Genomic DNA, 50,750 nt, shown 5'->3' with positions numbered 1-50,750 from the left:
AACTCGTAGAACAGGGCACCCTGCTCGACTTGCCGAGGTCCCATCATCTGCTTCGATCTCCGTCTCTCGACAGGAGTGAATCACCTCATCACAATCGCTGCAACACCCGAGTTTTTCAACAGAATCGACCCAAAGCAGACGGTCGCTCCAACCGTTTCATAACGCACATCAGCGGACGCTCAAAAGGGAACCCTTTTGAGCAGTGAAATGGTCTCCTCTTAACTCGCTGATGCAAAAGGCTCTTGAACGCTCAAAAGGGTGCGCTCATAATTGCGCCTATGCTTATCGGCTATGCGCGCGTGTCGCGCGAGGACCAGAACCCGCAATATCAGCTCGACGCGCTTCGCGCTGCCGGATGCGTCCAGGTGTTCGAAGACCGCATTTCCGGGGCGACCTTCACGCGGGCCGGACTCGACGCTGCACTGTCAGCTCTCGCACCTGGTGGCACCCTCGTGGTGTGGAAGCTCGACCGGCTCGGTCGCTCAATGCTCGACACGGTGCGCGTCGTCCTCGACCTCGACCGGAAGGGGATCGGTTTCCGCTCCCTGACGGAGAGCTTCGATACGAAGTCCGCCCTCGGGCGTGGTGTCCTAGCATTGCTGGCGGCCGTGGCGGAGGATGAACGTGACCGGCTGCGGGAGCGCACCACGGCGGGCATGAAGGCCGCTGAGCGACGCGGGCGGCATGTCGGCCGACCGGCAACGATGACGCCGGAAAAGCTCGATCTGGCCGTGAAGCTGATTGGTGAGGGCCGGGGCCGGGCGGAAACAGCCCGCATGGTCGGGGTCGGAGCGGCGACGCTGCGCCGGCATCTAAACGCGGAGAAGTGAGGGGTTCCGCATGACGACTGGTCGCCAATCACCGCGTCCCTTCTTCGAGGATATTCTAAGACCATCCTATGAGGCTTGGTTGGCCGACCCGCTTGCTGAGTGGAAGGCAAAGGCTGCTGTTGCAAATGCCGATATCATGGCTGAGCGTGTCTTTGTCTATTGGGATGGCCACGACCAAACTAAGGTTGCTGGCGCGGACTCAATCAGGAAGTATCGCTCTCATATTGTTACGCATATGTGCCCGGAGTTTGGTTTGGCCTGGGACATCCATGACGGTCACAAGCACGTTTCCCTGCGCGCTCCGCGTCGCGTCACGCGGTCTGATCAGACGGGCGTCTCCAGAATGGGGTTCGGCCAGGGCGGGTACGGTGAGGGTGGCTATGGCGGAGCGGAAGAGATCATCGTGACCCTGGATGATGGCTCAAAGCGGGCGCTGTCAGCCATCATGAAAAAAGTCGTCGCGATGTGGGGAGCAGAACTTGTGGCTATGGGGTTGTAATATATCCGAATGACAATATTTCTCCGCGACATTCAGCTCATCGAAAACCCGTCCGCCTACAAGGTGCATTTCGCGCGGTGGAACGGCAGCGATCAGCCGCTCGAAGTCTTCGTGAGAGATCAGGGGGAGTGGCAGGGCTGGCAGGAATACTACCCAGGCCGCAACGACTTCAACCGGCCCCATATCTACGCACTGACGCAGTTCTATCATGAACCAGACATCTGGCTCTTTGGCGGCATCTATGACGTGCTGGCGCGGCACGCTGACCGCTACGAGGTCGGCCTGAGTGGTGTCGGCGCCGGCCTCATCGGACGGCTGAAACTGCGGTCTTCCTACCGGGAGCGCACCACCCGGGCCAACTTCGAAAACTACTACCCGACGTTCGAGGTGCAGGAGATCCTGCGCGAACCGTACAGCGGTCGGCGCTTCCCAGGCTATGACGGCATCGACCTGTCGTTCGAAGAGCTGGAAGCCCTGGTGAAGAACGCGCGGCCCGATTGGATGGCCGCGCTCGAAAGCATGAAGGGCATCTATCTCATCAGCGATACGAAGACGGGCAAGCGCTACGTGGGGTCGGCCTACGGCGAGCACGCCATATGGTCCCGGTGGTGCGCCTATGTCGGCAGCGGCCACGGCGGTAACGTCGAGCTGCGGGCGCTCGTAACTGATCCGACCCTGGCCTACTGCCGCGCCAATTTCCGGTTCGCGCTGCTCGAACACCGGCCCATGCAGACCGACAACAACACCATCTTTCAGCGAGAGTCGTTCTGGAAGCGCATCTTGCTCACTCGTGGTGAGCAAGGTTTAAACCGCAACTAAAAGCCTTTCTAACAAGGCATTTCATAATGCAGGATATGATTTAGTCTCATAGATAAATTCTCTGCGTCCTGCGTAAATGCATCTAAGTCTGCGATAGCCCACTGGAACGTATCTATAAACTGATAACGCGATAGCATAGCGCTTCCGTCCGCCCCTGTAGCTGGCTGAGAATGGACAATGTCATTCCTACGTTTTACCAGTGCTGAGAACTCGTCAGCTAGAGCTAGTAGACGCTCCTCAAGAGGGCTGGCACCCAACCCTTTATGCTGGAAAGTTTTGCGAAATTTCTCGTATGCCTTCCAGCTCGTCATCGATTTGTAGAATTTTTTATCTGCAAAATCGCGATCGATGCGAAGTGCAATGCATACCAAATTCCATTCGAGGCAGCTAAAAACGAACATCGCTTGACCTAGTGCCGAATAATAGTCCTGCGTTGCCGGTCCTCTGGATATGTAGCGTGTCATAGATTTCGGACTGTCCTCAAATCGACGAGATAATGAAACGGACTATTGCAACAGCCAAGCCCCTGAACGGACTGCTGGCATCTGTTGTTGCGAAAGTCTTGATTTACGAACGGATGAGCCGTCCGCGCCCACCCCGAGCCGTAGTTGCCGGATGGTTGGCGAACGACCGCTTCGGAGAAGCGCTGGCGCCGTCTTGGACGGCGAGGTTGGGTCGTGAGCAGCCCTACAGCCCCCGGCCCCGCGCATCCAACCCTCACGCCGGGCGCCGCATCAGGCGCGGGCGCCAGATCCCCAGCACCACGTTGGCGGTGGCGATGGCGAGCAGCACCCAGAGGGTGCCGCGCTCGGGGCCGAGGGACTGGGCGAGGCCGGCGGGGTCGAACCGGCCCGCGAGGGCGTCGGCGCTGAGGCGGGCCTCCTGCTCCATCGGGCCCTGCACGCCCACGAACCCCCACTCGAACATCACGACGCCGGTGGCGAGCTTCAGCCAGGCCCAGCCGGCGCTGTGGAAGGCGCGGTTCGCGAGGGCGAGGAGGCCGGCGATCAGGGTCAGGGCGAGGGAGGGCAGGAAGATCCAAGTGCAGATCGCCGCCATGGCGCCGCGGATCTGGGCGTAGCCGGCGAGCGCAGCCGGCGGCGGCGGCGCGAGGTTCAGGAGCACCAGGAGCGCCGCCATCGCGCCCATCAACCCGATGGCGCCCATGGTGTGCAGGAACTTCATGAGGCGGCGCACGGGCTTCGGGCCCCCTACGGCACGGCCGTGCGCCGGCGCAGCACCATGTCGCCGCGGAACAGGAACTTCTGCGCCCGCTTGCCGGTGTCGACCTCGGTCGTGAAGACGTTGCCCTTCGAATCGATCGCGAGGTTGTGCACCCAGTGGAAGTCGCCGGCCTGCCGGCCGTTGCGGCCGAAGCGGCCGAGCACCGCGCCGGTCTCGCGGCTCAGGGTGCGGACCTCGTTGTTGGCCCCGTCCGCGTTGAGGAGGTAGGTCTCGCCCGCATCCGGCCAGAGGGCGAGCTCCCAGACCGAGCCGTTCGCCCGCGTGGTCCGCTCCACGAACATCTCCTTCACGAAGGTGCCGTCCTTGGTGAAGACCTGGATGCGGTCGTTGGTGCGGTCGCAGACGTAGACGAGCCCGTCCCGGGCGATCTGCACGCAGTGGACCGGGTTGCGGAACTGCTCCGCCGGGGCGGCGGCGGGATCGTAGGGGCCGAGCGCCGCGTCGGTCGGGGGCCGCCCGTAGGCGCCCCACATCCGCTTGAAGGCGCCGGTCTCGGCGTCGAACACGATCACCCGGTGGTTGTAGTAGCCGTCGGCCACGTAGAGCTCGTTGGTCTCGGGGTCGACCTGCATGGCGGCGGGCTTGCCGAGGCGCGTGGTGTCGCGGCTGTCGGTCTGGGGGCCGGGATGCCCGATCTGCAGGACGAAGCGGCCCTCCTGCGTGAACTTCAGGATCTGGCCGTCGGTGTCGCCGTTGCCGGCGAGCCAGACGAAGCCCTTGTGGTCGACGTGGATGCCGTGCTCGTTCTGGGGCCAGTCGTAGCCCTGGCCCGGGCCGCCCCAGGACTGCACCAGGGTGCCGGCCTGGTCGAACACCAGCACCGGCGGGGCCGGCTTGCAGCAGCGGGTCCGCGGCGGGTCGAGGCTCGCGGCGCGCTCGTCGTCCGTCAGGGTGCGGGGGCGCTGGATCACCCAGACCCGGTCCTCGGCATCGACCGACACCCCCGCCGCCTGCCCCATGATCCAGTCGTTCGGCAGCCGCTTCGGCCAGGCCGGATCGACCTCGAAGCGCAGAGGCTCCTCGGCGGGAGGGCGCTCCTCGGCGAGCGCAGGTATGATGTGACCCGAGACGGCGAGAGCGAGCGCGGCCACCGCCGCCAGGCGTCGCAGCATGTCGTTTCCTCCCTGACGCCGTCCAGGCGTCGCCGCCCGCCGGACACCTGCCGGACGCGTCTTCGCGCGCCCCGGACACGCATTGGACGCCGCCCGGACAGCGGAGTCCAGCCGAAACGCCCGCGTTCGTCAGGCGCGAAGGCCCGGCGCCTCCTGGCCGGTGCGGGCCACGTACTCGGTGTAGCCGCCGCCGTAGCGGTGCACGCCGTCGGGGGTGAGCTCGAGGAGCCGGTTCGAGAGGGCGGCCAGGAAGTGCCGGTCGTGGCTCACGAACAGCATGGTGCCCTCGTAGGCCGAGAGCGCCCGGATCAGCATCTCCTTCGTGCCCATGTCGAGGTGGTTGGTGGGCTCGTCGAGCACCAGGAAGTTCGGCGGGTCGTAGAGCATCTTGGCCATCACGAGCCGGGCCTTCTCGCCGCCCGACAGCACCCGGCAGCGCTTCTCCACGTCGTCGCCCGAGAAGCCGAAGCAGCCCGCGAGCGCCCGCAGGGAGCCCTGCCCCGCCTGGGGGAAGGTCGCCTCGAGGTCCTGGAAGATCGTGAGGTCGCCGTCGAGGAGGTCCATGGCGTGCTGGGCGAAGTAGCCGAGCTTCACGCTGCCCCCGAGGGCGACGGTGCCGTCGTCCGGCGCCACCGTGCCGGTCACGAGCTTCAGGAGGGTGGACTTGCCGGCGCCGTTGACGCCCATCACGCACCAGCGCTCGCGCCGGCGCACGGAAAAGTCGAGCCCCGCGTAGATGCTGCGGCTGCCGTAGCGCTTGTGCACGTTGCGCAGCATGGCGACGTCGTCGCCGGAGCGGGGGGCGGCCTGGAACTCGAAGGCCACCGACTGGCGACGGCGCGGCGGCTCCACCCGCTCGATCTTGTCGAGCTTCTTCACCCGGCTCTGCACCTGCGCGGCGTGGCTCGCGCGGGCCTTGAACCGCTCGATGAACTTGATCTCCTTGGCGAGCATCGCCTGCTGGCGCTCGAACTGGGCCTGGGCCTGCGTCTCGTTGATCGCGCGCTGGGCCTCGTAGAAGGCGTAGTCGCCCGAGAATGTCGTGAGCTGGCCGCCGTCGATCTCGATGATCTTCGTGACGATGCGGTTCATGAACTCGCGGTCGTGCGAGGTCATCATCAGCGCGCCGTCGTAGCCCTTCAGGAACGCCTCGAGCCAGATCAGGCTCTCGAGGTCGAGGTGGTTGCTCGGCTCGTCGAGGAGCATCACGTCGGGGCGCATCAGCAGGATGCGGGCCAGCGCCACCCGCATCTTCCAGCCGCCCGAGAGCCGGCCGACGTCGCCGTCCATCATCTCCTGGCTGAAGCCGAGGCCCGCCAGCACCTCGTAGGCGCGCCCCTCCAGGGCGTAGCCGTCGAGCTCCTCGAAGCGCGCCTGCACCTCGCCGTAGCGCTCCACCAGGGCGTCCATCTCGTCGGCGCGGTCGGGGTCGGCGAGCGCCGCCTCGATGACCTTCATCTCGGCCGCGATCCCGCTCACGGGCCCGGCGCCGTCCATCACCTCCGCCACGACGCTGCGGCCGGACATCTCGCCGACGTCCTGGCTGAAGTAGCCGACGGTGATGCCCCGGTCACTCGCCACCGCGCCCTCGTCGGGCTCCTCCTCGCCGGTCATCATCCGGAACAGGGTGGTCTTGCCGGCGCCGTTCGGGCCGACGAGCCCGACCTTCTCGCCCTTCTGCAGCGCGGCGGACGCCTCGATGAAGACGATCTGCCGGCCGTTCTGCTTGCCGATCTTTTCGAGGCGTATCATGCCGTCCGCGCTGCCCGGGATCCCTGGTGGGGCGGCTTTACGGGAAGCCTCGCCCGAACGGAAGGCGGCCGCCCCGCCCCCGCCGAGCGTTCGCGTTTCGAGAACGCCCGTTGACGCATGACGTTTGGACCCGAACTAGAAGACTAGTCTATCAAAATCCAAACAAACCCGGAGGAAACAGCCGTGCCCGGTCCGCTCAGCGGTATTCGCGTGCTTGAGCTCGGTCAGCTCATCGCCGCGCCCTTCGCCACCAAGATCCTCGCCGAGTTCGGCGCCGAGGTCATCAAGGTCGAGGCCCCGAACGAGGGCGACCCGCTCCGCCGCTGGCGGAAGATGCACGAGGGCACCTCGCTCTGGTGGTACCTGCAATCGCGCAACAAGAAATCGATCGCCGTCAACCTGAAGTCTCCGGACGGTCTCGACGTCGTCAAGCGCCTCGCCGCGAGCGCCGACGTCGTCGTCGAGAACTTCCGGCCCGGGGGCCTGGAGAAGCTCGGGCTCGGCTGGGACGTGATCTCGGCCCTCAACCCGAAGCTCACCATGGTGCGCATCTCCGGCTACGGCCAGACCGGTCCCTACCGCGACCGGCCGGGCTTCGGGGCCATCGGCGAGTCGATGGGCGGCATCCGCTTCACCACGGGCTCGCCCGACAGCCCGCCGGCCCGCGTCGGCGTCAGCATCGGCGACACCCTCGCCTCGCTCCACGGGGTGATCGGCGCGCTGATGTCGATCCTCAACGTCAAGACCAACGGCGGCGAGGGCCAGGTGGTGGACGTCTCGCTCGTCGAGAGCGTGTTCAACGTCATGGAGAGCCTCGTGCCCGAGTACGACCTCCTGGGCGAGATCCGCACCCGCACCGGCGGCGCGCTGCCGGGCATCACCCCCTCGAACACCTATCCGACCAAGGATGGCGGCTACGTCGTCATCGCGGGCAACAGCGATCCGATCTTCCGGCGGCTGATGAAGACGATCGGTCGCCCCGATCTCGGCGAGAACCCGGATTTCCGCAGCAACGACGGCCGCTCGGCCCAGGCCGCCCTCCTCGACGAGGCGATCGCCGCGTGGTCGGCGCAGCACACCATCGACGAGGCGCTGGCGGCCCTCGACGCGGCGGACGTGCCGGCGGGGCGGATCTACTCGGTGGCCGACATCGTGGCCGACCCGCACTACGCGGCCCGCGAGATGATCCTCGACGCGGAGCTTCCGGGCGGCACCCGGGTGAAGATGCCCGGCATCGTGCCGAAGCTCTCGGGCACGCCCGGCGCCGTGAACTGGCAGGGCCCGGCCCTCGGCGCCCACACCGACAGCGTGCTGGCCGACCTCGGCATCGAGCCCGACCGGATCGAGACCCTCCGCCGAGAAGGAGCCGTGCAATGAGCGCTGACCGCATGCTCGTCCAGGAGGTCGCGCCCCGCGACGGCCTGCAGATCGAGGCCGCCTTCGTGGAGACCGCCGACAAGATCGCCCTGATCGACGCGCTCTCGGCGGCGGGCTTCTCGCGCATCGAGGTGTCCTCCTTCGTCTCGCCGAAGGCGGTGCCGGCGCTGCGCGACGCGGCCGAGGTCTTCGCCGGCCTCACCCGGCGTTCCGGTACCGTCTACGTGGCGCTCGTGCCGAACCCGAAGGGCGCCGAGCGGGCGCTCGCGGCCGGCGTCGACGAGATCAACCTCGTGGCCTCGGTGAGCGAGACCCACAACCGCGCCAACATGGGCATGAGCCCGGCCGCCTCGATCGAGGGCTTCGCCCGGATCATGGAGACCGTGCGGGGTGCGCCCGTCTCCACCAACGCCACGGTGGCGACCGCCTTCGGCTGCCCCTTCGAGGGCGACCAGCCGGTCAACACGGTGATCGCGCAGGTGGAGCGCTACCTTGCGCTCGGCATCGCGGGCGTGACGCTCGCCGACACCACCGGCATGGCAAACCCCGCCCAGGTGGCGCGGCTCGTCGAACGGGCGCTGCGGATCGTGCCGGCGGAGCGGCTGACTCTGCACTTCCACAACACCCGCGGCGTCGGCCTCGCCAACGTGCTCGCGGCCTGGCAGGCGGGCGCCCGCCGCTTCGACGCGGCGCTCGGCGGCCTCGGCGGCTGCCCGTTCGCGCCGGGGGCCACCGGCAACATCTGCACCGAGGACCTCGTGAGCATGGCCCACGAGATGGGCATCGCGACGGGGCTCGACCTCGAGGCCCTGATCGCCCTCTCCCGCGACCTGCCGCGGCTCGTCGGCCACGACGTGCCCGGCCAGGTCGCCAAGGCCGGCCGCCCCTGCGACCTGCACCCGATGCCCCGGGCGGCCTGAGGCCGAAGCCCGGATTCCCGCGGGAGCCGCCCGCCCGAAGGCGGCCCCGCGCCTGACGACCACGCCGCACCCGAAGGCGTCCCGGCCGATCGCCCGCGATCCGCCGCGGCCGCGCATGGCGGCGCACACCGGAGGAAACCATGACCATCGCCGTGGCCGGCCCCGTCGCCGGCGCCGAGGACGTGAGCGAGGACGGCGTCGTCCGCAAGGTCGCGTGGCGGCTCATGCCGCTGATCATGATCTGCTACATGTTCGCGTTCTTCGACCGCATCAACATCAGCTTCGCCAAGTTCCAGCTCCAGAGCGACCTCGGCTTCAGCAACGTCGCCTACGGCCTCGGCGCGAGCATGTTCGTCGTCGGCTACGTGATCTTCGAGGTGCCCTCGAACCTGATGCTCTACCGGGTCGGGGCGCGCCGCTGGATCGCGCGGATCATGATCTCCTGGGGCATCGCCACCGCGCTGATGATCTTCATCCGCACGGAGTGGCACTTCTACGCGCTGCGCTTCCTCATCGGCGCCATGGAGGCGGGCTTCGCGCCGGGCATCCTCTACTACCTGACCCTGTGGTTCCCGGCCTCCTACCGGGGGCGGATCACCTCCTTCATGTTCGTGGCCTCTGCCTTCTCGGGGATCTTCGGGGCGCCGGTGGCCGGCCTCATCCTCGGCGGGCTCAACGGCGTCGCCGGCTTCGCGGGCTGGCAGTGGCTGTTCCTGGCCGGCGGCCTGCCCTGCCTCGTGCTGGGCATCCTGGTGCTCACCCGCCTCGACGACCGCATCCCGGATGCGCGATGGCTCACCGACCCCGAGAAGGCGCTCCTGTCCTCGCGCATCGCCCACCACAACCGCGAGATCGAGGACCACTCGCTGTGGGGGGCGATCCGGCAGCCGGGCTTCCTCCTCATCGCGCTCGTCTACTTCCTCCTGCAGGTCGGTTCCTACGGACTGAACTTCTGGGGGCCGGACCTGATCAAGACCGCGAGCGGGGGGACGGCCGCCTCCGTCGGCTTCCTGACGGCCGTCCCCTACATCTGCGGGGCGATCAGCATGGTGGTGGTCGGGCGCCTCTCCGACGCCTCCGGCGAGCGGCCGAAGTTCGTGGCGGCCCTCGCGATCGCGGCCGCGGTCGGCTTCTTCGCCGCCGGCCTGTTCGACCGGCAGATCGTGCCGCTGATGATCGCCCTCGCCCTCCTCGGCGCCGGCATCGTCGCCTCGATCCCGACCTTCTGGACGCTGCCCGCGAAGCTCGTCACCGGGGTCGGCGCGGCGGGCGGCATCGCGCTCATCAACACGCTCGGCCAGTTCGGCGGCATCGTCAGCCCCGTGATGGTCGGCTGGGTGAAGGACCTCACCGGCTCCACCACCCCGGCCCTCTACGGCATCGGCGCGTTGTGCCTCGTGGCGGCCGCTCTCCTGCTCTTCGCGATGCCCGAGAGCCTGCGCCGCAGCGACCGCGCGGCCTGACGCCCGCCCCAAGATTTGCGCCGCCGGGTGGGACGACCCGGCGGCGCCAGCCCGTTCACCGCATTGGGGGTAGACCATGACGGCCCTGAACCTGACGCAGAAGCTGATCCGCGCGCACCTCGCCGCGGGCGAGCCGACGCCGGGCGCCGAGATCGCGCTCACCATCGACCAGACCCTGCTGCAGGACGTGCTCGGCAGCCTCGTGATGCTGGAGCTCGAGGCGATGGGCGTCGAGCGGGTCAAGGTCGGGCTCGCGGCGCAGTACGTCGACCACAACCTCGTCCAGAACGATCACCTCAACGCCGACGAGCACCTGTTCCTGCGCTCCGCCTGCCGCCGCTTCGGCGTCTGGTACTCGCGGCCCGGCAACGGCATCAGCCACCCCGTCCACATGCAGAGCTTCGGCAAGCCGGGCCTGACCCTCGTCGGCTCCGACAGCCACACCCCGGCCGCGGGCTCCCTCGGGATGCTGGCCTTCGGCGCGGGCGGCGTCGAGGTGGCGCTCGCCATGGCGGGCGAGCCCCTGCACCTGCGCATGCCGCGGGTCTGGGGCGTGCGCCTCACCGGCACGCTGCCCGACTGGGTGAGCGCCAAGGACGTGATCCTGGAGATGCTGCGCCGCCACGGCGTCGAGGGCGGCTTCGGCCGGATCATCGAGTATTACGGCCCCGGCCTCGACGGGCTCTCGGCGATGGACCGGCACGTCATCGCCAACATGGGCGCCGAGATGGGCGCCACCACGAGCGTCTTCCCCTCGGATGGCGCCACCCAGCAGTTCCTGAAGGGCGTCGGCCGCGGCGCGGACTGGGTCGAGCTGCTGCCGGATCCCGGCTGCGCCTACGACGACCACGAGGAGATCGACCTCTCGACCCTGGTGCCGCTGATCGCCCGTCCGTCGAGCCCCGGCAACGTCGTGCCCGTCTCGGAGGCCGCTGGCGAGGAGATCTACCAGTCCTACATCGGCTCCTCGGCCAACCCCGGCTTCCGCGACTTCGCGGTGGCCGCCGAGATCGTGAAGGGCCGCCAGGTGCACGACCGGGTCTCCCTCGACATCAACCCCTCCACCCGGCAGGTGCTGGAGACCCTGATCGCCAAGGGCCACCTCTCCGACCTGATCCACGCCGGCGCGCGGGTGCATCAGGCGGGCTGCAACGGCTGCATCGGCATGGGCCAGGCCCCGGCCTCCGGCCGCAACTCCCTGCGCACCGTGCCGCGCAACTTCCCCGGTCGCTCCGGCACCCGGGAGGACAGCGTGTTCCTGTGCAGCCCCGAGACCGCGGCGGCCTCGGCCCTCTCCGGCGTGATCACCGATCCGCGCAGCCTCGACATGGCCTATCCGCGGATCGCCGCCCCCGCGATGGTGGCGACCAACACGACCATGCTGGTGCCGCCCTTGAGCGCGGCCGAGGCCCGCGCGGTGCGCCTGGAGAAGACCGACAACATCACCACCCTGCCGGAGCTCGGGCGGCTCGGCGACACGATCCGTGTGCCGGTGCTCCTGAAGACCGGCGACGACATCTCCACCGACGACATCATGCCGGCCGGCGCCCGGGTGATGCCCTACTGGTCGAACATCCCGAAGACCGCGGAATTCACCTTCGAGCCGATCGACGACACCTACCCGAAGCGCGCCCGCCAGGGCGGCCCGGGGCGAGCCGGGCACGCCATCGTCGGCGGCCTCAACTACGGCCAGGGTTCGAGCCGCGAGAACGCGGCGCTGGCGCCCCGCTACCTCGGCCTGGAGACGGTGCTGGCCAAGAGCTTCGCGCGCATCCACTGGCAGAACCTCATCAACTTCGGCGTCCTGCCTCTCACCTTCGCCGACCCGGCCGATTACGACCGGCTGGAGATCGGCGACGTGATCGAGATCGAGGGCGTCGCCGAGGCGCTTCGAGCCGGCCCCGAGATCGTCGCGCGCCTGCAGGGCGGGGGCACGATCGGGCTGCGCCACGGGCTCTCGAACCGCCAGGTCGAAGTGCTGCTCGCGGGCGGCGTCATCAACTGGCTGCGCGCGCGCCTCGGCGGCGAGGCAGCCCGTACCGTGGCCTGAGGCCGCGGCGAGAACCAAGGCCCGACACCACGCCCGCGGACGCCAGAATGCCGCGGGCTCCGACCAGGAGGAAGCCGACCCCATGATCCACTCGACGATCACACGACGCACCCTGCTCGGCACCGCCGCGGCCGGGGCGGGCCTTCTCGCCAGCCCCGCCGTCCTGCGGGCGCAAGCCCCGCGGGTGCTCAAGATCTCGCACCAGTTCCCCGGCGGCACCCCGGAGCAGGGCGACGCCCGCGACCGGATCTGCCGCCGCTTCGCCGCGGAGGTCGAGAAGCGCACCGGCGGCAGCCTCACCGCACAGGTCTATCCCGGCTCCTCGCTGATGAAGACGCTCGCCCAGTTCAGCGCGGTCCGGAAGGGCGCCCTGGACATGAGCCTGGTGCCGCTCTCCTACGCGGGCGGCGAGGTGGTGGAGGCCAATCTCGCGCTGATGCCGGCCCTGGTGTCCAGCTACGAGCAGGCTGCCAAGTGGCGGACCGCCCGGATCGGGGAGGAGCTGTCCAAGACCCTGAGCGACAAGGGCGTGATCATCGTCACCTGGGTCTGGCAGTCGGGCGCCGTCGCCTCGCGCGTCGGGCCGATCCTGGTGCCCACGGACGTCAAGGGGGTGAAGATCCGCGGCGGTGGACGCGAGATGGACATGATGTTCCAGGCAGCCGGCGGCATCGTGTCCACCATGCCGTCCAGCGAGATGTACATCGGGATGCAGACCGGCGCGCTGGAGGCCGCCGTCAGCGCCTCCACCAGCCTGATCTCGTTCCGCCTCGACGAGCTGACGAAGAACCTCACCGCCGGGCGCGGCCGGTCCTTCTGGTTCATCCTGGAGCCGCTGATCATCTCGAAGGCGACCTTCGACGCGCTGAGCCCCGAGCAGCAGAAGGCTGTGCGCGAGGTCGGACTGGAGCTGGAGGCGTTCTCCTTCGCGCTCGCCAAGCACGACGACGAGGACATCACCAAGATCTACGGCGCCCGCGGCGCCAAGGTGCACGACCTCACGCCCGAGCACATCGAGAAGTGGCGCGAGCTCGCCCGCGAGACCGCCTGGAAGGACTTTGCGGGCAAGAACGCCCGCTGCGCCGAGCTCCTCAAGCTCGGCGAGCAGGTGGGCTGAGGCCCGGACGCGCCGCACTCGGACCGTCATGGCCATGTTGCACCCGCGAAGGTAGCATCGGGCCATGCAGGTCAGCATCGCCTTCACGCTGGACGGCCGGCCCCTCTGCACCTGCCTGTGGTGGCACGTGCCGAGGCGGGACGACGCGGTGATGCTCGGCGGGCCGCCGCGGCCCTACCGCGTCCTGCGGGTGGTCTGGGGCGTGGCGCCGCAGGCCCCCGCGGCGGCCGGCGTGCAGGGCGTGCTGATCGAGCTTGAGCCCCTCGACTGATCGCGGCCGGGCGGCGCCCGCCGCATCAGTTCGCCGGGCCCTCGGGCTTGGCCACCATCGCCTCCATGGCGTCGATGGCCCGGCGCAGCTTCTCGAAGGCCTGGCCGCTTCCGCGCAGGTGCGCGACGACCTTCTTGCGCTGGATCAGGGTGCCGTCCGCGTCGACGTCCTGGATCAGCGTGCACAGCATCATCCGGAAGACGCCGCCCCCGAAGCCGAGGGCCGGGGAATCGTCGAAGAACAGGATCGGCGCGTCGATGGCGCCCTCGACGTGCAGGACGTCCGGGTCGGCGGCCGGGTGGAGAGCGGGCGCGGTCTTGTCGGCGGGCATCGGGTGTCTCCGTGGCGAACGGCTTCGCGGGGGCGTGCCTACCAAGCGCAACGGCGGCCGGCCGCGCACGTTCGCGCGATAGCGCATTCCCTCAGGCGTCCGCGCGGTCCCGGCCGTGCCGCGCGGTGAGCCAGGAGACCGCCAGCACCGCGAGGCTGACCGCGCCGATCAGCAGGGTCGAGGCGGCGTTGACCTCGGGGTTCACGCCGAGGCGGACCTGGCTGTAGAGCCGCATGGGCAGGGTGGTGGCGCCGGGCCCCGAGACGAAGCTCGCGATCACGAGGTCGTCGAGGGACAGGGTGAAGGCGAGCAGGAACCCGGCCGCGAGGGCGGGCGCCAGGAGCGGCAGGGTGATCGTTGCGAAGACCCGGGCCGGGCCGGCGCCGAGGTCGGCGGCGGCCTCCTCCAGAGCGCGGTCGAGGCCGCGCAGGCGGGCGGCCACCACCACGGCGACGAAGCCCGTGCCGAGCGTCGCGTGCGCGATGACGAGGGTGGGAAGGCCCCGGTCGAACCCCGTCCCGACGAAAAGGAGCAGCAGCGACAGGCCGGTGATCACCTCCGGCATCACCATCGGGGCGTAGACGAGCCCCGTGAGCGTCCCCCGCCCCCGGAAGCGGCCGTGCCGCTCGAACGCCAGCGCCGCGAGCGTCCCGAGGATCGTGGCGATCAGCGCTGCCAGGAGGGCGACGCGCAGGCTCACCCAGGCGGCGGCGATCAGCGGCGCGTCGGCGAACAGCACCGCGTACCAGCGGGTCGAGAACCCGCCCCACACCGTCACGAGCGACGAGGCGTTGAAAGAGTAGGCAACGAGCACGATGATCGGCGCGTAGAGGAAGGCGAGCCCGAGGACGAGGCTCGCGCGCGTCACGGCGCTCATGGAGGTATCATCGCGCGGCCTCGCCGCGCCGGGTCTCCGCCTCGCGGAACAGCACCACCGGCCCGATCACGAGGACGAGGAGCAGCACCGCCACAGCGGAGGCGAGGGGCCAGTCCCGGTTCGAGAAGAACTCGCTCCACAGCACCCGCCCGAGCATCAGCGTGTCGGAGCCGCCGAGGAGGTCCGGGATGATGAACTCGCCGACCATCGGGATGAAGCACAGGAGCGCGCCCGCCGCGAGGCCGGAAGCGGAGAGCGGCAGGGTCACCGTCCAGAACACCCGGGTCGGCGAGGCGCCGAGGTCGGCCGCAGCCTCGCGCAGCGCCGGATCGAGCCGGCTCATCACCGCGTAGACCGGGAGCACCATGAAGGGCAGGTAGGCGTAGGTCAGCCCGGTCAGCACCGCCGTCTGGGTCCCCAGGATCTCCAGGGGCGCCGCGATCAGCCCCAGGCGGATCAGCACGGCGTTAAGGAGCCCCTCGGGCTTCAGGATGGCGATCCAGGCGTAGACCCGGATCAGGAAGCTCGTCCAGAACGGCACCACCACGAGGGCGACGAGGAGCGGCTGCCAGCGCGCCGGCGCCCGGGCGAGGGCGTAGGCGAGGGGTACGCCGAGGCCGAGGAGAAGCCCGGTCGCGGAAAGCGCCAGCGCGAGGGAGCCGAGCGCCGCCTCGCGGTAGAGGCCGTCGAACCAGAGCGTCTCGTAGTTCTCGAAGCTCAGGGCCTCCAGGAAGCTCGCCCAGCCCTCGAAGCCGCCCTGCCAGTCGAGCACCGGCAGGTAGGGCGGCATTGCGGTGGCGGGTTCCGACAGGCTGATCTTCAGCACGATTGCGAAGGGCACGAGGAAGAACGCGAAGAGCCAGACCAGCATGGGCAGGCGAACGAGCGCGCGAAGCCGCCGGGGGTTCATGCGGGCAGCACCGTCGCGGCGTCCGGGTCGAAGCCGACCCGGACCATCGCGCCGGGCGCCGGGACCGGGCCGGAGCCGGCCGGAAGGCTCGCGCGGACGAGCGTGCCCTCACCCATCCGCACCACGCAGCGCACGCGCTCGCCCAGGAACGTCGCCTCCGTCACCGTGGCGGGCAGGCCGGCCTCCCCGAGCCGGACGCGCTCGGGCCGCAGCGCCAGCAGGACCGCGGCGCCCGGTTCGAGCGCGCCGGACGAGGCCCGGCCCCGCAGGGGCCCGAGGGCGGTCTCGACGGTGCGGAGGGGGCCCGCCTCCCCCGCTCCGAGGCGGCCGGGGATCAGGTTCACGTCGCCGAGGAGCCCGGCCACGAAGCGGCTGCCCGGCCGCTCGTAGAGGGCGGTCGGCGGCCCGGCTTCCACGAGGCGGCCCGCCTCCATCACCGCGATCCGGTCGGCGAGCGCCATCGCCTCCGCGGGATCGTGGGTGACGACGACGAAGCTCGTGCCGAGGCGCCGCTGCAGGGCGCGCAGCTCGCCTTGCGTCTCCTCCCGCAGGCCCCGGTCGAGGGCGCCGAGGGGCTCGTCGAGGAGGAGCACGCGCGGCTCCCGGGCGAGCGCGCGGGCCAGCGCCACCCGCTGGCGCTGGCCGCCCGAGAGCGTGTCGGGCCGGCGCCCGCCGAAGTCTTCGAGGCGTACGAGGCGGAGCAGCTCGGCGACCCGCGCCCGCGCGGCGGCGCGCCCGAGGCCCTTCAGCCCGTAGGCGAGGTTTCCCTCCACGCTCAGGTGCGGGAACAGGGCGTAGGACTGGAACATCATGTTCACCGGCCGCCGGTGGGGCGGCAGGGGCGCGATGTCGGCGCCGTCGAGGAGGATGCGGCCCCCGCTCGGCGCCTCGAAGCCGGCGACGAGGCGCAGGAGGGTGCTCTTGCCGCAGCCCGAGGGTCCGAGGAGGCACAGGACCTCGCCGGGTCCGAGATCGAGGGAGACGTCGTCGACCGCCGCGTGGGAGCCGAAGCGCTTCGAGACGCCTTCGAGCCGCAGCAGCGGCGTCCCGGGCCGCGCGGCATCCTCACCCGAGCCCGGTGCCAAGGCTCAGGAATCCTCGCGCAGGGCCTCGGCGACGCGGGCCTCGAGAAGGTCGGGCCGGCGCAGCACCAGGGCGCCGCGGGTGCGGTCCACGAGGCCCTCGTTGGCCATCACGGTGAACTCGCGGGTCACCTGCTCGCGGCGGCAGCCGATGCGGGCGGCCAGCACGTGGTGGTAGGGCGGAGGCGTCACCACGCGTTCGTCGCCGCCGCCGGCGCGCGGCACCGAGAGGCGCAGCAGCTCCGCGTAGAGGCGGTGGCGCAGGTCGAGGAGGGCGTGCTCCATCAGGCGGGTGTTCAACTCGCGCACCCGCTTCGTCAGCAGCCGGAACAGCCGATCGGCGATGGGCTCGGAGGCGAACACGATCTGCCGGAACACGGGGGCCGGCACCACGCAGACCTCGCCGCGGGTGAGTGCCGTGACGTTCGCCGAGCGGCCGATGCCGTCGAGCGCCGCGAGCTCGCCGAAGAAGGCGCCTCCGCGCATCTCGCCGAGGATCACCTCCTTGCCGGATTGCGAGCGGTTGAGGATGCGCACCTCGCCGGAGGCCAGGAAGTAGACGTCGGTCGAGACGTCGTCGTAATCGACCAGAACCTCGTTCTCGTCGAAGCGACGCCAGTGGCAGCGGGTCTCGAAGGGCGCGAGATCGATGCCCGGCTCCTTGAAGAACGGTATGCCCGCCAGCCGAGCCATGCCCCAGAACCTCCGCGATCCCCTGCGCGCCCGTCCCCGCCGGCCGGGCGCCGTGGACCCGTTGGCCCGATGGTCAAGCCTCCCGGGATCGTGACGGGCGGACCCGCACCGGTCAAGTCGAGGGCGGGGGTCGAGCCCGCAACGGGCGTGGATGACGCGCGCCCGCGCGAAAGCGTGACTTTGCCGGCTCGGAGCCATCGGCTAGAGCGCTCTGCGCCGCAAGGATCGCCGGGATCGGCTCCGGAAGACCGCGCGGCCCGGCGCGGCGGGAGATGTCCGAGAGCGCCCGATGTCCCCTGCCCTCCCCGCGCCGCGCGCCCAGGCGACCCTGGCGGGGTCCTTCGCCCTGACGGGCACAGGCCTGCATACCGGCCGCCGCGCCGAGGCCGTCGTCGGGCCGGCGCGGCCCGGGACCGGCATCGTCTTCCGTCGCACGCTGCCCGGAGGCGCATCCGTCGAGGTTCCGGCCCACTGGTTCCTGCGGGTCCCCCGTCCCCTGTGCACGGCCCTGCAGGGGCGGGACGGGACGCTGGTGCGCACCGTCGAGCACCTCCTCGCGGCGCTGAGTGCGCTGCGCATCGACAATGCGCGGGTCGATCTCGACGCGGAGGAGTTGCCCATCCTCGATGGCAGCGCGACGCCGTGGTGCGTCGGCATCCGCGGCGCGGGGCGGACCGAGCAGGCGGAGCCGGTGCGGACCATCCGGGTGCTGCGGCCGGTCGAGGTTTGCGACGGCGAGCGCCGCCTGCGCATCGAGCCCGCCGCGGCCCTCCACCTCACCGGCGAGCTCAGCTTGTCGCATTTCGGCCCGATGCGCTGGTCCGGCGCGGTGACGCCCGAGAGCTTCGAGCGGGAGCTCGCGCCCTCGCGCAGCTTCGGCCGGCTCAAGTGGGCCCTGCCCGCCAAGCTCTACGCCCTCGTCACCCGCGAGCCCTTCCTGCGCGGCGCGAACCTGCGCTCCACCGCCACGATCGTCGGCGGCCGGGTGATCGGCGGCATGCGCCTGCCCGAGGAGCCCGTGCGCCACCGCATGCTCGACCTCGTCGGGGACCTCGCGCTCGCCGGCCACCCCGTAGCCGGCCGCATCACCGCCGCCCATACCGGGCACGAGCTGAATCACGCGCTGGTGGCCGCCCTGATGCGGGACACCGCGGCCTGGGAGCTGATCTGAGATCGTCTCCGCCTGGCTCGGGGCGCGGACAGGATCAACCAGGCCCGCGCGGCCTTCGAGGAGGCGGTCCGCCATCTCGAAGGAATCCGCGCGGCGGCTGTTTGAGGGATCACCCCTCGATGCGGCGCACGAGCCAGCGCTCGACCGCCGCGAGAAGGCGCATGCGGCGCGACAGGATCAGCCTGTGGATCACGAGCATCATCCGGATCACTCCCGGGCATCCCGCAGGATGCCCGATGGAACGCCCCCCGGCGGGATCACGGCTCCTCACGGATCCGTGATCGTATCCCGTTATGGCCCGGCCCGCGCCGCGGCCACAAGCCCGCACGTTGCGCAAATTGCGCGCAGTCGCCGCTTGCCATCGGGGCGTGACCGACCCCAGAAGGCCCGCCATGCTCACCGTGCAAGACCTCAGCTACCGCATCGGCGACCGCCAGATCCTCGACGGCGCGAGCTTCTCGATCCCCGACCGGGCCCGCGTCGGGCTCGTGGGCCGCAACGGGGCCGGCAAGACCACCCTGTTCCGGGCGATCCTGGGCGAACTGCCCGTCGACGCGAAGTCGGTCTCCCTGCCGCGGGGCATGCGCATCGGCGGCGTGGCGCAGGAGGCGCCGGCCGGCCCCGAGACGCTGCACGCCGTCGTGCTGGCCGCCGACACCGAGCGCGCCCGCCTGATGGCCGAAGCCGAGACCGCCGACGGGATCCGGCGGGCCGAGATCGAGACCCGCCTCGTGGATATCGGCGCGCACGCCGCGCCCGCCCGCGCCGCCGCGATCCTGCACGGGCTCGGCTTCGACGCGGCGGCGCAAGCGCGTCCCTGCGCGGATTTCTCGGGCGGGTGGCGGATGCGCGTGGCGCTCGCGGCGGTGCTGTTCTCCGAGCCCGACCTGCTCCTCCTCGACGAGCCCACCAACTACCTCGACATCGAGGGCACCCTCTGGCTCTACGACTACCTGGAGCGCTATCCCCGCACCGCGATCATCATCAGCCACGACCGCGACCTCCTCGACACCTCCGTCGACCACATCCTCCACCTCGACCGGGGCAAGCTGACGATCTACCGGGGCGGCTACACCAGCTTCGCCCGCCAGCTCTCCGAGAAGCGGGTGCTCCAGGCCAAAGCCAAGGCCAAGCAGGACGCGGAGCGCGCCCACCTGCAGAGCTTCATCGACCGCTTCAAGGCCAAGGCCACCAAGGCCCGGCAGGCGCAGTCGCGCATGAAGCGCCTCGCCAAGATGGAGCCGATCGCCGCCCTCCTTGAGGACGACGTGCCGGTGATCCACCTGCCGAGCCCGGAGCGGCCGCTCTCGCCGCCGATCGTCGCGATGGAGCGGGTCCAGGCCGGCTACGGCGAGCGCATTGTGCTCACGGGGCTGAACCTGAGCCTCGCCCCCGACGACCGGGTGGCGCTGCTCGGCGCCAACGGCAACGGCAAGTCGACCTTCTGCAAGCTGATCGGCGGGCGGCTCGCCCCGCTCGCGGGCGAATTGCGGCGCTCCTCCAAGATGGAGGTCGCCTACTTCGCCCAGCACCAGCTCGACGAGCTGCGGCCGGGCGAGAGCGCCTATGCGCACGTGCGCACTCTGATGCCGGAGGTGCCGGAGGCCCGCGCCCGGGCCGCCACCGCCCGCCTCGGCTTCCCGGCCTCGAAATCCGACACGCCGGTCTCGCAGCTCTCCGGTGGGGAGAAGGCCCGCCTGCTGATGGGGCTCGCGGCGTTCCGGGGCCCGCACCTCCTCATCCTCGACGAGCCGACGAACCACCTCGACATCGAGAGCCGCCAGGCCCTCGTCGAGGCCATCAACGACTACGAGGGCGCGGTGATCCTCGTCAGCCACGACCGCTTCCTGGTGGAGGCCTGCGCCGACCGGCTCTGGCTCGTCACGGACGGCACCGTGCGGACCTTCGACGGCGACATGGACGATTACCGCCGCCTCGTGCTCGCCGGCCCCGAACGCGCGGACGACCGGGGGCAGGAGGGCACCGGCGGCTCGAAGGCGGTGGAGCGCCGCTCCGCCGTCGAGCGCCGCGCGGCGCTGGCGCCGCTCCGCAAGCGCCTCGAGGCCGTCGAGGCCCGCATGGCCAAGCTCACCGCGGCGATCGCCCGGATCGACGCGGCGCTCGCCGACGGCACCGCCTTCCAGGAGAACGCCGCGAAGGCCGGCGAGATCGCCCGGATGCGCGCGGAGGCGGCCGGTGCGCTGGCCGCGGCCGAGGAGGAGTGGCTGGAGGTCAGCGGGACGATCGAGGGCGCCGGATAGGGCCCGCGGCCCCGGGGCAACGCTCGGCCCAGCTCCACGTTGTCGCCCACACGCCCGAACGAGACGCGACGATGGCTCCGAGACCGCCCCGCAGACCCCACGGCATCGCCCCCACGCTCGCCGCCCGCGCCGCGAAGGGGCTCGGCCTCGCCGCGCTCGGGGGAGCGGGGGCCTGGGTCGCCTACAGCCGGCTCGGCATCGATCACCGGATGCCCCTCCCCCCGGCCTTGCCGGGGCGCCACGAATGCCTGTCCTCGCCCGTCGGGGGCCTCGCCTTCTACGGGTCGGACGAGGCCGAGGGCGTGCCGCTCCTCCTGATCCACTCGATCAACGCGGCCGCCAACGCCTACGAGGTGCGTCCGCTCTACCAGCACTACCGCGGGCGGCGCCCGGTCTACGCCCTCGACCTGCCGGGCTTCGGCTTCTCGGAGCGGAGCCGCCGCCGCTACACCCCGCGCACCATGGTGGACGCGATCCACGCGGTCGCGGGGGAGATCCGGCGGCGCCACGGCGGCGCGCGGGTCGATGCCCTCGCCCTGTCGCTCTCGGCCGAGTACCTAGCCCGCGCCGCGCTGGAGCGGGCCCAGGACTACCGCAGCCTCGCGCTGATCAGTCCTACGGGGCTCGATGCCCGCCTGTCCGGCCGCGGTCCGAGCGACGGCCACCGGGGGCGCGACCTCACCCGCGCCCTCCTCGACGCGCCGCCCTGGGGCCGGGCCCTGTTCGACGCCCTCGTGAGCCGGCCGAGCATGCGCTTCTTTCTGGAGAAGACCTGGGGCTCGGACCGGATCGACGAGGGCCTGCTGGCCTACGACTACGCCTCGGCCCACCAGCCGGGCGCCGAGCACGCGCCCTACTGCTTCATCGCCGGCCACCTCTTCCCCACCGACGCGACGCGCCTCTACGAGGCGCTGTGGCTGCCGGTGCTGGTGCTCCACGGGCAGCGCGGCGACTTCGTGGACTACCGCGACGCGCCCCGCTTCGCGGCGCGGCCGAACTGGCGCATCAAGAGCCTGCCGACCGGCGCCTTCCCGCACTTCGAGCGCCGCGAGGACGTGGCGCGGCGCTACGACGCCTTCGTGGACGGGCTCGCCTGAGGCGGATCCGGCCGGCTCAGCTCACCCGCCAGCCGTAGCCCACGAGGCCCGCGAGCCGCTTGGTGGCGGCCTCCGCGAGGTCGGCCGGCACCCGCTGCCACGCCGGCAGGCTGTGGAAGCGGAAGTGACCCATGGTCTCGCGCATCAGCGCCGCGATCACGGCCTCGGTCTCCGCGTCGAGGCTCCGCCCGGCGAGCTCGTTCGGCGCGCGCTCCGGCGCCTCGCCCACCACCGCGTCCCAGGAGGCGCCCCACATCGCCCGCGCGAAGCGGTCGTGAGAGGCCGCGAGGCGCTCGCCCATCCGCGCCCGGATCTCGGGCGCGTCGCCTCTGAACGATTCGGGGTCGAGCCCCCGTCCCCAGGCCGCGTCGTCGAGGACGTGGCCGATCCGGCGCGGGTGCCCGGCGACCTGCCGGTGGACCCGCTGCAGGCGCAGGCGACGAGAGGCCTCCACGGCGATGGGGCCGGGGCTGCGGTTGGTGCGGTACTCGGCCTGCCCGGCGATCAGTCCACCGAGCCGGTCGGCGAGGCCGAGGTCGCGCACGATCCGCCCCAGCAGCGGCTCGGCCGAGCGCCGGTCGCGCAAGGGGATGACCGTCACCCGCCCCTCCGCGGCAGCCCGCCACGGGGCAATCAGGGCACCGTAGTCGAACCGGCCCGAGCGCCATTGCGCCTGTCCGTAGGCCCGGAACGTCCGCGTCTCCTGCACGAGCTGCGCCCGGTGGGCGTAGGCCGAGTTCAGCTGCTCGAAGGCGGGCTTCACCACCATCGCGACCTCGAGGGCGAAGCCGTGCCGCCCGAAGGCCTCCGCGAGGGTCGCGGGCACCCGGAAGTGCGGCCGCTGCACGGCGAAGTCCTCGTAGGAGAGGATCACCGTGTCGGCCTGCGTGTTCGCGAGCGCCGCGTCGAGGCGCGCCAGCGCGGCCCGGCGCTCGGACCGGGACCGGCGGCCGTCGAGGGCCTCGCCGAGGGGCTGGTGGTTGACGTCCGCGCCGGGCCCGGAGCCGGTCGGCGCGAGCCGCGGGTAGAGGATGCCGGCCTCGGGCAGGCGGGGCCGCAGGCGCGCCAGCACCTCCTGGAGCGAGGTGGACCCGGTGCGGGGCATTCCGATATGGATGATCGCGCGACGCATCACGAAAAACCTCTGGCGGGCACCGCGGGCTCGGCCCGCGGGGTCCGGCTGGCCCCCTTCCCCTCGAAAGCGCACGATGGCCGACCTGACGCTCGACGCCGCCCGAACCATCGTCACGACCGCCCTGGAGACGGCGCGGGCGCGGGGCCTGAAGCCGCTCGCCGTGGTCGTGTATGACGCCCGCGGGTCTCTGAAATGTGTCCAGGTGGAGGACGGCACGGCGCTCCGCCGCGCCGAGGTCGCCCTCGGCAAGGCCAACGGCGCCCTCGCCCTCGGGCTCGGCTCCCGGGCCATCGCGAAGCGGGCCGAGGAGCAGCCCCACTTCGTCGCGGCGGTCTCCCACCTCGTCGGCCCGGCGGCCCTGGTGCCGGTGCCGGGCGGGGTGCTGATCCGCGACGGCGGGCGGGTGGTCGGCGCGGTGGGGATCTCCGGCGATACCTCCGACAACGACGAGATCTGCGCGGTGGCCGGCATCGAGGCCGCCGGCTTCGCGCCCGACACCGGCGCCTGAGCCGTTGCGCTCGGGCTTAGCGCGCCCGAATTCCTTGCGCCGGCGGGACTGGCTCGCGGGCGGCCTGGCGCTCGTCGTCGCGGGACCCCGGGCGGCGGCCGAGCCCGGCCGCCTCTACCGGCGCGGCAACGACGCCGATCCCGAGACCCTCGATCCGCACAAGACCTCGACGGTGGCCGAGGCGCACATCCTGCGCGACCTCTACGAGGGACTCCTCACCTACGACAACCTCGGCCGCATCATCCCCGGCATGGCCGAGTCCTGGCGCCTCTCGGAGGACCGCCTGACCTACGCGTTCAGCCTGCGGGGGGACGCCCGCTGGTCGAACGGCGACCCGATGCAGGCCGAGGACTTCGCCTACGCGCTCCGGCGCATCATGGCGCCGGAGACGGGCGCGAAGTACGCCGAGGTGCTGTTCCCGATCCGCAACGCGGGGGCCGTGAACCGGGGCGAGACGCCCGCGTCGAGCCTCGGAGTCGCGGCGCCCGATCCCCGCACCGTCGAGATCCGCCTGGAGGCGCCAACCCCCTACTTCCTCGAACTCCTCACCCACCAGACGGCGCTGCCCGTCCACCGCCCCTCGGTCGAGCGCTTCGGCCCTGATTTCACGCGGCCCGGCAACCACGTGAGCAACGGCCCCTACCGCCTCGTCGACGTGGTGCCGAACGACCGCATCACCCTGGAGCGCAACCCCCACTTCCACGCCGCCGGCACGGTGACGATCCCCCGCGTCGCCTTCATCCCGACCCCCGACCTCGCCAGCGCGGTCCGCCGCTACGGGGCCGGCGAGATCGATTCCCTCGCCGACCTGCCGGCGGACCAGATGGCCTTCCTGAGGCGCCGCTTCGGGGAGGAGGTGGTGCTGGGGCCGGCGCTCGGCGTCGAGTACCTCGCCTTCGACCTGCGCAAGCCGCCCTTCGACGACCCGCGCCTGCGCCGGGCCCTCTCCCTCGTCATCGACCGGGAGTTCCTGGCCACGGTGGTGCGGGGCGAGACCATGGCGCCCGCCTACTCGCTCTGCCCGCCGGGCCTCGACAACGCCCTGCCGCCGCCGGAGCTGCCCGGGCGCGAGCGCCTGCCCATCGACAACGAGGCCGAGGCGCTCAGGCTCCTCGCCGAGGCCGGCTACGGACCGGGGGGCAGGACCCTCGCCGTGTCGTACCGGTTCAACAGCACCGACAACAACCGCAGCACGGCGCTCGCCATCGCCGAGATGTGGCGCCCCCTCGGGGTGCACACCCGCTTCGTCTACACGGATGCCAAGACCCACTTCGCGTACCTGCGCGACGGCGGTCCCTTCGACGTCGCCCGCATGTCCTGGATCGCCGACTACTCGGACCCCCAGAACTTCCTGTTCCTGCTCTCCACCGGCAACGACGGCCTCAATGCCGGCCGCTACAGCAACCCGGCCTTCGACGCGGTGATGCGCGAGGCCGCGGAGACGCGCGACCTCGCGGCCCGGGCCGCCCTGCTGCACCGGGCGGAGGCGATCCTGCTCGACGAGGTGCCGGTGATCCCCGTGATGCACTACCGCTCGAAGGCGCTGATCGCGCCGCGCCTCCACGGCTACCACGCCAACCTGCGCAACGCGGCGCCCACCCGCTTCCTGAGCCTCGACCGGTGAGCGATAGCCCCCGGTCCGGCCCGTCGCGTCAGAGCCGCGCGGGGGCGCGATGATCGCCCTCGTCCTGCGCCGCCTGCTCTTCCAGGCGCTGCCGACCCTCCTTGCCGTGGTGGCGGTGAGCTTCGTGCTGATGCGGCTCGCCCCCGGCGGCCCGTTCGATCTCGAACGCCCCCTCGCGCCGGCCGCCATGGAGAACCTGCGGCGGGTCTACGGCCTCGACCAGCCGCTCGCGGTGCAGTTCGGCCGCTACCTCGCGGCCCTCGCCCGCGGCGATCTCGGGCCCTCCTTCTCCTACCGCGACCTCACCGTCGCCGACCTCTTCGCCCGCGGCCTGCCGGTCTCGATGACGCTCGGTGCCCTGGCGCTCGCCCTGGCCCTCGGCCTCGGCCTCGCCCTCGGGATCCTCGCCGCCCTGCGCCGCGGCGGGCTCGCCGACCGCCTGGCGGGCCTCGCGGCGGGACTCAGCCTGTCGGTGCCGACCTTCGTGGTGGCGCCCCTTCTGCAAATAGCCTTCGGCCTGTCCCTGCGCTGGCTACCCCTGAGCGGCTGGGAGGACGGGGCGCCGTCCCACCTCGTCCTGCCGGTGGTGACCCTCGCCCTGCCGCAGGTCGGGGCGATCGCCCGCCTAACCCGGACCGCCCTCGGCGAGGCGCTCGCCCAGCCGCACGTGCGCACGCAGGTCGCCATGGGGCTGCCGCCCGCGCGCGTCGTCCGCCACGCCCTGCGGGCGGCCGCGCTGCCCGTCGTCGCGATCCTCGGGCCGCTGGCCGCCGGCCTCCTCACCGGCTCCGTGGTGGTCGAGACCGTGTTCGGCCTGCCCGGGATCGGCCGCTACTTCGTGGAGGGCGCGCTCAACCGCGACTACACGCTGGTGATGGGCACGGTGCTGGTCGTCGCGGTGCTGGTGATCCTGTTCAACCTCGCCGCCGACCTCGCCGCGGCGCTCCTCGACCCGCGCCTGCGGCTCGCCCGATGAGGGCCGGTGCATGAGCACTGTTCTGGCCCGCCTCGCCCGCAATCGCATCGCCTGCCTGGCCCTCGCGCTTCTCGCAGCCGTCGCGCTGGCCTGCCTCGCGGGGCCCCTCGTCACCGGGCACGATCCCGACCGGGCCTACCCGGACCTGCGCCAGCTCGCCCCCGGCCTCGCGGCGGAGCCAGGGCCGGACCGCCTGCGCGCCGCCCTCGACCGCCTCGCCTTCCGGATGCGAACCCGGGTCGCGGAGGTGGAGATCGGGCCGGAGCGCCTGCGCCTCGTCCTCGAGGCCGACCGTCCCATCGAGGCGCGCAGCCTCGCCTACTTGCCCCGCTCCGGCCTCCTCGGCGAGGCCCGCATCGCGGGGCGCTCGGAGGACGGGCACCGCCTCACCGTCGAGGCGCCGGTGCTCCGGCGGCACTTTCTGCTCGGCACCGACCTGCAGGGCCGCGACCTCCTCACGCGCTGCCTCGTGGGGGGGCGCGTCTCCCTGCTGATCGGCTGCGTGGCGACGCTCGCCGCCCTCCTCATCGGCATCCTCTACGGGGCGGTCTCGGGCTGGCGGGGCGGTGCCGTCGATGCGCTGATGATGCGCGGCGTGGACCTGCTCTACGCCCTGCCCTTCGTGTTCTTCGTGATGATGCTGGTGGCTTTCTTCAGCCCGAGCCTCGCGCTGATCCTCGTCGCGGTGGCGGCCACCGAATGGCTCGACATGGCGCGCCTCGTGCGCGGCCAGACCCTGGCCCTGCGCGGCCGGGATTTTGTGCGGGCGGCCGAGGCGCTGGGGCTGCCGGGCCCGGCCATCCTCCGCCGCCACGTGGTGCCCAACATGCTCGGCCCCGTCGCGGTCGCCGCGACGCTGATCGTGCCGCGCGTGATCCTGCTCGAGAGCTTCCTGTCCTTCCTCGGGCTCGGCGTGCAGGAGCCGGAGACGAGCTGGGGCGTGCTGATTGCCGAGGGCGCCCGGGGCATCGAGGCGGCGCCGGGGGCGCTCGCCGCGCCGGCGGCCTTCCTGTGCGGGACCCTCGTCGCCCTCAATCTCCTCGGGGATGCGCTGGCCGACGCCCTCGACGTCCGCTCGCGCTGACCGGAGGTCCTCCGTGCAGCCGTTCGGGGATCAGCGGTCCGCGAGCAGAGCCGGGTAGACGAGGCGCACGCTGCGCCGCGCCTCCGGGATCGGGCGGGCGGCGTCGCGCGCCGGCGGGCCCGCCTCGTCCGGGCCGAGGGCCGCCTGGCTCGGGCGCAGGCGCCAGCGCTCGGCGCCGTCGGGCGCCTGCGGGGGCGCCCGGTCGTGGGTATCGTCGGCCCCCCGGGTCGGGGCGGCGGCGAGGCCCGTCGCGAGGACGAGGGCGAGGGCGGCAACCTGGAATCGTCGTTTCATGAGGGGCGTACCCGCGAGAACGCCCTAGTTCAGCCCGTGGGGCGTGAAGGAGCGCTCTCACCGGACGGCCTCATCGACGGGCCGGCCGATGTTCTGAACAAGTCTCTCGATTCAGGGTGAATCCGCGGATGACGAGCAGAGTAGCGCAGGCACAAGGCAGCGGCGCGGCACCCGAGCGGAGTCCCCCCGGCACCGTCATCGAGACGGACATCTCGGCCCGGCTCGACCGGCTGCCTTTCGGGCGCTTCCACGTCCTCGTCATCGTGGCGCTCGGCATCACCTGGGTGCTGGACGGGCTCGAGGTAACGCTGGCCGGCGCCCTGGTGGGCGCGCTGCGCAAGGCGCCGATGTCGTTCTCCGAGTTCGACGTGGGCCTCGCCGCCTCATCCTACCTCGTCGGCGCCGTCACGGGGGCGCTCGGCTTCGGTTGGCTCACCGACCGAATCGGGCGCAAGAAGCTGTTCTTCATCACGCTGGCCCTCTACCTCGCTGCCACCGCCGCCACCGGGCTCTCCTGGAACATCTGGAGCTTCTGCCTCTTCCGCTTCCTCACCGGGGCGGGCATCGGCGGCGAGTACACGGCGATCAACTCCACCATCCAGGAGCTGATCCCCGCCCATGTCCGCGGCTGGACCGACCTCGTGATCAACGGCTCGTTCTGGATCGGGGCGGCGCTCGGCTCCTTCCTGTCCATCGTCGTCCTGCGGCCCGACGTGATCGACCCGGCCTGGGGCTGGCGCGTCGCCTTCTTCGTGGGCGGCGGCATCGGCCTCGTGATCCTGCTCCTGCGCACCTGGATCCCCGAGAGCCCCCGCTGGCTCGTCACGCACGGCTACGCGGCCGAGGCGGACCGGGTGGTGTCGGGGATCGAGAAGCGCTTCACGGACGCGGGCACGACGCTGCCGCCCGTCGAGGCAGGCAAGCACCTGCGGCTCAAGACCCGCAGCCACACCCCCCTCTCCGAGGTGTTCGGGGCGATGTTCGGGGCGAGCCGCCAGCAGACCGTCGTGGGCCTCGCGCTGATGGTGGCGCAGGCCTTCTTCTACAACGCGCTGTTCTTCACCTACGCCCTGGTGCTGGAGCGCTTCTACGGGGTGCCCGGCGACCATGTCGGCTGGTACCTGCTGCCCTTCGCGCTGGGCTCGTTCCTCGGCCCGCTGGTGCTGGGGCGCCTGTTCGACACCGTGGGCCGGCGCCCGATGATCGCCTTCACCTACGGCATCTCGGCCCTGCTCCTCGCAGGCGCCGGCTACCTGTTCCAGATCGGGGTGTTCGGCGCCGTCGGCCAGACCGTCGTCTGGATGGTGGTGTTCTTCTTCGCCTCGGCCGCGGCCTCCTCCGCCTACCTGACGGTGGCCGAGACCTTCCCGCTGGAGATCCGCGCGCTCGCCATCGCGGCCTTCTACGCGATCGGCACCGGCATCGGAGGGGTCTCGGGCCCGCTCTTGTTCGGGACCCTCGTCGAGACGGGCTCGCGCGACAACGTGCTCATCGGCTACCTGATCGGCGCCGCCCTGATGGGCATCGCGGCCGTGGTCGGCGGCATCTGGGGCACGGCCGCCGAGGGCAAGTCGCTGGAAAGCGTCTCGAAGCCGCTCGCGGCGGCCTGAGGAAGGCCCGTCCGAGCCGTCGGGGCGCTACGAAGCCCTGGCGGTTCCCGGATAGGCTGCGACCGCCGCGTCGGCGGTCCGAAGGGTCAGCCCTTCACAGAGCGCCTGGGCGACGAGGATCCGGTCGAAGGGGTCCCTGTGAATGGCGGGCAGCCGCAGCACGGCAGCCGCGTGCTGCCCGGAAATGACCAACTCCTCGTAGCCATTCGCCAACAGGGCCGCGCGCAGAACCAGCGGGTCGACTTGAAAGTCCTCGCGTCCGAGGCCGCTCTTGATGGCGACCTCCCACAGGCTCGCAGCGCTGAAGACGAGGTCGTTGGCAGGATCATCGAGGAGCGCAAGTGCCCCCGGGGACAGGCGGTGCGGCTCGGCGGCGGCCCACAGCAGCAGGTGGGTGTCGAGGAGCAGCCTCATCCGCCGTCGAACAAGCGCTCGATCCCGGCCCCGCCCATCCGGTCGAAATCCTCCGGGACCGTGAACCGGCCCGCGAGGAAGCCGACGCGCCGGGGGCGCTCCGTCGTGGCCGCCTCGACGGGCGTGACCCGGACCAGCGGACGCCCGTCCCGGGTGATCACGAAGGGCTGGCCGCCCGCCGCGCGCTCTACGAGGCCGGGCAGGTCAGCGCCGGCTTCCTCGAGTGTGACGTGGTCCATGGCGCCCTCCGCGCCGGCGCAGGCGGCCGACCCCGCCCCGACTGTGTCCCGAAACCGGATAGGCCGCAACGCCGCCTCACCCCCGCCGCCAGATCTGCCCGTGGTACACGAAGGCGGTGCCCTCGCTCGCCAGCGCCGCGAGTCCGGTGAGCGCCGGGTCGTGGACGGTGATGACGCTCGTGGGGATCTCGCGCATCATCGCCGCGAAGGGCGCCTTGCGCTCGAAGGCCGTGCGGAACCCGCCCTCCCGCAGCACGTCAACGATGCGGGGCGCGATGCCGCCGCCGATGTAGACGCCCCCGGTGGCCAGGAAGGTCAGGGCGAGGTCGCCGCAGGCGCGGCCGAGGAGGCGCGCGAACAGGGCGAGGGCCTCGGCCGCGTGCGGGTCGCTCGCCGAGAGGCCGGCCTCCGTGATGGCGGCCGGGTCGATCCGGTCGGCTGCCGCGCCGGTGCGCACCTGCCGGACCGCGGCGTGCAGCCGGCTGAGCCCGGGCCCGGAGAGCAGCGCCTCCACGGTGACCCGGCCTTCCACGCGCTCGACCGCGTGCCAGACCGCCTCCTCGTCGGCGTCGCAGGGGCCGAACTCGGTGTGGCCCGCCTCCGTGGAGACGATGGCGAGGCGGTCCGCGTAGGGCACGAGCGCCGCCGCGCCGAAGCCGGTGCCGGGCCCGAGCACCAGGCGGGCGCCGGCGGCCTCCCGCCTCAGCGGCCCGATCGGGGTGAGGTCGTCCGGCGCGATGCCGGCGGCGCCCGCCGCCACGGGCACGTAGTCGTTGACGACCACCGAGCTCACGAGGTCGAAATCGGCGCCGAGGCGGGCCCCGGCGATCACCCAGTGGGCGTTGGTGAGCTGCACCTCCGGCCCGTCGACCCGCCCCGCGATGGCGAGGATCGCCGAGCGCGGCGCCGGGCCGCCGCCCTTGGCGAGCGACGCCCGGATCGCGCTCGACGGGTCCGGATGGCCGGCCGTGGGCTCGTGCGAGAGCACGCGAGGCTTGGCGCCCTTCGCCTCCACCAGGGCGAAGCGGGCGTTGGTGCCGCCGATGTCGCCGACGAGGACCGGGAACTCGAACATGGCTTCCCCCTTCAGGCTTCGCGGCCGGCGCCGGGCCGGCGGATGGCGCGGCGCTCAGGCCGCCGGCAGCGCCGCGGGATCGATCGGCGCGCCGTCGGCCCAGGCGCGGAGCAAGGCCCGGACCGCCGCAGGATCGGCCAGCCGGTGCCGCGCGACGGTCTCGCCGGGGCCGATACGGACGCTGAGGCCCCCATCCTCGTTGACGGACGCGAAGGCGATCTCGTCCGTTCGATCGTCGCCGAGGAAGAGCGCGCGCCGGCCCGCGTAAGGCGGCTGCTCCGCGAAGGCCCGGATGGCGTGGGCCTTTGTGGCGTCGGCCGGCACGATCTCGCCGACCGCCTTGCCGAGCTGCAGCCGGTAGCCGCCTGCGAGCTCTGCCGCCACAGCCTTCACGGCGGCCTCGGCCCGCTCGGCGTCGGCGGGGCTGGCGAGGCGCCAATGCACCGCGACCGAGGCGCCCTTGTCCTCAATCAGCACCGCGTCGAGCTCCGCCGCGGCCGCCTCGAGCCGCGGCACCCGCGCCCGCAGCTCCGGGTGGTCCTCCGCCCGTCCCCCCGAGACGACCCCCCCGGTGCGGCGCTCGACCCCGTGCAGGCCCGCCACGTCGAGGCGCAGCGGGTCCAGGAAGGCGTCGATCACGCCGACCGGCCGGCCGGTGACGACTGCGAGCGCGCCACCGAGGCGGGCGCGCAGGCGGTCCAGGGTCTCCACCAACCCGGGCTCGACCCGGACCGCGTCCGGCCGGGGCGCGATCTCCACCAGGGTGCCGTCGAAGTCGAGGAAGAGGGCGTAGTCGCTCTGGCCTGTCACGCGGGGCTCCGGGCTCGGGGATCGCGAGTCCTGCGCTAGCACGGCGGGCCGCAGGGGAAAATCGCCGCAGCGCGCCGCCGCGCCGCCGCCGCACGCTATCTGGGCATGGGTCGCCGAATCGACGTGGAGCCGGAGCCCGCCATGCATCCCGAACCCCTGCCGATCCGGCCCGGCGAGGAGAGCGTGTGGGACTATCCGCGCCCGCCGCGCCTGGAGCCGGTGCCCGCGCGCCTGCGTGTGATCCTCGGCGGCGTGACGATCGCCGACACGGGCGGCGGCTACCGGGTGCTGGAGACGAGCCACCCGCCGACCTACTACCTGCCGCCCGCCGACATCGCGCCCGGGGTGCTCGGGCCACCGCGCCGCGCCGGCATCTGCGAGTGGAAGGGCCGGGCCGTGTTGCTCGACGTAGCGGCGGGTGGGCGCAGCGCCCCCGGCGGCGCCTGGTCCTACCCGGACCCGACCCCCGGCTTCCGGCCGATCGCCGGGTTCGTCGCCTTCTACGCCGGGCCCATGGAGGCCTGCCTCGTCGGCGAGGCCCGGGCCGAGCCGCAGCCCGGCGGCTTCTACGGAGGCTGGATCACGCCGGGCATCGTTGGGCCCTTCAAGGGCGGTCCCGGCACCCTGGGCTGGTGAGGCGCCGGGTTGGCGCGGTCCCCGCCCGGCGCTATCGCTGGCCGGAGGACGCGCCACCGTGGGAGCCGCCGATGCAGGGCATGGTCGATGTCGAGCCGGGAGCGGTGGGGCTCGATTCCGCGCGGCTCGACCGGATCGACGGCTGGATGCGCGGGCACGTCGCGGCGGACCGCCTCGCCGGGCTCTCGGTGACGGTGGCGCGGCGCGGCCGCGTCGCCTGGCACGCCGCCCACGGCCGCGCGGACCTCGCCCGGGGCACGCCGTTCACGAGCGACACCATCACGCGCATCTACTCGATGACGAAGCCCCTCACCTCCGTGGCGGTGATGATGCTCTACGAGGAGGGCCGCTTCCAGCTCGACGATCCCGTGGCGCGCTTCCTGCCGGAATTCTCCGCGATGCGGGTGGCGACCGGCGGCAACCGGGCCCGGATCGAGACCGAGCCGGCGCAGCGCCCCATCACGATCCGCGATCTCCTCACCCACACGGCCGGTCTCACCTACGGCTTCATGCAGGCGACGCTGGTGGACGACCTCTACCGCCGGGAGGGCATCGACTTCCACCGGCGCGACGCCGGCCTCGGGGAGGTGGTGGGCCGCCTCGCCGCCCTGCCGCTCCTCGCCCAGCCGGGCACGCAGTGGAACTACAGCGTCGCGACCGACGTCCTCGGCCATCTCGTGGCGGTGCTCTCCGGGATGGCGTTCGCGGACTTCCTGCGGACGCGGGTCATCGCGCCCCTCGGGATGGTGGACACGGACTTCTCCGTGTCGGCGGAGAAGCTGCCCCGGCTCGCGGCGGCCTACACCTACGATGCGGAGCGGCGGCTCACCCTCTACGACGATTCGGTCGATACGCCCTACGCGGCGCCGCCCGCCATCGCCTCGGGCGGGGGCGGCCTCGTCTCGACGGCGGCGGATTACGTCCGGTTCTGCCGGTTCCTCCTGAGCGGCGGCATCCTCGACGGCACCCGGCTCCTCGGCCGCAAGACCGTGGCCTACATGCTCTCGAATCACTTGCCGGGGGACCTCGCCGCGATGGGCACGCCACGCTTCGCCGAGACCTCCTACGCGGGCATCGGCTTCGGGCTCGGCTTCTCGGTGATGCTCGACCCGGCCCGGGCCCAGATCCTCGGCAGCCCCGGCGAGGCCGCCTGGGGGGGCATCGCCAGCACCGCCTTCTGGATCGACCCCGCCGAGGACCTCGCCGTGGTGCTGCTGACCCAGCTCGTCCCCTCCTCGGCCCTGCCGCTTCGGCGGGACCTGCGGGTGCTGACCTACGCGGCGCTGACGGATTGAGGAGAGCCGGCCCGCCGCGGGCGGGCGCGGCTTCAGGAGATCCGGATGTGGCGCCAGATGATGTTGCGGTCGTCGCGGATCCGGAGCGTCCAGCCCGCCTCGACGTCGGTGAGCCGGCCCGCGAGCTGGCGCCCCCGGATGCTCTCCTGGACGAGCCGGATCACGATGGGCACCGTCGGGACCATGACGCCCTCCTCGTCGCGGAGCGTCTCGCTTCCTTTCACGAGATCGAAGAAGAAGCGGATCGCCATGGCATGCCCTGCTAGTTGGGCAAAAGGTATGGGCCGCCTTCCGAGGCCACAATTTCTACAATAGGCGTAGTTCTGCAACTGGCAGTTGATAATTCTTGCCCTCGTCTGTTCCTGCCCTCAGCTTGACGGGGCGGAGGGCCGCAACGAAGAAGGGCCGGCTCGCGGGGAGCCGGCCCTTCTTGGTTAGTTGGGAAGGCCCGCGGCGGGCCTCGTTTTACGCAGGCCGGGTCACTCGGCCGCGGGCGCGCCGGCCTTGGGGGCGGCGGGCTTCGGCGCCGCCGGCTTCGGCGGGACGGCGGCGCTGCCGGTGGTGCCCGGATGGGGCGCCGCGGCGGCCTTCACCCATTCGGCGTCCGCGCGGGGGCCGGTCGGGCTGTTCGTCGGGCCGGTGAGCTGGCCCGGCACGGTGTCGGACACCTGCTTCCAGGTCTGCGAGCCGCAGAACACCGCGAGCATGCAGCCGCGCACGGTCAGCTCGCCCGCATCCTCCGTCCAGAGCGTGACGTCGTAGGACTTGCCGTCGTCCGCGTTGTAGATCTTGCCTTCGAAGCGCCCGTCCGCGTTGGGCTTCAGGCCCAGGATGACCTGGTGGCCGAGGGAGGGCCGGGCCTGCTTCTTCGGGTCCGGGTTCTTGAAGTCGACGCGGGGCTGGCCCTTGTCGTTGAGCGGGACCTTGAGCCAGACCACGAAGCCGCAGACGTTCTTGTCCTGCGGCCCGCACTTCTCCACGCGGATGCGCGCGCGGCCGTCCTCGGTCAGCCAAGTGCCGCTCGGGTCGGCAGGCGCCGCCGCCTGGGCGATGCCGCCGAGGGCCGCGAGGGCGATGAGCGGCGCGGCCAGCGGAGCCGCCAAGCGTCCGGCAACGGCGCCGATCAGTCGGAACGTCATACGAAGAGCCTCCATGCGCTGTCCGCGCTTTCAGGCTCCGCCATCGTCTGCGAAGGTGACAGGATCATGGCCGTCCTCGCGGCTGCGGGGACGCGGCCCGACCTTTCGGGGGCGGCGCGTGCCTGCCGCCCTCCTCCGAATCGCTGATCCCACCCCTTCGCATGGTCGTCCGTCCCCGCCCCGGGCTTCTCGCCATCCTGTTTACCCTGCGCGGGTCGATCCTGCCGCGCGTGGCGCCCCGCGTCGCCGGCATCGCGGCCTTCGCGTGCGCCGTCGTGGCCGTGGAGCGGCACTGGCCGGAGCCCTTCCCGCAATCGGCCGGCATCGGCCCCTTCACGCTGATCGGCCTGGCGCTGTCGATCTTCCTGAGCTTCCGCAACGGGGCCTGCTACGACCGCTGGTGGGAGGCCCGGAAGGCCTGGGGGCAGCTCATCGTCGCGGCGCGGGGGCTCGCCCGGCTGATACCGGTCCTGATGCCCGAGCCGCATCAGGCGGAGCAGCGCGCCCGCTGCCTGCGCCGGGTCGCCGGCTTCGCGCACGGGCTGCATGCGCGCCTGCGCGGCGGCGAGGAGGCTGCGTCCGCGGCACCCTGGCTCCCGCCCGCGGAGGCCGGGGACCTCGCCGGCAGGCCGAGCCCCACCGATGCGGTCCTGTCCGGCCTGACCGCCGACCTCGCGGCGGCGATGCGGGCCGGCGCCTTCGGCGAGGTCGCCTTCGCGACGCTGGAGCGCAAGGTCTCGGAGCTGTCCGCCATCCAGGCGGCCTGCGAGCGCATCCAGTCGACGCCGCTCCCCTTCGCCTACACCCTGCTCCTCTACCGGACGGCCTGGCTCTACTGCCTGCTGCTGCCGTTCGGCCTCGCCGCTCCCCTGGGCTGGGCGAGCCCGATCGCGGCGGCCCTCGTCGCCTACACCTTCTTCGGGCTCGACGCCCTCGGGGACGAGCTGGAGGAGCCCTTCGGCCTCGATGCCAACGACTTGCCCCTCGACGCCCTGCGCCGCGCCGTCGACCGCATCGTGCTCGACGCCCTCGGCGAGCCCCTGCCCGACCCGGAGCCGGTGGACGGCTTCGTGCTGCACTGAGTCTTCGGATCCGGCCCGTCAGGCCCGGGTCGGGGGCGCCGCCGTTCCGGGCCCGAGGGCGCGCTGCATCAGGATCGTGCCGAGCCAGTGCCCGTGCTTGTGCCCGACGCCGGCCAGCGTCCCGACATGCGTGAAGCCCAGGCCGGCGTGGAGCGCGACCGAGCCCGCCGAATCGGCCTGCGTGATCACCGCCACCATCTGCCGGAAACCGGCCGCCTCGCAGGCCGAGACGAGGCCGGCGAGGAGGAGCCGCCCGACCCTCCGGCCCCGCGCGGGCGCATCGACGTAGATCGAATCCTCGACGGTGGACGCATAGGCCGCCCGCGCGCGGTAGGGGCCCGCATAGGCATAGCCGAGGACGGCGCCCCCGGCCTCGGCGACGAGGTAGGGGTAGCCCCCGGCCGCGAGGGCCGCGCGGCGGCGGCCCATCTCGGCGCCGTCAGGCGCCGCGAACTCGAACGAGGCGGTGCTGCCGGTGACCGCCTCGGCGTAGATCCGGGTGATCGCGGGCAGGTCGGCGTCCAGGGCGGGGCGAAGGACGGGGCGCAGGATGGGCGTCATGGGCGCCGGTCTCGCACCGCGGGCCCGAAAAGCGAAGGGGCCGGCGCATGGCACCGGCCCCTCGGGACGTTCTGGCGTGATGCCGGCGCCTTACTCGGCGGCGGTCATCTCGGCGGTGAAGTGGCCGCACCAGTCGGAGTTGGCGACCACGGGCCACAGGCCCTTCGACTCCGGCGCCGGCTGGCTGACCGGCGGGTTGAAGCGGCACAGGCCCTCGTCGCTCGAGGACTGGCCGCCGTTGAGCTTGTGGTCGTCGAAGAAGCGGCAGCTCTCGCAGGCGGCGTTGGTGCTGGTGGCCATGGTGTCTCTCCGGTTCGTGTTCGGGTGGGGCGGGCCGTCTCGGTCGCCGCCCGGCGCAGTTCTTAATTAGAACAGCTCCAATGAGGGGTCAAGCCTTCCTTAGAAGCACTCCAAGGAAACGCGCCGCGGCGCCCCCGGATCCCGACCCGGCCCGCGAAGACGCCGGACCGTCAAAGCCCTGTCATCCGGCCGCGTTTGAAGGCGGTGGCGGGTGGTTGCCCGCCCGCGAGGGTTGCCCGGGCGGGCAAAGCGGCGCGACCTGTGAGCGGCCGGGCGGTGATTCGGGAGAGCCACGATGACGGTTGACGCGGCGGCGGTGCTCAGCTCCGCCCACGAGACGGCCTCGCGCACGGGACTCATTGAGGCGGCGGCCGCCATCCTCGACGCGGAGGCGGGGCCCGGCGGCTTCGTGCGCGACCTGTTCGGCCGCGTCGCGCCCGAGGATCTCGCCGCCTACGCGCCCGAGGCGCTGGCCGGCCTCGCCCGCGCCGCTCGCGGGCACCTCGCCGCGCCCCGGTCCCCCGGCACGGAGGCGGCCCTGAGGCTCACCGACCTGAGCCTGGAGCGCGAGGGCCGCGCGCGCGACCTGACGATCCTGGAGGTCGTCAACGACAACCGCCCCTTCCTGCTCGACTCGACCCTCGCGGAGCTGGCGGCCCAGGGGCTGACGCCCCTCCTCGTCGCCCACCCGATCCTCGGGGTGGAGCGCGACGGCAGCGGCGCGCTGTCCCGTGTCGTCGGCGAGACCACCGCGGAGGCGCACGGCTCGTGGGCCCGCGAGAGCCTAATTCACCTCCACCTCGACCGGATCGATGATGCGGCCGCGCGGGCGCGCCTCGCCGAAGGACTCGCCCGGGTCTACGCCGACGTGACGGTGGCGACCGACGACCACGACGCCATGCTGGGGCAGCTCGACGCCCTGATCGAGGCCTACCGCGCCCCGGCGCCGGCATCGGGGCCCCTGCCGGCCGACGAGGCCCACGAGGCCCTGGCCTTCCTCGAATGGCTGCGCGACGGCCACTTCACGCCCCTCGGCATGCGCGCCCACGGGCTCGACGGGCGCCACCACCCCGTGGTCGGCGAGGCGGCGCTCGGGCTCCTGCGCGACCCGAGCGTGGAGGTGCTGCGCCTCGGCCGCAGCTTCGTGGACATGACGCCCGAGATCGTCGCCTTCCTGGAGGGCCCGCAGGCGCTGATCGTCACCAAAGCGAGCGCCCGCTCCCGCGTGCACCGGCCGACGCACCTCGACTACGTGCAGGTCAAGCTGTTCGGGCCGGACGGCGCGCTGTCCGGCGAGATGCGGATCGTCGGCCTGTTCGCGGCCACCGCCTATTCGAGCCCGGCCGGCGCCGTGCCCTACCTGCGCGGCAAGGTCGCCGCGGTGGTGGCGCGCGCCGGCCTCGACCCGACGAGCCACGCCGGCCGCACGCTCCTCGACGTACTGGAGACCTACCCGCGCGACGACCTCTTTCAGATCGACGTCGACCGCCTGCACCGCTTCGCGCTGGCGATCATGAACCTCGCCGACCGGCCGCGGGTGCGGGTGCTCGCGCGGCCGGACCGCTTCGGCCGCTTCGTCTCGCTCCTCGTCTACGTGCCGAAGGACCGCTACGACTCGGTGGTGCGGGCCCGCATCGGCGCCCACCTCGCCGCGGAGCACGGCGGGCGCGTCTCGGCGGTCTACCCGGCCTTTCCCGAGGGGCCGCTCGCCCGCACCCACTTCATCATCGGGCTCTCGGAGAAGAGCACCCGCGAGCGCGACCCCGCCCAGCTGGAGGCGGGCGTCGCCCGCATCGTCCAAACCTGGGGCGATGCGCTGCGCGAGGCCCTGGCCGAGCGGCTGCCGGGCCCCGCGGCCCGCGCCCTCGCCGCCCGCTACGCCGAGGCCTTCTCGGTGAGCTACCGCGAGGCGTTCGAGCCCGCCGTGGCGGCCGGGGACGTCGCCATCCTGGAACGACTCGGCGCGGCGACGCCCCGGGCGGTCGATCTCGTCCGGCGCGACACCGACCCGGACAGCCAAGTGCGCCTCAAGGTGTTCTCCCGCGGGACCGCCCTGCCCCTCTCGGAGCGGGTGCCGGCGCTGGAGAACCTCGGCTTCCGGGTCATCAACGAGCGCACCTATCGGGTGCAGCCCGGTGCGGCCCCGGAGCCCGCGGCGGCGAGCGTCTGGCTGCACGACATGCTGCTCGAGCGCGCGAACGGCACGGCGATCGACCTCGCCCGGGCCGAGAAGCCCCTGGAGGCGGCCCTCCTGGCGATCGGCGAGGGCCTCGCCGAGTCCGACGGCTACAACCGCCTCGTCCTGGAGGCAGGCCTCGACTGGCGCGACGCCGCCCTGCTGCGGGCCCTCGGCCGCTACCTGCGCCAGCTGCGCATCCGCTACGGCCAGGACTACCTCGCCGCGACGCTGAGCCGCCACGGGGCCCTCGCCGCCCGCATCGTCGCGCTGTTCCGCGCCCGCTTCGACCCGGCGGCGGAGGGCGACCGCGAGGCCGCGCAGGCGGCGATCCGGGCCGAGATCGAGGCGGCGCTCGCCGGCGTCACCAGCCTCGACGAGGACCGCATCCTGCGCCGCTTCGTCAACCTCGTGGAGGCGGCGATCCGCACGAACTTCTTCCAGCGTGAGCCGGGGGCGGACGGGGCCGCGCGCCCGCGCGAGACCATCGCCTTCAAGTTCGCCTGCGCGAAGGTGGCGAACATGCCGCTGCCGCGACCCTTCTTCGAGATCTTCGTCTACAGCCCCCGCGTCGAGGGCGTGCACCTGCGCTACGGCTACGTCGCTCGCGGCGGCCTGCGCTGGTCCGACCGGCCGGAGGACTTCCGCACGGAGATCCTGGGCCTCGTGAAGGCCCAGCAGGTCAAGAACGCGGTGATCGTGCCCGTGGGCGCCAAGGGCGGCTTCTTCCCCAAGCGCCTGCCCCCGGCCTCGGACCGGCAGGCCTGGCTCACCGAGGGCACCGAGAGCTACCGGCTGTTCATCCGCACCCTGTTGGAGCTCACCGACAACATCGTCGGCGACGCCATCGAGCCGCCGGCCGACACGGTGCGGCACGATCCGGACGACGCTTACCTGGTGGTCGCCGCCGACAAGGGCACCGCCACCTTCTCGGACATCGCCAACGCCCTCTCCCTGGAGCGCGGCCACTGGCTCGGCGACGCCTTCGCGTCGGGCGGCAGCCAGGGCTACGACCACAAGGGCATGGGCATCACGGCCCGCGGCGCCTGGGAGGCCGTGAAGCGCCACTTCCGCGAGATCGACGTCGATGTGCAGGCCGATCCGGTCACGGTGGCGGGCGTCGGCGACATGTCGGGGGACGTGTTCGGCAACGGCATGCTCCTGTCGGAGAGCCTCAGGCTCGTGGCCGCCTTCGACCACCGCGACATCTTCCTCGACCCCGATCCCGACCCGGCCGCGAGCTTCGCCGAGCGCCGGCGCCTGTTCGACCTCGGCCGTTCCTCCTGGGCGGATTACGACCGGTCCCTGATCGCGCCGGGGGGCGGCGTGTTCTCCCGCAGCCTGAAGACGGTCCCGCTCTCCCCGGAGGTGCGGGCGGCGCTCGGCTTCGAGCGCGCCGAGGCCACACCGGCCGAGCTGATGCAGGCGATCCTCAGGGCGCCGGTCGACCTGCTCTGGTTCGGCGGCATCGGCACCTACGTGCGCGCCGGAACGGAGACCGACGAGGAGGCAGGCGACCGCGCCAACGACGCGGTCCGCATCACCGGCGCGGAGCTGCGCGCGAAGGTCGTCGGCGAGGGCGCCAATCTCGGCCTGACGCAGGCCGGGCGCATCGAGGCGGCCCGTGCCGGGGTCCGTCTCAACACCGACGCCATCGACAACTCGGCCGGCGTCAACACCTCCGACGTCGAGGTGAACATCAAGATCGCCCTGATGGCGCCGGAGCGTGACGGCCGCCTCGACGGGCCCGCCCGCAACGACCTCCTCGTCGCGATGACGGACGAGGTCGCGGGGCTGGTGCTGCGCAACAACCAGCTGCAGACGCTGGCGCTGTCGCTTGCCGAGCGCCGCGGGCCCGCCGAGGGCGGCTTCGCGCTCCGCGCCATGCAGGCGCTCGAGGCGGAAGGCCGCCTCGACCGGGCGGTGGAATTCCTGCCGGACGACGCGACGCTCACCGAGCGCCTGCGTCGCGGCGAGACCCTCACCCGGCCCGAATACGCCGTGCTGCTGGCCTACGCCAAGCTCGCGCTCCACGACGCGCTGCTGGCGAGCTCGGTGCCGGGCGACCCGTACTTCGACCGCGAGCTGCAACGCTACTTCCCGCGTGCTCTGAAGGAGCGGTTTCCCGACGCCGTGAAGGGGCACCGGCTGCGCCGTGAGATCATCGCGACGGCGCTCGCCAACATCATCGTCAACCGCGGCGGCCCCGCCCTGGTCACCCGGCTCACCGACGAGACGGGGGCGGATGCCGCCACCATCGCCAAGGCCTACGCGGTGACGCGCGACAGCTTCGGCCTGATGGAGCTCAACCTCGCCATCGACGGCCTCGACGGGCGCATCCCCGGACAGGACCAGCTCGGCCTCTACGCGGAGGTTCAGGACCTCCTCGGCAACCGCATCGTCTGGTTCATCCGCAACCTCGACCTCGCCGGCGGGATCAGTCCGGTGGTCGCCCGCTATCGCGAGGGCATCACCGCGGTGGAGGCCGCGCTGCCCCGGATCCTCGCGCCGGAGCCCGCCGCGGAGATCGAGGCTCGCCGCGCGGATCTCGCCGGGCGCGGCATGGCGGAGGCGCCGGCCCGGCGCCTGGCCTCCCTCAAGGCCCTGGTCTCCGCCCCCGACATCGTGCGCGTCGCCGAGACCGACGGGCACTCGGTGCCGGAGATCGCCGCGACCCACTTCGCCCTGGAGCACCTGTTCCGCCTGGACGACCTGATCGCCGCCGCCCGCGGTGCGCCGGTCGCCGACACCTTCGACGCGGTGGCCCTGGAGCGGGCGGTCTCCGCCATCTCGGCGGCCCATCGCGGGCTCACCGCCGAGGTGGTGGGCGATTTCGGGGCCGGGCCGGAGGCGGTCGAGCGTTGGAGCGCCGCACGGGGTGCCGCCTTCACGCGCATCCGCGGCGCCGTGGAGGCGATCGCGGGCGCCGGGCTCACCGTCTCGAAGGCGGTGGTCGCCGCGAGCCTCCTGTCGGACCTCGCCCGGCGGGGCTGAGGTGCGAGGACGCGGCACGGGCCGGAAGTAATCAACGCAAAAGAGAGTTCGGACACTGTATGCTCAACCGAAGATGGCATTTTGAGAGCAGATAGCGAGCAAATATCCGAGCCCGCTCCGCGCTCTGTTTACCTTGATGCAAGTCGTGCGCGTTAGGGTGGAGGGATAGACCCAGGATCTGCTGTGAGTCTCTGCCCCGGAGTGCAGTCGTGTCCTTCCTCAATGCCAGCCTTCATGCCCTCGTGCAGGCCGTCGACGCGGCGCAGTGCCGGATCGAGTTTTCCCTGGACGGGACGGTCGTCGCCGCCAATCGCGCCGCCATCGCCCTGACGGGCCACGAGGCCTCGGCCCTCATAGGCGTCGCGCACGACGCCCTGCTGCCGCCGGAGGAGCGCGGCGAGGCCGACCGTGCGTTCTGGGCGGCGCTCCGTGCCGGCGTCGTGCAGACCGGCCTCTTCCGGCGCATCACCCACGAGGGCCGCGAAGTCTTCCTCCAGGGCAGCTACAGCCTGGTTCTCGACCGACGGAACCGGCCCGCACGCGTGCTGCTGCTCGGCCTCGACGTCACCGCCGAAGTGGTCGAGCGGACGCGCCTCGCGGCGGAGCAGGCGGCGCGCATCGCCGCGCAGGCGGCGGAAGCGGCGGCGCTCGAAACCCTGCAGGCGGTCATCCGCTTCACGCCGGAGGGCATCATCACTGGCGCGAATGCGCTCTACCTCGACATGATGGGCTACGACCTCGAGGAGATCCGCGGGCGCCACCACGGCCTGTTCGCCACGCAGGCGGACCGGGAGAGCGGGGCTTATGCGGCCCTGTGGCACGATCTCTCCGCCGGCAGGCCGCGGTGCGGCGAGTTCCTGCGCATCGCCAAGGGGGGGCGCGACGTCTGGATCTGGTCGAACTACTGCCCGGTCATCGACGCCCGGGGGCAGGTAAGCGCGGTCGTCGCGCTCGTCTCCGACATCACCGAAGAGCGTCAGCGCTACGCCGCCTGCGAGGGCCAGATGGCCGCGATCGACCGCTCGCAGGCGGTCATCCGCTTCACGCCCGGCGGCGTCATCACCGAGGCCAACGCCAACTTCCTGACCCTGATGGGCTACGGCCTCGACGAGATCCGCGGACGCCATCACAGCGTGTTCGTCTCGCCCGCCGAGCGCGAGAGCGCGACCTACACGAACTTCTGGCAGGCGCTGGCAGGAGGCACCTTCCAGGCGGGCGAGTTCAAGCGCGTTGCCAAGGACGGGCGCGAGGTCTGGATCTACGGCTCCTACAACCCCGTCTTCGATCAGACCGGCAAGCTCTCCGGCGTGGTCAAGTTCGCGAGCGACGTCACCCAGCAGGTGGCCGACCGGATCCGCCGCGAGGCGGGCCAGCGCGCCATCGAGGCGGATCTCGGCAGCATCACCCTCGCGATGTCGGACGTGAACCTGCAGGCGATGCGCACCGCCGAGGCGGTGGCCCTCACCTCCGGCAACGTGCAGGCGGTGGCCGCCGGCACTGAGCAGTTCGCCTCCTCCATCACCGAACTGAGCCGGCACGCCGAGCACGCCAAGCTGGCCTCGGACCAGGCCGTGTCGCAAGCGACCGAAGCGCGCCGGATCATCTCCGGCCTGACCACGGCGGCGGAGCGCATCGGCGCTGTGGTCTCGGTGATCCGCTCGATCGCCGACCAGACGAACCTGCTGGCGCTCAACGCCACCATCGAGGCGGCGCGCGCCGGCCAGGCCGGGCGCGGCTTCGCGGTGGTTGCGGCGGAGGTCAAGGCGCTCGCCGGGCAGTCCTCCCGGGCCACCGAGGACATCGGCAAGCAGATCGCCGCCGTTCAGGAATCGACCGGGGCGGCGGTGCAGGCGATCTCGGCGATCGCCGACGCGATCGGCAACCTCAGCGAGATCTCGATGAGCGTGTCCTCCGCGGTGACCGAGCAGGCCGCGGTCACCCAGGAGATCTCCACTAACATGCAGACGGCCGCCGAAGGCGTCGCCGCCGTCGGCCGGAACATGGACGGCATCGCCATGGCGGCGGGCGCGGTCGACGAATCCGTCCAGAAGGTCACGGCAGCGGCCCGCGCCCTCGCTTGAGGGACGGCGAGCGTCCGGGCGGGCCGCGCGGGCCGGCACCCGCCCGTGGAGCACCTCCCCCACCCGGCGCCCGATGAACGGCGCTCGGTGGACGCCCGGCCCTCCCACGGCTCAGCTTCGCGCCTGACGGTTCCCGCGCGGGATCAATAGGGAATGCGGTGGGGGGCGACCCCGATTCCGCGGCTGCCCCCGCAACTGTGAGCGGCGAGCGCTCATCAGCACGGGACTGGGATTTGAGCTTGGAAGGACGATGAGAGGGGCCGCGACTTGGCTCCACGTCGATCCCCCGATAGGCGCGATCCTTGAGCGGCTTGACCGCAGCGGGCGCGCCAACCGCTGGCTGTTCGCGGCGTTCCACCGCCTCGACCTGCCCCTCCTGATCTCCCACGGTCCGGCCTGGGATCTCGCCGTGATCGCCCTGGCGCTGCCGGCGGCCCTGACCGGCCTCGTGATGGGCTGGCGTCGCCTCGGCGCGTCCCGTGGGAGGCGGATGCGGGCGGGCTGACCGTCCCGTAGATCGAAGACCCGGGGCTCGGCCGCCGGAGGTCGATGCCCATGCTCGGGGCCTGTTCCCAGGCGGAGGGCTCGTTCGCGGTTCCCTCAGGACGAAAAGGAGGGTGGGAGAACCGCCCCTCGTTCCCACCCGCGACCTCATCCTGATGCGCGCAGCGAAGCGCAGCCTCGAAGGAGCCCTCCAGATGGTGCCGCGATCGGTGGCGGTCTCCCCAGAGAGTCGTCGATAGGCGGGCCGTAGGTGTGAGCTGGCGCGGCCTCTCAGGCCTTCCGGAACACGAGCACGAGGTTGTTGGCCGGCATGGCGATGCGCGCGTTGGGGAGGAGGCCCCGGACCAGCGCCTCCGCGGCCACCGCCTCGCGGTCGCGCAGGCCCCAGGCGGGATCCTGCGCCCGCAGGCTCGCGTCGAAGGCGAGGTTGCTGGGCACAGTCGCCACCTCCGCCTCCCGGAACGGGCCGTAGAGCACGAGGGGCGCTCCCGGGGCGAGCAACCGGCCGGTGCCGTCCATCAGCCCCGGCGTCGCGGCCCAGGGCGCGATGTGGATCATGTTGATGCAGACGATCGCGTCCGCCGCCGGTACGGGCCAGTCCGCCGCTGCCGCGTCGAGGTGCAGCGGCGCGGCGAGGTTCGTCAGGCGCGCGGCGTCGCGGTGCGCCGCGATGCTGGCGAGCGCCTCCGGATCCGGGTCGCTCGGCAGCCAGGTGAGGGCCGGCAGCGCGCGGGCGAAGTGCACGGCGTGCTCGCCGGTGCCGCTCGCGACCTCGAGCACCGTGCCGGCCGCCGGCAGCACGCGGGCGAGCACCTCAAGGAGGGGCGCACGATTGCGCAGGGTGGCGGGCGCGTGGCGGGCGTCGGACATGGAGCCGTCAGGGCTCCGGGGCGAGGAGGCACGCGGGATCGAGACCCAGGGCCCGGCCCACGGGCCGTGCCAAGCGCTCGTGCAGCGGCCGTCCGGCGACCAGGGCGTTTTGCAGGATCGCGCGCCCGCGCACCTGAAGCAGGCGTTCCGGCTCTGCGCCCGTGTTGTCGTAGACGACTGATCCATCGGCGAGGGGGATGGCCTCGGCGAGGCGGTGGAAGGCGGTGGCATGGCGGCGGCGCACCGTCGCCTCGGGGATGTGATGGCCCCCCCGCGCAACCCGCTCGGCGATCCGCCGGATGTTGAGGAGCGGGTCTGCAAGCGCCACGAAGATCAGCCCGACCTCGTAGCCGTGCGTCCCAGCGCGCTGCATCAGGGCGAGCGCTTGCCGGCTGCTGAGGGTGGTCTCGTAGACGAAGTCGGCACGCTCCCGGAGCAGGGCGTCGAGCTGAGCCAGCACGGCCCGGCCGGCGGCGAGGGAGGCCCGCTCCGGCGCCTCGGGGTCCAGGCGGCGCGCGACCTCGTCCGCGTTCACGAAGGTGCCCAGGGGTCTCACAGCGTCGAAGAAGGTCGACTTACCCGCGCCGTTCGGACCGCCGAGGATTGTACAGCGCGGCGGCTCCGACTGCATCAGTCCTCGGCAGTGTAGGTCTCGATCACCACCTCGACGCCGTCGACAACGGCGACGCGCTGGCGCGTGCCGTCCGGCATGTGCCTGACGAGGCCGTCGCCGAGGGCTGGGTCCATGGCGTAGGCCGGCACACCAGCGCGGTGGGCCCGCGCAATAGCCGCCGCGCCCAGGGCGCGGATCGCCTCGGCGTTCTCCCGCAGTCTATCGAAGAGCATCATCGCCGCCTCACACGTCAAGGTTCGCCACGCTCAGCGCGTTCTCCTGGATGAACTCGCGGCGGGGCTCCACCACGTCGCCCATCAGCTTGACGAAGAGGTCGTCGGCGTCGGTCGTGTCCTTAACCTTCACCTGCAGGAGCGAGCGCACGTCGCGGTCGAGGGTGGTCTCCCAGAGCTGCTGGGCAGTCATCTCGCCCAGGCCCTTGTAGCGTTGGAGCTGCAGGCCCTTGCGGCCGAAGGCCATCACCGCCTCGAACAGGCCGACCGGCCCGAACAGCTCGGTCGCGTCGCCCTTGCGGGCGAGGGTCACCGGCTCGCCGTAGATCTCGCGCAGGCCGTCCGCGCGCTCCGCGAGTCGACGCGCCTCCTGCGAGGCGATCAGCGTCGCGTCGAGGGTCGAGACCTGGCGCACGCCCCGCAGCGTCCGGCTGAGGACGTAGCCGCCCTCGGACGCCTCGCCCTGCCAGCCCTGCTCGATCGCGTCGGCGATGCGGTCGAGGCGCCGCGCGGTCTGGTCCGCCAGCACCTCCGCCTCGTTCGCATCCTCCGCCGCCTCCGCCCGGAAGGCGCCCGCGATCACGGCCTGCTCCACGACCGCGCGGTCGTAGCGGGTGTGCAGGGCCTGCACGATGCCCCGGAAGGCGCGCGCCTCCTCGACGAGGGCCTTGAGCTGCTCGCCCTGGAACTCCACGCCGGAGGCGAGGCGCAGGCTCGCGCCCTCCACGCCCTGGTCGATCAGGTAGTCCTCGAGCGCCCGCTCGTCCTTGAGGTAGATCGCCTTGCGGCCGCGCTCAGCCTTGTAGAGGGGCGGCTGCGCGATGAAGAGGTGCCCCCGCTCGATCACCTCCGGCATCTGCCGGAAGAAGAAGGTCAGGAGCAGGGTGCGGATGTGCGAGCCGTCCACGTCCGCGTCGGTCATGATGATGATGCGGTGGTAGCGCAGCTTCTCGGGGTTGAAGCCCTCGCGGTCGGTCGAGGACCGCCCGATGCCGGCGCCGAGGGCGGTGATCAGCGTGCCGATCTCGGCGGAGGAGAGCATGCGGTCCGCCCGCACCCGCTCAACGTTGAGAATCTTTCCGCGCAGGGGCAGCACCGCCTGGAAGGTGCGGTCGCGGCCCTGCTTGGCCGAGCCGCCCGCGGAATCGCCCTCGACGAGGAGGATCTCGCACTTCGAGGGATCGCGTTCCTGGCAGTCGGCGAGCTTTCCGGGCAGGGAGGCGATGTCGAGGGCGCCCTTGCGGGTCACGGTCTCGCGGGCCTTGCGAGCCGCCTCGCGGGCGGAGGCCGCGAGCACCACCTTGCCGACGACGGAGCGCGCCTGCGCCGGGTTCTCCTCGAGCCAGTTCGAGAGGCCCTCGTTGAGCACGTTCTCGACGGCCGGGCGCACCTCGGAGGAGACGAGCTTGTCCTTCGTCTGCGAGGAGAATTTCGGGTCCGGCACCTGCACGGAGATGACCGCGGTGAGCCCCTCGCGGCAATCCTCGCCGGTGAGCGAGATCTTCTCCTTCTTGGTGATGCCGGTCGATTCCGCGTAGCCGGTGATCTGGCGGGTCAGGGCGGCCCGGAAGCCCGCCATGTGGGTGCCGCCGTCGCGCTGCGGGATGTTGTTGGTGAAGGGCAGGACGGTCTCGTTATACGCGTCGTTCCACCAGAAGGCGGCCTCGACGCGGATCCCGTCCCGCTCGGCACTCACCGTGACGGGCTTCGTCATGCCCTCGATGGGTTTGCGGGAGCGGTCGAGGTAGCGCACGAACGCCTCGATGCCGCCCTCGTAGCAGAGCTCCTCGCGCTTGTGCTCGGCGTGGCGGGCGTCGGTCAGCACGATGCGCACACCGGAATTGAGGAAGGCGAGCTCCCGGAGGCGCTTCTCCAGCGTGGGGTAGTCGAACTCCACCATCGTGAAGGTCTGGGGCGAGGGCAGGAAGGTCACCTCGGTGCCGCGCCGGCCGTTCGCGGGGCCGACCTCCTCCAGGGGCGCCACCGCGTCGCCGTGGCGGAACTCCATGCGGTGCTCGCGCTCGCCCCGCCAGATGCGCAGGCGCAGCACGGTCGAGAGGGCGTTCACCACCGAGACGCCGACGCCGTGCAGGCCGCCCGAGACCTTGTAGGAGTTCTGGTCGAACTTACCGCCGGCGTGCAGCTGGGTCATGATGACCTCGGCCGCCGAGACGCCCTCCTCCTTGTGGATGTCCACCGGGATGCCGCGGCCGTTGTCGGTCACCGTGCAGGAGCCGTCGGCGTTGAGGGTGACGGTCACGAGGTCGGCGTGGCCGGCGAGCGCCTCGTCGATGGCGTTGTCCACCACCTCGTAGACCATGTGGTGGAGGCCCGAACCGTCGTCGGTGTCGCCGATGTACATGCCCGGCCGCTTGCGCACGGCGTCGAGCCCCTTGAGCACCCGGATCGATTCAGCGCCGTAGCTCTCGGCGCCCAGACTCTGCGGATTGTCGGCCATGAAGTTCCTCGGGCAGGCGGGACTGACTTGCGGGGGCTTGTCGGGATGGTTCCGCGCCTCACGGGCGCCCGCGCCTGCGATTCGTCTCAACCCGCCTGATATAGGGGTTCCGCCTTGAGATTACATCGTTTCCGGGCGCGCAGGCGCGCACCCGGAGCCTGTTCTGGCGGCTTCGCCTTAAGGAGGCGTTAGGGCTGGCGGCCGCGCGTGCCGGCCTTCCGTCTCAGCCCTGCAGGAACGGGTTCGACACCCGCTCCTCGCCGAGCGTCCCGGTCGGGCCGTGGCCGGGAATGAAGGCCACGTCGTCGCCGAGGGGCAGCACCTTCTCGCGGATCGCGCGGATCAGCTGCTCGTGGTTGCCGCCCGGCAGGTCGGTGCGCCCGACCGAGCCCTTGAACACCACGTCGCCGACGAGGGCGAAGCGGGCGTCCCGGCTCACGAACACCACGCTGCCCGGCGAATGGCCGGGGGCGTGGAGGATGTCGAAGGTCAGGCCGCCCACCGTCACCGCGTCGCCATCGACGAGCCAGCGGTCCGGCGTCACCGCGCGGGCGCCGGGGAGGCCGTAGCCGGCGCCGGTCTCGGGCAGCGCGTCGAGGAGGAAGCGGTCGGCCTCGTGCGGGCCCTCGATGGGCACGCCACCCAGGCGCTCCCGGAGTTCCGCGGCGCCCCCCGCATGGTCGATATGGCCGTGGGTGAGCAGGATCTTCTCGATGCGGATCCCCTGCTCGGCGATCGCCGCCTCGATCCGGTCGAGGTCGCCGCCGGGATCGACCACGGCGCCGGTCCGGCTCTCGTCGTCCCAGATCAGCGTGCAGTTCTGCTGGAAGGGCGTGACCGGGATGATCCCGGCGCGGGGCGTGGCTGGCATCGCGCGTCCGTTCGGCTGCTGGCGTGAGGGAATCCGCGTCCCGTCCGGGACGCCGTGGGCCCCTTCTAGACCGGATCGGGCACGGCGCGCACGCCCCTCAGGCGGGCCGACGCTTCAGGAGCGCGTCGAGGTGGCCGACGCGGAACCAGTGGTAGCCGTAGCCTTCGAGGTAGAGGCAGTGGCGCCCGTCCGCCTCGGCCTCGCTCTGCTTGCCGGTGAGGAGGTCGATGAGGAGCAGGCCCTCGGGCGCCGGGATGCCGGTGGCGAGGTGCACCTCCACGGGCCGTGCCGCGAGGTTGTGCACGCACAGGACCGCGTTGCCGCGCCAGTCGTAGCGCAGCGCCAGCACGCCGGGCTCCCCGGCATCGAGGGCGGTCACGTCGCCCCAGCCGATCTCCGGCGTCTCCTTGCGCTGGCGGATCACGCTCTGCATCCAGGCGAGCAGCGAGTCTCGGTCGTGGCGCTGCTGGGCCACGTTGACGTGCTCGTAGGAATAGGGCCCGGAGGCGATCACCGGCATCACCGGGCGGGGGTTGCGGCTGAAGCCGCCGTTCGTCTCGGCGGTCCACTGCATCGGCGTGCGGGCGCAGTCCCGCTCCTTCAGGTCGAGGTCGTCGCCCATGCCGATCTCGTCGCCGTAGCGCAGCACCGGCGTGCCGGGCAGCGAGAACATCAGCGCGTAGGCGAGGCGGATGCGGCGGGGGTCGCCGTCGAGCATCGGGGCGAAGCGGCGGCGGATGCCGCGGTCGTAGAGCTGCATGGACTTGTCGGGCCCGAAAGCCCCGAACACCGCGCGGCGCTGCGCCTCGGTGAGGCGGCCGAGGTCGAGCTCGTCGTGATTGCGCAGGAAGATGCCCCATTGGCAGGAGGCCGGGCGCGGCTTCGTGCGGGCGATCGCCTTGGCAAGCGGCCGCGCGTCGGCGGCCGCGAGCGCGTAGAAGGTCGCCTGGTTGACCTGGAAGTTGAACATCATGTGCATGCGGTCGGCGTCGTCGCCGAAATAGTCGAGGTCCTGCTTGGGCAGGATGTTGGCCTCGGCCAGGATGATGGCGTCGCCCTTGCGCCATTGCAGGAACTCGCGGAAGTCGCGCAGCATGTCGAACTGCTCCCGCGGCTCGCCCTTCACGTCGGCGCCCTTCTGCGCGATCACGAACGGCACCGCGTCCATCCGGAAACCCGAGACCCCGAGCTCGATCCAGAAGCCCATGATCTTCAGGATCTCGGCCTGCACCGCCGGGTTCGCGGTGTTGAGGTCGGGCTGGAAGTCGAAGAAGCGGTGGAAGTACCAGGC

At 71.9% G+C, this 50,750-nt stretch carries 47 protein-coding genes, 1 pseudogene and 1 riboswitch (1 of these 49 cut by a window edge); of the genes and pseudogenes, 23 read left to right on the top strand and 25 right to left on the bottom strand.

Annotated features, from left to right (window positions below; all coding sequences use genetic code 11):
* Nucleotides 1-278: 278 nt before the first annotated feature.
* The 3 genes from ACLBXP_RS11200 to ACLBXP_RS11190 are packed head-to-tail and all read left to right on the top strand — an operon-like array spanning nt 279 to nt 2,148.
* Nucleotides 279-830 carry a recombinase family protein gene (locus tag ACLBXP_RS11200; protein ID WP_447667726.1) on the top strand — a complete coding sequence of 184 codons (552 nt, stop codon included), beginning with the start codon at nt 279-281 and terminating at the stop codon, nt 828-830.
* Between the two features lie 10 nt (nt 831-840).
* The gene (locus tag ACLBXP_RS11195) at nt 841-1,329 is read left to right on the top strand and encodes a hypothetical protein (RefSeq protein WP_447667725.1); all 489 of its coding nucleotides are present in this window, start codon (nt 841-843) and stop codon (nt 1,327-1,329) included.
* A 9-nt stretch (nt 1,330-1,338) separates the two neighbouring features.
* Nucleotides 1,339-2,148: a GIY-YIG nuclease family protein gene (locus ACLBXP_RS11190; protein WP_447667724.1), complete on the top strand. Its 810-nt coding sequence runs from the start codon at nt 1,339-1,341 to the stop codon at nt 2,146-2,148.
* Between the two features lie 8 nt (nt 2,149-2,156).
* On the opposite strand, the gene ACLBXP_RS11185 is transcribed toward ACLBXP_RS11190, so the two are convergent.
* The 4 genes from ACLBXP_RS11185 to ACLBXP_RS11170 all read right to left on the bottom strand — a co-directional run bounded on the left by ACLBXP_RS11185 (nt 2,157) and on the right by ACLBXP_RS11170 (nt 6,257).
* Nucleotides 2,157-2,612 carry a hypothetical protein gene (locus ACLBXP_RS11185; protein WP_447667723.1) on the bottom strand — a complete coding sequence of 152 codons (456 nt, stop codon included), beginning with the start codon at nt 2,610-2,612 and terminating at the stop codon, nt 2,157-2,159.
* A gap of 253 nt (nt 2,613-2,865) precedes the next feature.
* Nucleotides 2,866-3,345, bottom strand: a complete 480-nt coding sequence (locus ACLBXP_RS11180; protein WP_447667722.1) for a hypothetical protein — start codon at nt 3,343-3,345, stop codon at nt 2,866-2,868.
* A gap of 14 nt (nt 3,346-3,359) precedes the next feature.
* Complete coding sequence (locus tag ACLBXP_RS11175) at nt 3,360-4,505, bottom strand: hypothetical protein (RefSeq protein WP_447667721.1); 1,146 nt, start codon at nt 4,503-4,505, stop codon at nt 3,360-3,362.
* A gap of 129 nt (nt 4,506-4,634) precedes the next feature.
* On the bottom strand, nt 4,635-6,257 hold the full coding sequence (locus tag ACLBXP_RS11170) for an ABC-F family ATP-binding cassette domain-containing protein (RefSeq protein WP_447667720.1): 1,623 nt from the start codon (nt 6,255-6,257) through the stop codon (nt 4,635-4,637).
* A gap of 183 nt (nt 6,258-6,440) precedes the next feature.
* Between ACLBXP_RS11170 and ACLBXP_RS11165 the strand changes: the two genes are divergently transcribed.
* From ACLBXP_RS11165 to ACLBXP_RS11140, 6 genes are all read left to right on the top strand, one after another.
* Nucleotides 6,441-7,634 (top strand): CaiB/BaiF CoA transferase family protein, encoded by a 1,194-nt coding sequence (locus tag ACLBXP_RS11165; protein ID WP_447667719.1) that lies wholly within the window; start codon nt 6,441-6,443, stop codon nt 7,632-7,634.
* A complete protein-coding gene (locus tag ACLBXP_RS11160; RefSeq protein ID WP_447667718.1) occupies nt 7,631-8,554 on the top strand; it encodes a hydroxymethylglutaryl-CoA lyase in 924 nt (307 codons plus the stop codon). Before ACLBXP_RS11165 ends, ACLBXP_RS11160 begins: the two co-directional genes overlap by 4 nt.
* Nucleotides 8,555-8,694: 140 nt before the next feature.
* On the top strand, nt 8,695-10,017 hold the full coding sequence (locus ACLBXP_RS11155) for an MFS transporter (protein WP_447667717.1): 1,323 nt from the start codon (nt 8,695-8,697) through the stop codon (nt 10,015-10,017).
* Nucleotides 10,018-10,093: 76 nt separating this feature from the next.
* Complete coding sequence (locus ACLBXP_RS11150) at nt 10,094-12,067, top strand: aconitate hydratase (RefSeq protein ID WP_447667716.1); 1,974 nt, start codon at nt 10,094-10,096, stop codon at nt 12,065-12,067.
* An 82-nt stretch (nt 12,068-12,149) separates the two neighbouring features.
* On the top strand, nt 12,150-13,184 hold the full coding sequence (gene dctP / locus ACLBXP_RS11145; RefSeq protein ID WP_447667715.1) for a TRAP transporter substrate-binding protein DctP: 1,035 nt from the start codon (nt 12,150-12,152) through the stop codon (nt 13,182-13,184).
* Nucleotides 13,185-13,248: 64 nt separating this feature from the next.
* A complete protein-coding gene (locus tag ACLBXP_RS11140; RefSeq protein ID WP_447667714.1) occupies nt 13,249-13,455 on the top strand; it encodes a hypothetical protein in 207 nt (68 codons plus the stop codon).
* Nucleotides 13,456-13,480: 25 nt separating this feature from the next.
* Here the strand turns inward: ACLBXP_RS11140 and ACLBXP_RS11135 are convergent, their stop codons facing one another.
* The 5 genes from ACLBXP_RS11135 to ACLBXP_RS11115 all read right to left on the bottom strand — a co-directional run bounded on the left by ACLBXP_RS11135 (nt 13,481) and on the right by ACLBXP_RS11115 (nt 17,348).
* Nucleotides 13,481-13,786: a hypothetical protein gene (locus tag ACLBXP_RS11135; RefSeq protein ID WP_447667713.1), complete on the bottom strand. Its 306-nt coding sequence runs from the start codon at nt 13,784-13,786 to the stop codon at nt 13,481-13,483.
* A 91-nt stretch (nt 13,787-13,877) separates the two neighbouring features.
* Nucleotides 13,878-14,663: an ABC transporter permease gene (locus ACLBXP_RS11130; protein WP_447667712.1), complete on the bottom strand. Its 786-nt coding sequence runs from the start codon at nt 14,661-14,663 to the stop codon at nt 13,878-13,880.
* A gap of 7 nt (nt 14,664-14,670) precedes the next feature.
* Complete coding sequence (locus tag ACLBXP_RS11125) at nt 14,671-15,573, bottom strand: ABC transporter permease (protein WP_447667711.1); 903 nt, start codon at nt 15,571-15,573, stop codon at nt 14,671-14,673.
* The gene (locus ACLBXP_RS11120) at nt 15,570-16,658 is read right to left on the bottom strand and encodes an ABC transporter ATP-binding protein (RefSeq protein ID WP_447667710.1); all 1,089 of its coding nucleotides are present in this window, start codon (nt 16,656-16,658) and stop codon (nt 15,570-15,572) included. The genes ACLBXP_RS11125 and ACLBXP_RS11120 overlap by 4 nt, the downstream gene beginning before the upstream one ends.
* Nucleotides 16,659-16,661: 3 nt before the next feature.
* Complete coding sequence (locus ACLBXP_RS11115; protein ID WP_447667709.1) at nt 16,662-17,348, bottom strand: Crp/Fnr family transcriptional regulator; 687 nt, start codon at nt 17,346-17,348, stop codon at nt 16,662-16,664.
* Nucleotides 17,349-17,637: 289 nt separating this feature from the next.
* Here ACLBXP_RS11115 and ACLBXP_RS11110 point away from each other — a divergent pair, with 289 nt between their 5' ends.
* From ACLBXP_RS11110 to ACLBXP_RS11100, 3 genes are all read left to right on the top strand, one after another.
* Nucleotides 17,638-18,519, top strand: coding sequence for a UDP-3-O-acyl-N-acetylglucosamine deacetylase (locus ACLBXP_RS11110; RefSeq protein ID WP_447667708.1), 882 nt, complete (start codon nt 17,638-17,640; stop codon nt 18,517-18,519).
* A gap of 392 nt (nt 18,520-18,911) precedes the next feature.
* Entirely contained in the window at nt 18,912-20,780 is a 1,869-nt protein-coding gene (locus tag ACLBXP_RS11105; RefSeq protein WP_447667707.1) for an ABC-F family ATP-binding cassette domain-containing protein, read from the top strand.
* Between the two features lie 71 nt (nt 20,781-20,851).
* Nucleotides 20,852-21,877 (top strand): alpha/beta fold hydrolase, encoded by a 1,026-nt coding sequence (locus ACLBXP_RS11100; protein ID WP_447667706.1) that lies wholly within the window; start codon nt 20,852-20,854, stop codon nt 21,875-21,877.
* Nucleotides 21,878-21,893: 16 nt separating this feature from the next.
* Here the strand turns inward: ACLBXP_RS11100 and ACLBXP_RS11095 are convergent, their stop codons facing one another.
* A complete protein-coding gene (locus ACLBXP_RS11095) occupies nt 21,894-23,009 on the bottom strand; it encodes a hypothetical protein (protein WP_447667705.1) in 1,116 nt (371 codons plus the stop codon).
* Between the two features lie 76 nt (nt 23,010-23,085).
* Here ACLBXP_RS11095 and ACLBXP_RS11090 point away from each other — a divergent pair, with 76 nt between their 5' ends.
* From ACLBXP_RS11090 to ACLBXP_RS11075, 4 genes are read left to right on the top strand one after another with little or no spacing between them, the layout of a single operon-like run.
* On the top strand, nt 23,086-23,520 hold the full coding sequence (locus tag ACLBXP_RS11090) for a GlcG/HbpS family heme-binding protein (RefSeq protein ID WP_447667704.1): 435 nt from the start codon (nt 23,086-23,088) through the stop codon (nt 23,518-23,520).
* 34 nt (nt 23,521-23,554) lie between these two features.
* Nucleotides 23,555-25,144: a peptide ABC transporter substrate-binding protein gene (locus ACLBXP_RS11085; RefSeq protein WP_447667703.1), complete on the top strand. Its 1,590-nt coding sequence runs from the start codon at nt 23,555-23,557 to the stop codon at nt 25,142-25,144.
* 49 nt (nt 25,145-25,193) lie between these two features.
* Entirely contained in the window at nt 25,194-26,120 is a 927-nt protein-coding gene (locus ACLBXP_RS11080) for an ABC transporter permease (RefSeq protein ID WP_447667702.1), read from the top strand.
* 10 nt (nt 26,121-26,130) lie between these two features.
* Nucleotides 26,131-27,204, top strand: a complete 1,074-nt coding sequence (locus ACLBXP_RS11075) for an ABC transporter permease (protein WP_447667701.1) — start codon at nt 26,131-26,133, stop codon at nt 27,202-27,204.
* 30 nt (nt 27,205-27,234) lie between these two features.
* On the opposite strand, the gene ACLBXP_RS11070 is transcribed toward ACLBXP_RS11075, so the two are convergent.
* Nucleotides 27,235-27,498, bottom strand: a complete 264-nt coding sequence (locus tag ACLBXP_RS11070; RefSeq protein ID WP_447667700.1) for a hypothetical protein — start codon at nt 27,496-27,498, stop codon at nt 27,235-27,237.
* Nucleotides 27,499-27,626: 128 nt separating this feature from the next.
* Here ACLBXP_RS11070 and ACLBXP_RS11065 point away from each other — a divergent pair, with 128 nt between their 5' ends.
* Nucleotides 27,627-29,108: an MFS transporter gene (locus ACLBXP_RS11065; protein WP_447667699.1), complete on the top strand. Its 1,482-nt coding sequence runs from the start codon at nt 27,627-27,629 to the stop codon at nt 29,106-29,108.
* A gap of 27 nt (nt 29,109-29,135) precedes the next feature.
* On the opposite strand, the gene ACLBXP_RS11060 is transcribed toward ACLBXP_RS11065, so the two are convergent.
* The 4 genes from ACLBXP_RS11060 to otsB form a co-directional block, all read right to left on the bottom strand.
* Entirely contained in the window at nt 29,136-29,522 is a 387-nt protein-coding gene (locus ACLBXP_RS11060; RefSeq protein ID WP_447667698.1) for a type II toxin-antitoxin system VapC family toxin, read from the bottom strand.
* The gene (locus tag ACLBXP_RS11055; RefSeq protein WP_447667697.1) at nt 29,519-29,761 is read right to left on the bottom strand and encodes a type II toxin-antitoxin system Phd/YefM family antitoxin; all 243 of its coding nucleotides are present in this window, start codon (nt 29,759-29,761) and stop codon (nt 29,519-29,521) included. The genes ACLBXP_RS11060 and ACLBXP_RS11055 overlap by 4 nt, the downstream gene beginning before the upstream one ends.
* 76 nt (nt 29,762-29,837) lie before the next feature.
* On the bottom strand, nt 29,838-30,836 hold the full coding sequence (locus ACLBXP_RS11050) for a glucokinase (protein WP_447667696.1): 999 nt from the start codon (nt 30,834-30,836) through the stop codon (nt 29,838-29,840).
* Nucleotides 30,837-30,890: 54 nt separating this feature from the next.
* Nucleotides 30,891-31,646, bottom strand: a complete 756-nt coding sequence (otsB, locus tag ACLBXP_RS11045) for a trehalose-phosphatase (RefSeq protein WP_447667695.1) — start codon at nt 31,644-31,646, stop codon at nt 30,891-30,893.
* A gap of 141 nt (nt 31,647-31,787) precedes the next feature.
* On the opposite strand from otsB, the gene ACLBXP_RS11040 reads away from it, so the two are divergent.
* Together ACLBXP_RS11040 and ACLBXP_RS11035 are read left to right on the top strand one after the other, a co-directional pair.
* A complete protein-coding gene (locus tag ACLBXP_RS11040; RefSeq protein WP_447667694.1) occupies nt 31,788-32,282 on the top strand; it encodes a DUF427 domain-containing protein in 495 nt (164 codons plus the stop codon).
* Nucleotides 32,283-32,353: 71 nt separating this feature from the next.
* Complete coding sequence (locus tag ACLBXP_RS11035) at nt 32,354-33,577, top strand: serine hydrolase domain-containing protein (RefSeq protein ID WP_447667693.1); 1,224 nt, start codon at nt 32,354-32,356, stop codon at nt 33,575-33,577.
* A gap of 32 nt (nt 33,578-33,609) precedes the next feature.
* Here ACLBXP_RS11035 and ACLBXP_RS11030 read toward each other — a convergent pair whose 3' ends face one another.
* Both ACLBXP_RS11030 and ACLBXP_RS11025 read right to left on the bottom strand, forming a co-directional pair.
* Nucleotides 33,610-33,828 carry a DUF6894 family protein gene (locus tag ACLBXP_RS11030; RefSeq protein ID WP_447667692.1) on the bottom strand — a complete coding sequence of 73 codons (219 nt, stop codon included), beginning with the start codon at nt 33,826-33,828 and terminating at the stop codon, nt 33,610-33,612.
* 228 nt (nt 33,829-34,056) lie between these two features.
* A complete protein-coding gene (locus tag ACLBXP_RS11025; RefSeq protein ID WP_447667691.1) occupies nt 34,057-34,716 on the bottom strand; it encodes a DUF2147 domain-containing protein in 660 nt (219 codons plus the stop codon).
* 161 nt (nt 34,717-34,877) lie between these two features.
* Here ACLBXP_RS11025 and ACLBXP_RS11020 point away from each other — a divergent pair, with 161 nt between their 5' ends.
* Complete coding sequence (locus tag ACLBXP_RS11020; RefSeq protein ID WP_447667690.1) at nt 34,878-35,798, top strand: bestrophin family protein; 921 nt, start codon at nt 34,878-34,880, stop codon at nt 35,796-35,798.
* An 18-nt stretch (nt 35,799-35,816) separates the two neighbouring features.
* Here the strand turns inward: ACLBXP_RS11020 and ACLBXP_RS11015 are convergent, their stop codons facing one another.
* Together ACLBXP_RS11015 and ACLBXP_RS11010 are read right to left on the bottom strand one after the other, a co-directional pair.
* Nucleotides 35,817-36,359, bottom strand: a complete 543-nt coding sequence (locus tag ACLBXP_RS11015; RefSeq protein WP_447667689.1) for an N-acetyltransferase family protein — start codon at nt 36,357-36,359, stop codon at nt 35,817-35,819.
* A 90-nt stretch (nt 36,360-36,449) separates the two neighbouring features.
* Entirely contained in the window at nt 36,450-36,659 is a 210-nt protein-coding gene (locus tag ACLBXP_RS11010; RefSeq protein WP_447667688.1) for a hypothetical protein, read from the bottom strand.
* Between the two features lie 295 nt (nt 36,660-36,954).
* Here ACLBXP_RS11010 and ACLBXP_RS11005 point away from each other — a divergent pair, with 295 nt between their 5' ends.
* From ACLBXP_RS11005 to ACLBXP_RS10995, 3 genes and pseudogenes are all read left to right on the top strand, one after another.
* Nucleotides 36,955-41,829 (top strand): NAD-glutamate dehydrogenase, encoded by a 4,875-nt coding sequence (locus ACLBXP_RS11005; protein WP_447667687.1) that lies wholly within the window; start codon nt 36,955-36,957, stop codon nt 41,827-41,829.
* A gap of 209 nt (nt 41,830-42,038) precedes the next feature.
* Nucleotides 42,039-42,395 (top strand): annotated as a pseudogene (locus ACLBXP_RS11000) (PAS domain S-box protein); the annotation flags it as partial.
* A gap of 51 nt (nt 42,396-42,446) precedes the next feature.
* On the top strand, nt 42,447-43,910 hold the full coding sequence (locus ACLBXP_RS10995; RefSeq protein ID WP_447667740.1) for a methyl-accepting chemotaxis protein: 1,464 nt from the start codon (nt 42,447-42,449) through the stop codon (nt 43,908-43,910).
* A 110-nt stretch (nt 43,911-44,020) separates the two neighbouring features.
* Nucleotides 44,021-44,215: riboswitch (cobalamin riboswitch) on the top strand.
* A gap of 469 nt (nt 44,216-44,684) precedes the next feature.
* On the opposite strand, the gene ACLBXP_RS10990 is transcribed toward ACLBXP_RS10995, so the two are convergent.
* The 6 genes from ACLBXP_RS10990 to ACLBXP_RS10965 all read right to left on the bottom strand — a co-directional run.
* The gene (locus ACLBXP_RS10990; protein ID WP_447667686.1) at nt 44,685-45,284 is read right to left on the bottom strand and encodes a DUF938 domain-containing protein; all 600 of its coding nucleotides are present in this window, start codon (nt 45,282-45,284) and stop codon (nt 44,685-44,687) included.
* Nucleotides 45,285-45,291: 7 nt separating this feature from the next.
* A complete protein-coding gene (locus tag ACLBXP_RS10985) occupies nt 45,292-45,915 on the bottom strand; it encodes an AAA family ATPase (protein WP_447667685.1) in 624 nt (207 codons plus the stop codon).
* Nucleotides 45,915-46,133 carry a hypothetical protein gene (locus ACLBXP_RS10980; RefSeq protein WP_447667684.1) on the bottom strand — a complete coding sequence of 73 codons (219 nt, stop codon included), beginning with the start codon at nt 46,131-46,133 and terminating at the stop codon, nt 45,915-45,917. Before ACLBXP_RS10980 ends, ACLBXP_RS10985 begins: the two co-directional genes overlap by 1 nt.
* A gap of 7 nt (nt 46,134-46,140) precedes the next feature.
* Nucleotides 46,141-48,588: a DNA topoisomerase (ATP-hydrolyzing) subunit B gene (gyrB, locus tag ACLBXP_RS10975; protein WP_447667683.1), complete on the bottom strand. Its 2,448-nt coding sequence runs from the start codon at nt 48,586-48,588 to the stop codon at nt 46,141-46,143.
* A gap of 223 nt (nt 48,589-48,811) precedes the next feature.
* Nucleotides 48,812-49,459, bottom strand: coding sequence for an MBL fold metallo-hydrolase (locus ACLBXP_RS10970; protein ID WP_447667682.1), 648 nt, complete (start codon nt 49,457-49,459; stop codon nt 48,812-48,814).
* A 97-nt stretch (nt 49,460-49,556) separates the two neighbouring features.
* On the bottom strand, nt 49,557-50,750 hold the 3' portion of the coding sequence (locus ACLBXP_RS10965) for an alpha-amylase family protein (protein ID WP_447667681.1). 474 nt of this gene lie beyond the right edge of the window; only the last 1,194 of its 1,668 coding nucleotides appear in the window; the start codon falls outside the window, past its right edge — the gene reads right to left on this strand; it ends in the stop codon at nt 49,557-49,559.

The organism is Methylobacterium sp. A54F (genome assembly GCF_053346035.1).
Note: the sequence above shows the minus strand (reverse complement) of the source record. Positions and strands in the feature narration are given on the sequence as shown.

Excerpts from the sequence above, each read along its gene's own strand:
- ACLBXP_RS11095 (WP_447667705.1), bottom strand. The coding sequence starts at position 23,009 with ATGCGTCGCGCGATCATCCATATCGGAATGCCCCGCACCGGGTCCACC.
- ACLBXP_RS11100 (WP_447667706.1), top strand. The coding sequence starts at position 20,852 with ATGGCTCCGAGACCGCCCCGCAGACCCCACGGCATCGCCCCCACGCTC.
- ACLBXP_RS11175 (WP_447667721.1), bottom strand. The coding sequence starts at position 4,505 with ATGCTGCGACGCCTGGCGGCGGTGGCCGCGCTCGCTCTCGCCGTCTCG.
- ACLBXP_RS11020 (WP_447667690.1), top strand. The coding sequence starts at position 34,878 with ATGGTCGTCCGTCCCCGCCCCGGGCTTCTCGCCATCCTGTTTACCCTG.
- ACLBXP_RS11005 (WP_447667687.1), top strand. The coding sequence starts at position 36,955 with ATGACGGTTGACGCGGCGGCGGTGCTCAGCTCCGCCCACGAGACGGCC.
- ACLBXP_RS11200 (WP_447667726.1), top strand. The coding sequence starts at position 279 with ATGCTTATCGGCTATGCGCGCGTGTCGCGCGAGGACCAGAACCCGCAA.
- ACLBXP_RS11125 (WP_447667711.1), bottom strand. The coding sequence starts at position 15,573 with ATGAACCCCCGGCGGCTTCGCGCGCTCGTTCGCCTGCCCATGCTGGTC.
- gyrB (WP_447667683.1), bottom strand. The coding sequence starts at position 48,588 with ATGGCCGACAATCCGCAGAGTCTGGGCGCCGAGAGCTACGGCGCTGAA.
- ACLBXP_RS11055 (WP_447667697.1), bottom strand. The coding sequence starts at position 29,761 with ATGGACCACGTCACACTCGAGGAAGCCGGCGCTGACCTGCCCGGCCTC.
- ACLBXP_RS11010 (WP_447667688.1), bottom strand. The coding sequence starts at position 36,659 with ATGGCCACCAGCACCAACGCCGCCTGCGAGAGCTGCCGCTTCTTCGAC.
- ACLBXP_RS11195 (WP_447667725.1), top strand. The coding sequence starts at position 841 with ATGACGACTGGTCGCCAATCACCGCGTCCCTTCTTCGAGGATATTCTA.
- ACLBXP_RS11090 (WP_447667704.1), top strand. The coding sequence starts at position 23,086 with ATGGCCGACCTGACGCTCGACGCCGCCCGAACCATCGTCACGACCGCC.
- ACLBXP_RS11130 (WP_447667712.1), bottom strand. The coding sequence starts at position 14,663 with ATGAGCGCCGTGACGCGCGCGAGCCTCGTCCTCGGGCTCGCCTTCCTC.
- ACLBXP_RS11140 (WP_447667714.1), top strand. The coding sequence starts at position 13,249 with ATGCAGGTCAGCATCGCCTTCACGCTGGACGGCCGGCCCCTCTGCACC.
- ACLBXP_RS11185 (WP_447667723.1), bottom strand. The coding sequence starts at position 2,612 with ATGACACGCTACATATCCAGAGGACCGGCAACGCAGGACTATTATTCG.
- ACLBXP_RS10985 (WP_447667685.1), bottom strand. The coding sequence starts at position 45,915 with ATGCAGTCGGAGCCGCCGCGCTGTACAATCCTCGGCGGTCCGAACGGC.
- ACLBXP_RS10980 (WP_447667684.1), bottom strand. The coding sequence starts at position 46,133 with ATGATGCTCTTCGATAGACTGCGGGAGAACGCCGAGGCGATCCGCGCC.
- ACLBXP_RS11030 (WP_447667692.1), bottom strand. The coding sequence starts at position 33,828 with ATGGCGATCCGCTTCTTCTTCGATCTCGTGAAAGGAAGCGAGACGCTC.
- ACLBXP_RS11190 (WP_447667724.1), top strand. The coding sequence starts at position 1,339 with ATGACAATATTTCTCCGCGACATTCAGCTCATCGAAAACCCGTCCGCC.
- ACLBXP_RS11025 (WP_447667691.1), bottom strand. The coding sequence starts at position 34,716 with ATGACGTTCCGACTGATCGGCGCCGTTGCCGGACGCTTGGCGGCTCCG.
- ACLBXP_RS11160 (WP_447667718.1), top strand. The coding sequence starts at position 7,631 with ATGAGCGCTGACCGCATGCTCGTCCAGGAGGTCGCGCCCCGCGACGGC.
- ACLBXP_RS11150 (WP_447667716.1), top strand. The coding sequence starts at position 10,094 with ATGACGGCCCTGAACCTGACGCAGAAGCTGATCCGCGCGCACCTCGCC.
- ACLBXP_RS11035 (WP_447667693.1), top strand. The coding sequence starts at position 32,354 with ATGCAGGGCATGGTCGATGTCGAGCCGGGAGCGGTGGGGCTCGATTCC.
- ACLBXP_RS11060 (WP_447667698.1), bottom strand. The coding sequence starts at position 29,522 with ATGAGGCTGCTCCTCGACACCCACCTGCTGCTGTGGGCCGCCGCCGAG.
- ACLBXP_RS11105 (WP_447667707.1), top strand. The coding sequence starts at position 18,912 with ATGCTCACCGTGCAAGACCTCAGCTACCGCATCGGCGACCGCCAGATC.
- ACLBXP_RS11040 (WP_447667694.1), top strand. The coding sequence starts at position 31,788 with ATGCATCCCGAACCCCTGCCGATCCGGCCCGGCGAGGAGAGCGTGTGG.
- ACLBXP_RS11075 (WP_447667701.1), top strand. The coding sequence starts at position 26,131 with ATGAGCACTGTTCTGGCCCGCCTCGCCCGCAATCGCATCGCCTGCCTG.
- ACLBXP_RS11170 (WP_447667720.1), bottom strand. The coding sequence starts at position 6,257 with ATGATACGCCTCGAAAAGATCGGCAAGCAGAACGGCCGGCAGATCGTC.
- ACLBXP_RS10990 (WP_447667686.1), bottom strand. The coding sequence starts at position 45,284 with ATGTCCGACGCCCGCCACGCGCCCGCCACCCTGCGCAATCGTGCGCCC.
- ACLBXP_RS11050 (WP_447667696.1), bottom strand. The coding sequence starts at position 30,836 with ATGTTCGAGTTCCCGGTCCTCGTCGGCGACATCGGCGGCACCAACGCC.
- ACLBXP_RS11110 (WP_447667708.1), top strand. The coding sequence starts at position 17,638 with ATGTCCCCTGCCCTCCCCGCGCCGCGCGCCCAGGCGACCCTGGCGGGG.
- ACLBXP_RS11065 (WP_447667699.1), top strand. The coding sequence starts at position 27,627 with ATGACGAGCAGAGTAGCGCAGGCACAAGGCAGCGGCGCGGCACCCGAG.
- ACLBXP_RS11135 (WP_447667713.1), bottom strand. The coding sequence starts at position 13,786 with ATGCCCGCCGACAAGACCGCGCCCGCTCTCCACCCGGCCGCCGACCCG.
- ACLBXP_RS11155 (WP_447667717.1), top strand. The coding sequence starts at position 8,695 with ATGACCATCGCCGTGGCCGGCCCCGTCGCCGGCGCCGAGGACGTGAGC.
- ACLBXP_RS11115 (WP_447667709.1), bottom strand. The coding sequence starts at position 17,348 with ATGGCTCGGCTGGCGGGCATACCGTTCTTCAAGGAGCCGGGCATCGAT.
- ACLBXP_RS10970 (WP_447667682.1), bottom strand. The coding sequence starts at position 49,459 with ATGCCAGCCACGCCCCGCGCCGGGATCATCCCGGTCACGCCCTTCCAG.
- ACLBXP_RS11070 (WP_447667700.1), bottom strand. The coding sequence starts at position 27,498 with ATGAAACGACGATTCCAGGTTGCCGCCCTCGCCCTCGTCCTCGCGACG.
- dctP (WP_447667715.1), top strand. The coding sequence starts at position 12,150 with ATGATCCACTCGACGATCACACGACGCACCCTGCTCGGCACCGCCGCG.
- ACLBXP_RS11015 (WP_447667689.1), bottom strand. The coding sequence starts at position 36,359 with ATGACGCCCATCCTGCGCCCCGTCCTTCGCCCCGCCCTGGACGCCGAC.
- ACLBXP_RS11080 (WP_447667702.1), top strand. The coding sequence starts at position 25,194 with ATGATCGCCCTCGTCCTGCGCCGCCTGCTCTTCCAGGCGCTGCCGACC.